The organism is Lysinibacillus sp. NPDC096418, from assembly GCF_044762775.1.
GTDB lineage: Bacteria > Bacillota > Bacilli > Bacillales_A > Planococcaceae > Lysinibacillus.
This window is the reverse complement of record NZ_JBIWEY010000033.1, coordinates 1-53737: the sequence shown is the minus strand read 5'-3', so window position 1 is coordinate 53737 and position 53737 is coordinate 1. Positions and strand designations below refer to the sequence as shown.

56 protein-coding genes and 3 tRNA genes are annotated in these 53737 nt (G+C 38.1%); 52 read left to right on the top strand and 7 right to left on the bottom strand.

All coding sequences use genetic code 11. The features are described from left to right. Window positions 1–726: 726 nt before the first annotated feature. The 10 genes from ACIQZG_RS19625 to rsmI all read left to right on the top strand — a co-directional run bounded on the left by ACIQZG_RS19625 (window position 727) and on the right by rsmI (window position 8120). Window positions 727–2151 carry an aminotransferase class I/II-fold pyridoxal phosphate-dependent enzyme gene (locus tag ACIQZG_RS19625; protein ID WP_402757157.1) on the top strand — a complete coding sequence of 475 codons (1425 nt, stop codon included), beginning with the start codon at window positions 727–729 and terminating at the stop codon, window positions 2149–2151. Window positions 2152–2168: 17 nt separating this feature from the next. Beyond that, window positions 2169–2798 (top strand): dTMP kinase, encoded by a 630-nt coding sequence (gene tmk, locus ACIQZG_RS19620; protein ID WP_402757156.1) that lies wholly within the window; start codon window positions 2169–2171, stop codon window positions 2796–2798. A gap of 141 nt (window positions 2799–2939) precedes the next feature. Beyond that, window positions 2940–3269, top strand: a complete 330-nt coding sequence (locus ACIQZG_RS19615; RefSeq protein ID WP_402757155.1) for a cyclic-di-AMP receptor — start codon at window positions 2940–2942, stop codon at window positions 3267–3269. A gap of 188 nt (window positions 3270–3457) precedes the next feature. Then, window positions 3458–3898, top strand: a complete 441-nt coding sequence (locus ACIQZG_RS19610) for a YaaR family protein (protein WP_402757154.1) — start codon at window positions 3458–3460, stop codon at window positions 3896–3898. 87 nt (window positions 3899–3985) lie between these two features. Then, window positions 3986–4990: a DNA polymerase III subunit delta' gene (holB, locus tag ACIQZG_RS19605; RefSeq protein ID WP_402757153.1), complete on the top strand. Its 1005-nt coding sequence runs from the start codon at window positions 3986–3988 to the stop codon at window positions 4988–4990. Then, on the top strand, window positions 4983–5798 hold the full coding sequence (locus tag ACIQZG_RS19600) for a PSP1 domain-containing protein (protein ID WP_402757152.1): 816 nt from the start codon (window positions 4983–4985) through the stop codon (window positions 5796–5798). Before holB ends, ACIQZG_RS19600 begins: the two co-directional genes overlap by 8 nt. A gap of 27 nt (window positions 5799–5825) precedes the next feature. Then, window positions 5826–6182, top strand: a complete 357-nt coding sequence (gene yabA / locus ACIQZG_RS19595) for a DNA replication initiation control protein YabA (protein ID WP_402757151.1) — start codon at window positions 5826–5828, stop codon at window positions 6180–6182. A gap of 69 nt (window positions 6183–6251) precedes the next feature. Further along, window positions 6252–7001, top strand: a complete 750-nt coding sequence (locus ACIQZG_RS19590; RefSeq protein ID WP_402757150.1) for a tRNA1(Val) (adenine(37)-N6)-methyltransferase — start codon at window positions 6252–6254, stop codon at window positions 6999–7001. Beyond that, the gene (locus ACIQZG_RS19585; RefSeq protein ID WP_402757149.1) at window positions 6985–7248 is read left to right on the top strand and encodes a GIY-YIG nuclease family protein; all 264 of its coding nucleotides are present in this window, start codon (window positions 6985–6987) and stop codon (window positions 7246–7248) included. Before ACIQZG_RS19590 ends, ACIQZG_RS19585 begins: the two co-directional genes overlap by 17 nt. Next, window positions 7245–8120: a 16S rRNA (cytidine(1402)-2'-O)-methyltransferase gene (gene rsmI / locus ACIQZG_RS19580; RefSeq protein WP_402757148.1), complete on the top strand. Its 876-nt coding sequence runs from the start codon at window positions 7245–7247 to the stop codon at window positions 8118–8120. Before ACIQZG_RS19585 ends, rsmI begins: the two co-directional genes overlap by 4 nt. 295 nt (window positions 8121–8415) lie before the next feature. On the opposite strand, the gene ACIQZG_RS19575 is transcribed toward rsmI, so the two are convergent. After that, a complete protein-coding gene (locus ACIQZG_RS19575) occupies window positions 8416–8694 on the bottom strand; it encodes a transition state genes transcriptional regulator AbrB (RefSeq protein ID WP_402757147.1) in 279 nt (92 codons plus the stop codon). A 340-nt stretch (window positions 8695–9034) separates the two neighbouring features. Here ACIQZG_RS19575 and metG point away from each other — a divergent pair, with 340 nt between their 5' ends. The 24 genes from metG to ACIQZG_RS19455 all read left to right on the top strand — a co-directional run bounded on the left by metG (window position 9035) and on the right by ACIQZG_RS19455 (window position 32031). Beyond that, window positions 9035–11011 (top strand): methionine--tRNA ligase, encoded by a 1977-nt coding sequence (metG, locus tag ACIQZG_RS19570; RefSeq protein WP_402757146.1) that lies wholly within the window; start codon window positions 9035–9037, stop codon window positions 11009–11011. Window positions 11012–11264: 253 nt separating this feature from the next. Continuing rightward, window positions 11265–12035 (top strand): TatD family hydrolase, encoded by a 771-nt coding sequence (locus ACIQZG_RS19565; protein ID WP_402757145.1) that lies wholly within the window; start codon window positions 11265–11267, stop codon window positions 12033–12035. A gap of 134 nt (window positions 12036–12169) precedes the next feature. Then, entirely contained in the window at window positions 12170–13378 is a 1209-nt protein-coding gene (locus tag ACIQZG_RS19560; protein WP_402757144.1) for a resuscitation-promoting factor, read from the top strand. A gap of 189 nt (window positions 13379–13567) precedes the next feature. Then, window positions 13568–14134, top strand: coding sequence for a ribonuclease M5 (gene rnmV / locus ACIQZG_RS19555; RefSeq protein WP_402757143.1), 567 nt, complete (start codon window positions 13568–13570; stop codon window positions 14132–14134). Further along, the gene (rsmA, locus tag ACIQZG_RS19550) at window positions 14127–15008 is read left to right on the top strand and encodes a 16S rRNA (adenine(1518)-N(6)/adenine(1519)-N(6))-dimethyltransferase RsmA (RefSeq protein ID WP_402757142.1); all 882 of its coding nucleotides are present in this window, start codon (window positions 14127–14129) and stop codon (window positions 15006–15008) included. The genes rnmV and rsmA overlap by 8 nt, the downstream gene beginning before the upstream one ends. Window positions 15009–15165: 157 nt before the next feature. After that, window positions 15166–15426 carry a biofilm formation stimulator Veg gene (gene veg, locus ACIQZG_RS19545; RefSeq protein ID WP_402757141.1) on the top strand — a complete coding sequence of 87 codons (261 nt, stop codon included), beginning with the start codon at window positions 15166–15168 and terminating at the stop codon, window positions 15424–15426. A gap of 114 nt (window positions 15427–15540) precedes the next feature. Further along, window positions 15541–15726, top strand: a complete 186-nt coding sequence (locus tag ACIQZG_RS19540; RefSeq protein WP_402757140.1) for a small, acid-soluble spore protein, alpha/beta type — start codon at window positions 15541–15543, stop codon at window positions 15724–15726. A 199-nt stretch (window positions 15727–15925) separates the two neighbouring features. Then, window positions 15926–16792 (top strand): 4-(cytidine 5'-diphospho)-2-C-methyl-D-erythritol kinase, encoded by an 867-nt coding sequence (ispE, locus tag ACIQZG_RS19535; protein ID WP_402757139.1) that lies wholly within the window; start codon window positions 15926–15928, stop codon window positions 16790–16792. Between the two features lie 56 nt (window positions 16793–16848). Next, window positions 16849–17676 (top strand): pur operon repressor, encoded by an 828-nt coding sequence (gene purR / locus ACIQZG_RS19530; RefSeq protein ID WP_402757138.1) that lies wholly within the window; start codon window positions 16849–16851, stop codon window positions 17674–17676. 3 nt (window positions 17677–17679) lie between these two features. After that, a complete protein-coding gene (locus ACIQZG_RS19525; RefSeq protein WP_402757137.1) occupies window positions 17680–18054 on the top strand; it encodes a RidA family protein in 375 nt (124 codons plus the stop codon). Between the two features lie 238 nt (window positions 18055–18292). Beyond that, on the top strand, window positions 18293–18586 hold the full coding sequence (gene spoVG / locus ACIQZG_RS19520; RefSeq protein ID WP_402757136.1) for a septation regulator SpoVG: 294 nt from the start codon (window positions 18293–18295) through the stop codon (window positions 18584–18586). A 265-nt stretch (window positions 18587–18851) separates the two neighbouring features. Beyond that, a complete protein-coding gene (gene glmU, locus ACIQZG_RS19515; protein ID WP_402757135.1) occupies window positions 18852–20222 on the top strand; it encodes a bifunctional UDP-N-acetylglucosamine diphosphorylase/glucosamine-1-phosphate N-acetyltransferase GlmU in 1371 nt (456 codons plus the stop codon). Window positions 20223–20246: 24 nt separating this feature from the next. Beyond that, window positions 20247–21206, top strand: a complete 960-nt coding sequence (locus ACIQZG_RS19510) for a ribose-phosphate diphosphokinase (protein ID WP_402757134.1) — start codon at window positions 20247–20249, stop codon at window positions 21204–21206. A gap of 188 nt (window positions 21207–21394) precedes the next feature. Next, window positions 21395–21958 carry an aminoacyl-tRNA hydrolase gene (pth, locus tag ACIQZG_RS19505; protein WP_402757133.1) on the top strand — a complete coding sequence of 188 codons (564 nt, stop codon included), beginning with the start codon at window positions 21395–21397 and terminating at the stop codon, window positions 21956–21958. A gap of 60 nt (window positions 21959–22018) precedes the next feature. Next, window positions 22019–22246: an anti-sigma-F factor Fin gene (locus tag ACIQZG_RS19500; protein WP_402757159.1), complete on the top strand. Its 228-nt coding sequence runs from the start codon at window positions 22019–22021 to the stop codon at window positions 22244–22246. 150 nt (window positions 22247–22396) lie between these two features. After that, window positions 22397–25906, top strand: coding sequence for a transcription-repair coupling factor (gene mfd / locus ACIQZG_RS19495; protein WP_402757132.1), 3510 nt, complete (start codon window positions 22397–22399; stop codon window positions 25904–25906). A gap of 188 nt (window positions 25907–26094) precedes the next feature. Further along, entirely contained in the window at window positions 26095–26628 is a 534-nt protein-coding gene (spoVT, locus tag ACIQZG_RS19490; protein ID WP_402757131.1) for a stage V sporulation protein T, read from the top strand. A gap of 144 nt (window positions 26629–26772) precedes the next feature. Then, window positions 26773–28392, top strand: a complete 1620-nt coding sequence (locus ACIQZG_RS19485; RefSeq protein WP_402757130.1) for a putative polysaccharide biosynthesis protein — start codon at window positions 26773–26775, stop codon at window positions 28390–28392. A 9-nt stretch (window positions 28393–28401) separates the two neighbouring features. After that, the gene (gene yabN, locus ACIQZG_RS19480) at window positions 28402–29862 is read left to right on the top strand and encodes a bifunctional methyltransferase/pyrophosphohydrolase YabN (protein WP_402757129.1); all 1461 of its coding nucleotides are present in this window, start codon (window positions 28402–28404) and stop codon (window positions 29860–29862) included. A gap of 4 nt (window positions 29863–29866) precedes the next feature. Further along, complete coding sequence (locus ACIQZG_RS19475; RefSeq protein WP_402757128.1) at window positions 29867–30157, top strand: RNA-binding S4 domain-containing protein; 291 nt, start codon at window positions 29867–29869, stop codon at window positions 30155–30157. Between the two features lie 102 nt (window positions 30158–30259). Next, complete coding sequence (gene yabP / locus ACIQZG_RS19470; protein ID WP_402757127.1) at window positions 30260–30559, top strand: sporulation protein YabP; 300 nt, start codon at window positions 30260–30262, stop codon at window positions 30557–30559. After that, window positions 30556–31047: a spore cortex biosynthesis protein YabQ gene (yabQ, locus tag ACIQZG_RS19465; RefSeq protein ID WP_402757126.1), complete on the top strand. Its 492-nt coding sequence runs from the start codon at window positions 30556–30558 to the stop codon at window positions 31045–31047. The genes yabP and yabQ overlap by 4 nt, the downstream gene beginning before the upstream one ends. 16 nt (window positions 31048–31063) lie before the next feature. Then, on the top strand, window positions 31064–31468 hold the full coding sequence (locus ACIQZG_RS19460) for an FtsB family cell division protein (protein WP_402757125.1): 405 nt from the start codon (window positions 31064–31066) through the stop codon (window positions 31466–31468). A gap of 134 nt (window positions 31469–31602) precedes the next feature. Then, window positions 31603–32031, top strand: coding sequence for a S1 domain-containing RNA-binding protein (locus ACIQZG_RS19455; RefSeq protein WP_402757124.1), 429 nt, complete (start codon window positions 31603–31605; stop codon window positions 32029–32031). A gap of 93 nt (window positions 32032–32124) precedes the next feature. On the opposite strand, the gene ACIQZG_RS19450 is transcribed toward ACIQZG_RS19455, so the two are convergent. The 6 genes from ACIQZG_RS19450 to ACIQZG_RS19425 all read right to left on the bottom strand — a co-directional run bounded on the left by ACIQZG_RS19450 (window position 32125) and on the right by ACIQZG_RS19425 (window position 33631). Continuing rightward, complete coding sequence (locus ACIQZG_RS19450; RefSeq protein WP_402757123.1) at window positions 32125–32331, bottom strand: hypothetical protein; 207 nt, start codon at window positions 32329–32331, stop codon at window positions 32125–32127. A gap of 268 nt (window positions 32332–32599) precedes the next feature. Then, on the bottom strand, window positions 32600–32722 hold the full coding sequence (locus ACIQZG_RS19445; RefSeq protein WP_402757122.1) for a hypothetical protein: 123 nt from the start codon (window positions 32720–32722) through the stop codon (window positions 32600–32602). A 267-nt stretch (window positions 32723–32989) separates the two neighbouring features. After that, entirely contained in the window at window positions 32990–33289 is a 300-nt protein-coding gene (locus tag ACIQZG_RS19440; RefSeq protein WP_402757121.1) for a hypothetical protein, read from the bottom strand. A 100-nt stretch (window positions 33290–33389) separates the two neighbouring features. Then, a tRNA-Glu gene (locus tag ACIQZG_RS19435) sits at window positions 33390–33461 on the bottom strand. A gap of 7 nt (window positions 33462–33468) precedes the next feature. Further along, window positions 33469–33545 (bottom strand) — tRNA-Met (locus ACIQZG_RS19430). 11 nt (window positions 33546–33556) lie between these two features. Next, window positions 33557–33631: transfer RNA gene (locus ACIQZG_RS19425), tRNA-Gly, on the bottom strand. Between the two features lie 249 nt (window positions 33632–33880). Here ACIQZG_RS19425 and ACIQZG_RS19420 point away from each other — a divergent pair. The 18 genes from ACIQZG_RS19420 to lysS all read left to right on the top strand — a co-directional run bounded on the left by ACIQZG_RS19420 (window position 33881) and on the right by lysS (window position 52910). Further along, window positions 33881–36274, top strand: coding sequence for a SpoIIE family protein phosphatase (locus ACIQZG_RS19420; protein ID WP_402757120.1), 2394 nt, complete (start codon window positions 33881–33883; stop codon window positions 36272–36274). Window positions 36275–36310: 36 nt separating this feature from the next. After that, complete coding sequence (gene tilS, locus ACIQZG_RS19415) at window positions 36311–37717, top strand: tRNA lysidine(34) synthetase TilS (RefSeq protein ID WP_402757119.1); 1407 nt, start codon at window positions 36311–36313, stop codon at window positions 37715–37717. Between the two features lie 70 nt (window positions 37718–37787). After that, the gene (gene hpt, locus ACIQZG_RS19410) at window positions 37788–38330 is read left to right on the top strand and encodes a hypoxanthine phosphoribosyltransferase (RefSeq protein ID WP_402757118.1); all 543 of its coding nucleotides are present in this window, start codon (window positions 37788–37790) and stop codon (window positions 38328–38330) included. Between the two features lie 134 nt (window positions 38331–38464). Further along, window positions 38465–40501, top strand: a complete 2037-nt coding sequence (gene ftsH / locus ACIQZG_RS19405) for an ATP-dependent zinc metalloprotease FtsH (RefSeq protein ID WP_402757117.1) — start codon at window positions 38465–38467, stop codon at window positions 40499–40501. 124 nt (window positions 40502–40625) lie between these two features. Then, on the top strand, window positions 40626–41459 hold the full coding sequence (locus ACIQZG_RS19400; RefSeq protein ID WP_402757116.1) for an aldo/keto reductase: 834 nt from the start codon (window positions 40626–40628) through the stop codon (window positions 41457–41459). Window positions 41460–41580: 121 nt separating this feature from the next. After that, a complete protein-coding gene (locus tag ACIQZG_RS19395) occupies window positions 41581–42345 on the top strand; it encodes a type III pantothenate kinase (protein WP_402757115.1) in 765 nt (254 codons plus the stop codon). A gap of 21 nt (window positions 42346–42366) precedes the next feature. After that, complete coding sequence (hslO, locus tag ACIQZG_RS19390) at window positions 42367–43248, top strand: Hsp33 family molecular chaperone HslO (RefSeq protein WP_402757114.1); 882 nt, start codon at window positions 42367–42369, stop codon at window positions 43246–43248. Continuing rightward, entirely contained in the window at window positions 43232–44194 is a 963-nt protein-coding gene (locus ACIQZG_RS19385; RefSeq protein WP_402757113.1) for a peptidyl-prolyl cis-trans isomerase, read from the top strand. The genes hslO and ACIQZG_RS19385 overlap by 17 nt, the downstream gene beginning before the upstream one ends. A 181-nt stretch (window positions 44195–44375) precedes the next feature. Further along, window positions 44376–45305 (top strand): cysteine synthase A, encoded by a 930-nt coding sequence (gene cysK / locus ACIQZG_RS19380; RefSeq protein ID WP_402757112.1) that lies wholly within the window; start codon window positions 44376–44378, stop codon window positions 45303–45305. Between the two features lie 161 nt (window positions 45306–45466). Then, on the top strand, window positions 45467–46846 hold the full coding sequence (locus ACIQZG_RS19375; RefSeq protein ID WP_402757158.1) for an anthranilate synthase component I family protein: 1380 nt from the start codon (window positions 45467–45469) through the stop codon (window positions 46844–46846). After that, window positions 46843–47424, top strand: a complete 582-nt coding sequence (pabA, locus tag ACIQZG_RS19370; RefSeq protein ID WP_402757111.1) for an aminodeoxychorismate/anthranilate synthase component II — start codon at window positions 46843–46845, stop codon at window positions 47422–47424. The genes ACIQZG_RS19375 and pabA overlap by 4 nt, the downstream gene beginning before the upstream one ends. Next, window positions 47425–48261: an aminodeoxychorismate lyase gene (pabC, locus tag ACIQZG_RS19365; RefSeq protein WP_402757110.1), complete on the top strand. Its 837-nt coding sequence runs from the start codon at window positions 47425–47427 to the stop codon at window positions 48259–48261. It begins immediately after the preceding gene. Window positions 48262–48278: 17 nt separating this feature from the next. Next, window positions 48279–49133, top strand: a complete 855-nt coding sequence (gene folP, locus ACIQZG_RS19360; protein ID WP_402757109.1) for a dihydropteroate synthase — start codon at window positions 48279–48281, stop codon at window positions 49131–49133. Further along, window positions 49133–49498 carry a dihydroneopterin aldolase gene (gene folB / locus ACIQZG_RS19355; protein ID WP_402757108.1) on the top strand — a complete coding sequence of 122 codons (366 nt, stop codon included), beginning with the start codon at window positions 49133–49135 and terminating at the stop codon, window positions 49496–49498. The genes folP and folB overlap by 1 nt, the downstream gene beginning before the upstream one ends. Next, window positions 49498–50022: a 2-amino-4-hydroxy-6-hydroxymethyldihydropteridine diphosphokinase gene (gene folK / locus ACIQZG_RS19350; protein ID WP_402757107.1), complete on the top strand. Its 525-nt coding sequence runs from the start codon at window positions 49498–49500 to the stop codon at window positions 50020–50022. The genes folB and folK overlap by 1 nt, the downstream gene beginning before the upstream one ends. Beyond that, a complete protein-coding gene (locus ACIQZG_RS19345; protein WP_402757106.1) occupies window positions 49974–50216 on the top strand; it encodes a helix-turn-helix domain-containing protein in 243 nt (80 codons plus the stop codon). The genes folK and ACIQZG_RS19345 overlap by 49 nt, the downstream gene beginning before the upstream one ends. Then, window positions 50200–51231, top strand: coding sequence for a tRNA dihydrouridine synthase DusB (gene dusB, locus ACIQZG_RS19340; protein ID WP_402757105.1), 1032 nt, complete (start codon window positions 50200–50202; stop codon window positions 51229–51231). Before ACIQZG_RS19345 ends, dusB begins: the two co-directional genes overlap by 17 nt. Window positions 51232–51407: 176 nt before the next feature. Further along, window positions 51408–52910: a lysine--tRNA ligase gene (gene lysS, locus ACIQZG_RS19335; RefSeq protein WP_402757104.1), complete on the top strand. Its 1503-nt coding sequence runs from the start codon at window positions 51408–51410 to the stop codon at window positions 52908–52910. The last annotated feature ends 827 nt before the right edge of the window (window positions 52911–53737 follow it).

The following is a 53737-nucleotide window of genomic DNA, read 5'->3' as shown; positions in this document are numbered from 1 at the left end:
CTCTTTAGCGCCGATGGTAGTTGGGGGCTTCCCCCTGTGAGAGTAGGACGTCGCTAGGCACATGAGACAGTCAACTATATGTTGGCTGTTTTTTTGTTGAAAATTAATAGAGTTACATGTCCTAATAATAATTTAGGTATTTGGATAATGTTGAGTATTGTAAAATCGATGAAAATAATTGAACCTTAGTTATTCCGTTATACGTAGAGTTTTTTTAGGACGAGTCTTGGAGAAATGGCTGGACCTTCGAACAAGCAAAGATTAGGTGGCATGAATCATTGTCTGGATGCTTAGATTGTTGGTATCATGGTAGGGAATAAAGAAACATCGAGTAATAGACAACAATATCTCATAGGGAACTATCTATAATCCTAAAACACAAAAGTAATTGACTAGAGACGCAGTCATTAACATTGTTAGAGTGCTTTTACATAATACAGCTTGTCTCACTTCTCTATAGTTACGCAAAGAGTGGCGTTAGTAGAATCGTTTTATAGGAAAAATGCTTTTCATTTAGACTGCGAACATAGATGTATAATAAAAGAACTTTGTTAAAGCAATTATACTATTTTAAAGTTCCTAAATAGTTTTAGTTGGAGGATTTGATAAGTAGCCTTTGTGCTAATTCAATACTGTGAACGCTATCCTATTTTGTAGGATAGCTTTTTTATCTTATGATAATCCCGTATAATTAAATGAGAAACTAACGGAAATGGGTGTCTTATTTTGCAAAAAAGGAAGCCGATAGTGGAAGGATTAGAGCGTTTTCGACAACAACAAAATATATCTTTTCATGTACCAGGTCATAAACATGGGGAGTTGTCACAGCTACCACAAGCTTTTAAAGATGTGATGCGTTATGATGTAACGGAACTGTCCGGACTAGATGATTTGCACCATCCAGAGGAAATGATTCTAGAAGCAGAAAATTTACTTGCGGACACATACGGGGCAATGAGAAGTTTCTTTTTAGTAAATGGCTCAACTGTTGGCAATTTAGCGATGATTTATGCAACTTGTAAAAAAGGCGATACGATTATCGTACAGCGTAATGCCCATAAGTCAATTTTCCATGCTATCGAACTTGTGGGGGCAAAACCGGTATATGTATCACCGATGTGGGATAAACGAACATTAACGGCTACCTATATAGCATATGAGTATCTAAAAGAAGCAATCAATCAATACCCAGAAGCAAAAGCGGTTGTATTAACGTATCCGACCTATTACGGTATGGGATCTAAAGATATGCGGAAGCAAATTACTTATTGCCATGAAAAAAATATTCCCGTTCTAGTGGATGAAGCACACGGTGCACATTTTAGTGCTTGTTCATTATTCCAGCCTTCTGCACTGACATTCGGGGCTGATGTTGTTGTACAATCTGCGCACAAAACATTACCTGCAATGACTATGTCATCTTTTATGCACGTAAATTCAGAAATAGTAGACGTGGATAAAGTAAATCATTATTTACGTATGTTACAGTCAAGTAGTCCATCATATGTATTACTAGCATCTTTAGATGATGCCCGTTACTATGTACAGACATATATGGAGAGTGACGGAGCATATATAATAGAGAAAAAGAAACAGTGGGTAGAAGCATTACGTGCGATTGGTTCACTTGAAGTAATAGAAGTGGATGATCCATTAAAAATACTACTACGCGTTAATGGTTATAGTGGTTTTCAATTACAAGAAGTACTAGAGTCACAAAATGTATACGCAGAACTTGCTGATGCACATCAAGTATTGCTTGTATTACCACTTTTAAAGCAAGGTCATACGTATCCATTTGCAGATATTAGAGTACGTATTAAGGATGCTGTGACGGCCTTGTTGAGTACAGAAAAAAGTAATTCACTGACTGCTACGCAATCTACGTATACCTTTACGGCAATTACTAAGCCGAGGCTTACTTGTGAGGAAATTGAGGGCAAAGATAAAGAATGGTTACCATATATGCGTGCAATGGGGCGTATTGCAGCAAGTATGATAATCCCATATCCACCAGGGATTCCGTTACTTGTACCAGGTGAAAAAATTACAGTAGCCAAGCTAAGTCAATTAGAGGAACTACTGGCAACCGGTGCATCATTTCAGGGAAACCATCGCTTAGAAGAAAAATTGATCCAGGTCATTAAATAGTTGGAGGCAGTCATAGCATGAAACGTAATTTATTTATAACATTTGAAGGTCCAGAAGGGGCAGGTAAGACAACAGTCATTCAAAAAATTGTTGAACGAATAGAGGAAAAAAATATAGAAGTACTTCCAACAAGAGAGCCTGGGGGAATAGAAATTGCTGAAAAAATTCGCGCAGTCATATTAAATCCAGAACATACAGCGATGGATGAACGTACAGAGGCTTTATTATATGCAGCGGCTCGGAGTCAGCATTATTTTGAAAAGGTGCGCCCAGCATTAGACGCTGGAAAGTTAGTCATTTGTGATCGCTTTATCGACTCATCTCTTGCTTATCAAGGATTTGCACGTGGTATAGGGGTCGATGAGGTACTGGCAATTAATGAATTTGCTATTGGAAAGAAGTTACCTGATGTAACAATTTTATTTGATTTGTCGCCTGAGGTTGGTTTAGCACGAATTCATGCCCATGGTGGTCGAGAAATAAATCGTTTAGATGTCGAGAGTTTAGCGTTTCACGAAAAAGTGCGTGAAGGGTATATGCTGCTTGTTGAACGTTATCCGGAACGCATAAAAGTTGTGAATGCAGATCAAGATGTTGAGCAAGTGGTTGAAGATGTATGGTCTATACTTCTTGACGTAATGCAGTAAAAGTATGAAGTTGTCTAGCATATTGTGATATAATGGTAACACCTAATTCAAAATTATTTAGTGGATAGCTAAATAATTTTGAAGCTCCGACGAATATCATAGTTTTTTTAGGTATGAATTTGAATAAAGGGGTGAGTGCGTATGAAGTTAGTAGTAGCTGTAGTGCAAGATCAAGATAGCAGCCGTTTATCGAACGCTTTAACAAAAAATGAGTTTCGCGCAACAAAATTAGCGAGTACTGGTGGTTTTTTACGCTCAGGTAACACAACGTTTCTTATTGGAACAGAGGACTCCCTCATACCCAAGGTTTTAGATATTATCCGTGATAACTGTCGAGCGCGTGAACAAATGGTTGCACCAGTTTCACCTTTAGGAGGAAATGCGGATTCCTATATCCCATATCCGATTGAAGTAGAAGTAGGCGGTGCTACAGTATTTGTTTTACCAATTGAACAATTTCATCATTTTTAATATGATTTACTAAGAGTCTTCCATTATCTATTTGTGATGAGTTGGAGACGTTTATTATACGCTTATAGCGAGGTGCAAATGCTGGCTGTGAATGTTATAGTCTTGATATGACATTTTTATACTAACGGCATTAGCAACAGGTACAATTACGCCTCTGCGTAATTGATAAAAGTGGAGGCGAAGACAACTTGAAAATCAATCAAGATATCCGTGTCGGATTAAATGCAAACCGCAAAGAGCCACTACAAACTAATAATCAAAATAACCGATTCGGTGATATGGTAGTGAAACAAGGATCGAAAATGCAAACCGAGCAACTTACAAGACTGCTAGGCGATATTTCTTCGGCAGGCGATCGTGTTGCAAGATCCCGTAATCTAAGAGAGCTAGCAAGGTTTAAGATGCTAGTAAAAAGATTCTTACAAGAAACGATCGAACATGGGATGGAACTAAAGCAGTCTCATACATGGAACCGTTTTGGCGAGGGACGACGTTTGAAAATTATTGAAACTATTGATGAGCGTCTTGTAGAATTGGCACAAGATATTTTAAATGAAGAGAAAGAAGCAATAGATCTTCTCGATAAGATTGGTGAAATTAAAGGTTTATTAATTAATTTATATATGTAAAACCCGTGTCTTGTTCACTTGTAGGCGCGGGCTTTTTTCAAACAGGAAGGAAATTAAGGGGAAGCCCTTACTCAAAGGTGATTCAGTATGGCCAGGAATGTTGAAGAGTTACTCACATTACAACCAGTCGTAATGAAGCAACTTCAAACAATTTTAAATAAAAATAGATTAGCGCACGCATATATCTTTGATGGAGAAAAGGGTACTGGAAAAGTGGATATTATGCAGTATTTTGTAAAATTAATGCTGTGTGAACAACCTGAACAGAATGTTCCATGTGAAACATGTCGAAATTGCAGACGTGTTGATTCGGGGAATCATCCTAATATTCATCAAATCTATCCAGATGGTCAATTTATTAAGATTGACCAAATACGTGAGCTAGTAACCGAGATGAAGATGATGGGGATTGAGGAAGGGCGTAAAATTTACGTACTTCATCATGCAGATCGTCTAAATATAGCTTCTGCGAATATGTTACTGAAGTTTTTGGAAGAGCCAGACGGGGATGTAATGGCTATTCTTTTAACTGAGCAAATGCAGTCGATGTTACCAACAATCCGCTCACGCTGTCAACATATTAAGTTTCAAAAAATACCACATTCGATTTTGTTGAAGCAACTACAAGAAAACAATGTTTCTTATTCAATGGCTTCAACAGTGAGCATGCTGACGAATGAACTCGAAACAGCTGTTTTTCTAGCGAATGATGAGCAGTTTGCACAGGCCCGAAAAACAGTGTTAAAATTAGTGGAGGCAATCCGTAAAAATGTACACGAAGCAATGCTTGTCGTACATGAAGAATGGTTGCCGCAGTTTAAAGAAAAAGGCGAGATGGAGCAAGCATTGGATTTACTGCTATTTGCGTATCGTGATATAGTGGCAATAAAGGCTAATCCCGAAGCAGCTTGTACTTACCCAGACATGTTACAAACATTTAAAGAAGCTGCATTACATTCGACTTACGAACGCCTATCTAGTCAAATGCAAGCAATACTACAGGCACGCGTGTCTTTGCAGCGTAACATGAACAGGACGTTAATGATGGAGCAGCTAATGCTAAATCTGCAGGAGGGATATACATTTGTATAATGTAGTGGGGGTCCGCTTTAAAAAGGCGGGTAAAATATATTATTTTGATCCAGCAACATTTCTACTAGAAGACAATCAGTATGTCATTGTAGAAACGGCTCGCGGAGTGGAATACGGTAAAGTTGTTGTCCCTCAAAAAGTAGTAGGGGAAAATGATGTTGTATTGCCATTAAAGCAAGTGTTGCGACCAGCGGATGAACGTGACCGCATACAGGTAGAAGAAAATGCAGCAGAATCAAAGCGTGCATTTGACTTAGCTAGTACCAAAATCATCGAGCATAAGTTAGAGATGAAGCTCGTTGATGTTGAATATACATTTGATCGTAATAAAATCATATTTTATTTTACAGCAGAAGGTCGTGTAGATTTCCGTGATCTCGTAAAAGATCTAGCCTCTGTTTTTCGTACACGTATTGAGCTCCGCCAAATTGGTGTACGCGACGAGGCAAAGCTGTTAGGTGGTATTGGTCCATGTGGCCGGATGCTTTGCTGTTCAACATTTTTAGGCGATTTTGAACCAGTATCTATTAAAATGGCGAAGGATCAAAATTTGTCGTTAAATCCTTCGAAAATTTCAGGACTTTGTGGTCGTTTAATGTGCTGCTTGAAGTACGAAAATGATGAGTATGAAGAAGCGAAAGAGGGTATGCCGGATATTGGTGAAATTACAATGACACCGGATGGACGAGGCAAGGTAGTCGCTTTAAATGTATTAGAACGACTCATTCAAGTATATTTACAAGAGCAAGAACGCACTGTTGAATATACATTAGAGGAACTATTAGCGGGCGAAAAAAATCTTATATAAGATAGAGAATTTAACGAGGTGGCTTGGGTGAAGGACCGTAATTTCTTAGATACTGTTATAGGGTTCGAACAACAGCTCGAATCAATGCAGGAGCAGTTTGGTGCATTGAAACAATTTGTTGCACTGATGATGGAAGAACATAAGGCACTTGAAACAGAAAATCATCACCTTCGTACACGACTAGAAGAATTACTTTCTAAGGAGAACGCTACACAAACAGCGGATGAAAAGAAAGAGAATCCAATAGACATAGGTGAGGGTTACGATAACTTAGCGCGTCTTTACCAAGAAGGGTTCCATGTCTGTCATGTACATTTTGGAAGCTCACGTAAAGGTGAAGATTGTCTATTTTGTCTATCGTTTTTAAATAAACAAAATGTGTAATAGAAGACTGATTCCCACTCTCTTTTGTGGTTGTCAGTCTTTTGTTTTGTATGTGTAGGAGGAAAGAATATGAAAGATTGGTTGAAGGATGATGAGAGGCTGGATTATTTATTAGCAGAAGACTTACGAATTATTCAAAGTCCTTCTGTGTTTTCATTTTCACTGGACGCGGTATTGTTATCGAAATTTGTCAGTGTACCGCATCATAAAGGAAATATTGTAGACTTATGCTCAGGAAACGGGGTTATTCCACTTTTTTTAAGTGCTCGTACAAAAGGAAACATTACGGGAGTAGAGTTACAGCCCCGTCTTTTTGATATGGCAGAGCGCAGTATTCGCTATAATAAGCTAGATGAGCAAATCTGTATGGTGCTTGGAGATGTTAAGGAAATCCCAGCGCAATTAGGCATTGAAAAATATGATGTAGTAACATGTAATCCGCCATACTTTTTAGCGCATGAAGCGAGTGATAAAAATTTAAGTGAACACTATGCAATTGCGCGTCATGAATTGCATTTAACTTTAGAAGAAGCGGTGCAATCTGCTAGTAAGTTGTTAAAGCAGGGTGGCAAGGCAGCATTTGTGCATCGCCCGGGGCGCCTTTTAGATATTGTTACTGCAATGCGTGCAAATCGTTTAGAACCAAAACGGTTGCAATTCATTTACCCGAAAGAAGGGAAAGAAGCAAACACATTATTAATAGAAGGAATTAAAGACGGCAAACCAGATTTGAAAATTTTACCACCTCTTTTTGTGTATGATGAAAAAAATGAGTATACGCCGCAAGTGAGAGAATTACTTTATGGAAAAGAACAGTAATCATTTTTTCTATGTGTTGGAATGTGCTGATCAATCGTATTATGCAGGCTATACTAATGATCTAGACAAGCGCGTAGCGACACATAATGCAGGTAAGGGCGCAAAATATACACGAGCAAGAGTTCCAGTAAAATGTATTTACGTAGAAACATTTGAGACAAAACAAGAGGCAATGCGTGCAGAGTATGCCTTTAAACAATTAAACCGAGTACAAAAAACGAAATATATGGGGAGAGATCAGTCGTGAAATCACAAAAAAGTACGATGCACGAACATGGAGGCTGTTTATATTTAGTAGCAACGCCTATTGGTAACTTAGAAGATATGAGTGTGCGTGCACTTCGTCTTTTAAAAGAAGCAGATGTTATTGCAGCAGAAGATACACGTAATACAAGAAAGCTTTGTAATTATTTTGAAATCGATACCCCATTAGTGAGCTATCATGAGCATAATATAGAATTTGGCGGTGAAAAAATTCTTGGTTATTTACGTGAGGGGAAGGTTGTTGCACTAGTAAGTGATGCAGGATTACCGTGTATATCAGATCCTGGTGCAGATATTGTCGTAAAAGCAATTGAAGAAGGTTTTGCTGTTGTACCTGTTCCTGGTCCGAATGCAGCCATTTCAGCGTTGATAGCTTCTGGTTTAACACCACAGCCATTTTTCTTTCATGGCTTTTTATCGCGCAATAAAAAAGAACGTCGTCAGCAATTAGAGTTATTAAAAAAACGACAAGAAACAATTTTATTTTATGAGGCGCCACATCGATTAAAAGAGGCATTAAAGGATATGGAACTGGTATTAGGCAATCGTCGTATCGTCTTGGCGAGGGAGCTTACAAAGAAATTTGAGGAATTTATTCGTGGGACGATTTCAGAAGCGATTGAATGGTCGCAAACAGAAGAAATCCGTGGAGAGTTCTGTATTGTGCTTGAAGGTAACTTAGATGTAGTTGAGGAAGATGCTGAAGAAACATACTGGGCAACAATGTCTGTAGTCGAGCATGTTGATTATATTATTGCAAATCAAGCTATTACTTCTAAAGAAGCTATAAAAGAAGTAGCAAAATTACGTCAAGTAGCAAAGCGTGATATTTACAACGAATATCATAGTGAATAAGAAGCGTTTAGTGTAATTCTTCTACCAAATCATATTTCCATTATACAAAAATCACCCAATCTAAAAGAGAGGGTGATTTTTTTGTAGTAAAAGGCAAAATATTGTAATTTTTGAATTGATTATAATTGTAAAAAAGAGTAATCTTAAATATGTGTTGTCTGACATGGACACTATTTGGGTGTCTTCCATTTGAATACCTTTTATGCTAAGTATAATATCTGTTTTAAAAGGGTAATTTAGGATAATACGAAAAAAACACCTGAAATCGCTGTTCTTGATTCAGGTGTAAAAAAGATTATTTTTTTAAGTTCGTTTGGATTTCATTCATTAACATTTCTGCGCCTTCTGGACTTAAAATTAATTTTCCTCCAACAAGACGGAAGTTATCATCTGAAACTTCTCCAGTTACTGCACATGTCATATTAGGCATATATTTTTTTAAGATGATTTTATCGTCATCCACATAGATTTCTAGAGCGTCTTTTTCAGCTATGCCTAGCGTGCGGCGAAGTTCGATTGGAATTACTACACGACCTAATTCATCGACTTTACGAACGATACCTGTTGATTTCATGACATAGTTCCTCCTAAATAGTTATATTAATAATTCGTCAAATTTCGACATAATTTCTTTGTCTGATAGTTATCATACCAAGTAATGCCATATACGTCAATTAATTAGTACTTAAAAAAATACAAATTAGATAGACTTTTTTGAGAAGAATGCAGTTTTTTGCCTATTTTTATAAGGTTTTTACTATAAAAAAATATTTATGGTTCGTAAGATGTGTATAAAAGTTATTAAATGGATTATTTATTATTCGACAATTTTCGCATTTGAGAAACTTTCATTGAAACGAATTTCGTACTTCGATAGAATAGATACTATATTGTGAAACGATGGAGGCAGTACTGTGAGCGAACAAAACAAAACATTCTATATAACAACCCCGATTTACTACCCGAGTGGAAAATTTCATATTGGTACAGCATATACGACTGTAGCTTCTGATACGATGGCGCGTTACAAGCGTTTACGTGGCTACGATGTACGCTTTTTAACTGGTATGGATGAACACGGTCAAAAAATCCAAGAGAAAGCAGCAGAATCTGGCAAACATCCACAAGAGTATGTGAATGAGATTGCAGATGCTGCAAAGAAACTATGGGCACTAATGGATATCTCATATGATGATTTTATCCAAACAACAGAAGAGCGTCATAAAGTAACTGTAGAAAAGATTTTCCAAAAGTTTTTGGATAACGGTGATATTTACAAAGGTGAGTATGAAGGTTGGTACTGTACACCCTGTGAGTCATTCTTTACTGAAACACAGTTAGAAGATGGAAACTGTCCAGATTGTAATCGTCCAGTGCATAAAGTAAAAGAAGAGTCGTACTTCTTTAATATGAAGAAATACGCTGATCGCTTACTAGCTTATTATGAAGAGAACCTAGAATTCATCGAACCAGAATCTCGTAAAAATGAAATGATTAACAACTTCATCAAACCAGGACTTGAAGACTTATCTGTTTCACGTACCTCATTTGATTGGGGCATTAGAGTACCTGGGGATGCAAAACACGTTATTTATGTATGGGTAGATGCATTAACAAACTATATTACATCTTTAGGTTATCTATCTGACGATGAGACATTATTCAACAAATATTGGCCTGCAGATGTACAAGTTGTAGGGAAAGACATAGTTCGCTTCCATACAATTTACTGGCCGATTTTCTTAATGGCACTTGATTTACCGTTGCCGAAAAAAATCTTTGCACACGGCTTTATAATGATGAAAGACGGTAAAATGTCTAAATCTAAAGGCAATGTGGTCTACCCTGAAATGTTAATCGAGCGTTACGGCTTAGATGCTACACGATATTTCTTATTACGTGAACTGCCATTTGGCTCAGACGGCGTATTTTCTCCAGAGTCATTTGTAGAGCGTACAAACTTCGATTTAGCAAATGATTTAGGGAACTTACTTAACCGTTCAATTTCTATGATTAATAAGTATTTTGATGGTATTATTCCTGCAGAAAATCTTCAAATGACAGAATTCGATGCAGCTTTAAAAGAGCAGGCAGAATCTGTGCGTATTAAATATGAAGAAAGTATGGAAAAAATGCAATTTAGCGTCGTATTATCAGAGCTATGGACATTAGTTTCACGTACGAATAAATACATTGACGAAACACAACCATGGGTATTGGCGAAAGATGAAGCTGACAAACCAAAATTAGCATCTGTTATGCGAAATTTGGCAGAAAGTTTACATCAGATTGCAGTTATGTTACAACCATTTATGACAGTAACTCCCAAGAGAATTATTGAGCAATTAGGGTTAGATGAGAGATTTTTAGTATGGGACACAATTGAAACATTCGGAAATACTATTCCAGTAAATACGAAAGTGGTAGAAAAAGGAACGCCTATTTTCCCTCGCTTAGATAATGAAATTGAAATTTCTTATATTCGAGATGAAATGCGTGGTTCAGTAAAAACTGCTCAAGAAGAAGAAGTAAAAAGTGAGCAGGTGACTGCTGAAATTCCAAATACACCAGAAATTTCAATTGATGATTTTATGAAAGTAGACTTACGTGTTGCAACAGTTATAGCATGTGAGCAAATGCCGAAAGCAGATAAATTATTAAAGTTGCAAGTGGACCTTGGATATGAACAGCGCCAAGTAGTTTCAGGTATTGCGAAATTTTATTCAGCTGAGGAATTAGTAGGCCAAAAAGTTATCGTTGTGGCAAATTTAAAACCAGTCAAACTTCGTGGTGAGCTATCACAAGGAATGATTTTAGCTGGTGAAAAAGATGGTATTTTAAAATTAGCATCTGTTGATCAACAACTTCAAAACGGCGCAAAAGTTAAGTAATAAAAATTAAGAGAAGCCTGTTGAACATTAAAAGTTCAGCAGGCTTTTCAAATCTTCTTGATAAATGATCATTAATTATTTCAATATAATTATTAAAGATATTTTTCAAGATATTTATAGGTATATTGTACCTATAAATACTATTTTTACTGAGCGTATCCTCACAGTTAAAAAATCTTTGTAATGTAAATGTAACATTTACGAAAAATATGTAATAATAATTTCTAATACAATCGATGATAGGGGAATGACTATGTTTATTGATACACACGTACACTTAAATGCAGACCAGTATGAAGAAGATTTACAAGAGGTAATTGATAGTGCGCTAAAAGCAAAAGTAGAAACAATGGTAGTTGTAGGGTTTGACCGTAAAACAATTGTGAGAACAATGGAGTTAATCGAGAAGTATGACTTTATTTATGGTGTTATCGGCTGGCATCCGGTAGATGCAATTGATTGTACAGAAGAAGATTTGAAGTGGATAGAGGATTTAACAGCACATCCGAAAATAGTTGGAATTGGTGAAACTGGTTTGGATTATTATTGGGACAAGTCGCCAAAAGAGGTGCAGCAAGAGCTATTCCGCAAACAAATTCATCTGGCACAGAAAGTGAACTTGCCAATTATTATTCACAATCGAGATGCAACTGGAGATGTCGTCCAAATTTTACGTGAGGAAAATGCGGCATCAGTAGGTGGTGTGATGCACTGCTATAGCGGAAGTGTCGAGACAGCACGTGAATGCATTGAGATGAATTTCATGATTAGTTTAGGTGGACCTGTGACATTTAAAAATGCACGTATGCCAAAAGAAGTTGCAACAGAGATTCCCCTAGAGTACCTGATGATAGAAACAGATGCCCCGTATCTAGCGCCACATCCACATCGTGGAAAGCGTAATGAACCGGCATTAGTGCCTTTGGTGGCAGAAGAAATTGCACGTCTAAAAGAGCTTCCAATCGAGGAAGTTGCACTCGCAACTACAACCAATGCAAAAAATTTTTTTGGGATTGACGCTTAGCTAGTTAAGACGCCTCCAATACTGGGTTTAGGCGACTTTAAAAAAGTGCTGTCAATTTTCCAGAGAAGACATTCCGGTTGACAGTGCCAAAACTAGTCCGTATAATCCAACCTTGTATTAAGGAGGCGTTTTTCATGTCAAATCATTCCATGAAAAATCTGTTCTTAGGATCATTGAGGCGTAAGCAAACAGTGATAAGAATTATTTCACTTGTCCTGTTTGTTTCAGTAATTTCATTCGTTCTTTTTGAAGGAACTAAAAAGACCGTCACGTTTGAAGCGAACGGTGAAGAAAAAGAAGTAGCAACACATGCAAAAACTGTAGAAGAATTCTTGCAGAATCATAATATAGACGTAGCAGAGCATGACGCATTATCACCCTCACTGAGTACCAAAATTGCTGATGGAATAGCAATTACATGGGAACAGGCAAAAGAAATAACCATTTCAGTTGACGGAAATCAGTCAAAGGTATGGACAACTGAAAGTCTAGTGAAGAACATTTTGAAGGAAGCCAATATTGAAGTGTCGGAGCACGATGAAGTAGCACAAGGCTTAGATGCAAAAGTAGGCGCGGATAACAAAATCGATATTCAAAAAGCGTTTCAGGTAACGCTTGTCGATGGTAAAGAAAAAAGACAAGTTTGGTCCACTTCGACTACGGTCGCTAACTTTTTAAAACAACAGGGAATTCAATTAGATGAATTGGATCGTGTCGAAAATAACCTGGAGGATGTTATCACTCCAGAGAGTAAAATCGCAGTCGTTCGCGTAGAAAAGGTTATCGATGTAGTGGAAGACTCTTTAGATTTCGCAATAGAAAAGAAAAAAGATTCTTCATTGCCAAAAGGGAAAGAAAAAGTTATAACACGAGGCGGGAAAGGTTCTGTTTCTCGAACATATGAGATTGTAAAAGAAAATGGCGAAATTGTAGCGAAAAATCTACAAGCTGAAAAAGTAATTAAGGAGCCTACAAAGCAAGTTGTTGCAGTGGGTACAAAAGCGGTAGTTGCAAGTGCACCAACTGTATCGCGTGGTTCAGAACCAGCTAGTGGTAAGGAGTTTTATGTAACAGCCACAGCTTACACACCCTATTGTAATGGTTGTTCAGGGACTTCAGCTACGGGCATAAACCTACGCGCAAATTCAGGGCTAAAAGTTATTGCGGTAGACCCATCTGTTATTAAGCTGGGTTCAAAAGTCTGGGTTGAAGGTTATGGCACAGCCATTGCTGGAGATACTGGCGGCGCGATAAAAGGTAATAAAATTGACATACTTGTACAATCAGATGCCCAGGCACGTAATTGGGGGCGTAAAAAAGTACGCATTAAAGTATTAAATTAAAAAAATTGTAAAATAAAAACATTTATTCGAAGTGTGACTAAACAATTCATTGCTTTCCCGTATTGACTGGCGGGAAAGCTTTTTCTGTTAAGTTACCTAAATTAAAATACAAGCTGTTTAGTATTTCTGTACAATCCTAAAAGGCAGTTGTAAAATGGTCAGAAGATAGTAAAGAAAAGAGGAGCCTCTTTGCAGATAAAAGAAATTATTGTTGTTGAAGGTAAAGATGATACAACAGCTATTAAAAGGGCTGTTCATGCAGATACAATTGAAACAAATGGTTCTGCGATTTCTGAAGAAACTTTGCGTCGTATACAGCATGCGCATGATAAAAGAGGCGTTATTGTTTTTACGGATCCTGATTATCCAGGTCGTCGGATACGTGCGATTATCGAACAACGGGTTCAAGGTATAAAGCATGCATTTTTACCGAAAGCCAAAACGATTGCCAAAAACGGCAAAGGTCTAGGGATAGAGCACGCGGCTGATGAAGATATTCGTGAAGCGCTCCGCCAAGTCTATACGCCTAATGAAGCTAAGCCAATTGTAGATGACATTACATTAGAAGATTTAATGACAGCTCGTTTAATCGGTCATCCTCAATCAAAAGCACGCCGGGATCAGCTGGGCGAGATATTAAATATTGGTGCTACAAACGGCAAGCAGCTTCATAAAAGATTGAAAATGTTTCAAATAACAGAACAGCAATTTGGCGAGGCTGTTGCTTTGTTAGATCAGGAGGAAGAGAATGTATAAAGATATTGCAACACCTATTCGTACACAGGAAATTCTAAAGAAATATGGCTTTTCGTTTAAAAAGAGCTTAGGGCAAAACTTTTTAATCGATCCAAATATTTTGCGTAATATTGTGAGTCATGCGCATTTAACAGAAAATAGCGGGGCAATTGAAGTTGGTCCGGGGATTGGCGCGTTAACAGAGCATTTAGCACGTAACGCAAAAAAAGTTGTATCATTTGAGATCGATCAACGTTTATTACCGGTGTTAGAGGATACACTAAGCCCCTATGATAATGTAAAAGTTGTACATTCAGATATTTTAAAAGCGGATGTGGAGAAGGTAATACAAGAAGAAATGCCGGGGATCGAAGATATTATGGTGGTGGCAAATCTTCCGTATTACGTAACGACACCGATTTTAATGAAATTATTAAACGACCGACTTCCGATTCGTGGGTTTGTAGTAATGATGCAAAAAGAAGTAGCAGATCGGATTACTGCAAAACCAGGGACGAAGGAATACGGCTCATTATCGATTGCCATTCAATATTATGTAAAGGCTGATATAGCAATGGTTGTACCAAAAACAGTCTTTATGCCACAACCAAATGTAGATTCTGCAGTTATTCGTCTTATTAAGCATGACGAACCACCAGTAAAGGTTATTGATGAAGATTTCCTATTTGTCGTGACACGGGCTTCGTTTGTACAACGCCGTAAAACTATTTTAAATAATTTACAAGCTGGTTTACCAAACGGCAAGGCAAATAAAGATAAAATTTTAGAAGCACTAGCTATGGCTAATATTGAACCGACACGCCGAGGAGAAACGCTTTCGATTCAAGAATTTGGAAAATTGGCAGATTCATTATACCCGACATTCTCAAAGTAAAACATTTTTTCAACAATTACGAGACTATAAAAAAAAATATATATTTTTTTAGGTAAATTGAGTTGACAATATTTATTGTTGGCTGATAAAATATTATATTTTGTTGACATTTTTGGGCGTATCGTTTATACTGTTTTATAGTGAGGTGTAAGCGAAAATGCCAAAAACGTTAGCGGACATTAAAAAGTCTTTGGATTGTCATTTGGGCAAACGTTTGCAGTTAAAAGCAAACGGTGGTCGCAAGAAAACGGTTGAGTGTGCAGGGACATTGCGCGAAACATATCGTGCAATATTCGTTGTAGAACTTGATCAGGAAGATGATACGTGCAAGCGGGTATCATATAGCTACACAGATATTTTAACTGAAGCAGTAGAGATTACTTTTTTAGATGAAGCGCAAGCTGCTGTCGCAAAATAGTTGCTAGTACTTATTTTTATATGTTGCAACACTCGTGTATGGGAAAAAATACATGAGTGTTTTTTAATTTTGCCGCACATACTAATTTTGTCGGTTGTTAAAGGAGGAGTTTACATGGCTAAAAAAAGTATCATGTCACCTCGTTTAAAAGAAGAGATTGCAAAAGAGCTTGGATTTTATGATGTTGTGGAAAAAGAGGGCTGGGGCGGCATTAAAGCCAGGGACGCTGGCAATATGGTGAAGCGTGCCATAGAAATGGCTGAGCAAGCAAATGGTGAATTTGCAAAGCGTAATGAGTAGTCCACTCATTTTTTGATAAAGAAGGCTTTTAACTTTTAGTGTACACAACAAACAACTGACATTGAAAAGGGCCGTCTTACTGAAAAAGGTAAACGGTTCTTTTTTTCGGTCGTAGCTTTATCATTATGGTAAAATAAATTGAATGATGATGCGCAAAATGTACGGCTGTTTATGCGTGTAGGTAAAAGGAGGAAGTAAGATGCTTTATGTAAAGGCGCCTGCAAAAATTAATTTAACTTTAGATGTACTCTATAAAAGACCAGATAATTATCATGAAGTAGAAATGGTAATGACGACTGTTGATTTGGCTGATCGAATTGGGTTGGAGCCGAGGAATGATGGTGACATTAAAATTATCTCAGCGGATCGATTTGTGCCAAATGATCATCGTAACTTTGCGTATCAGGCAGCGCGTCTTATAAAAGATACATATGGCATTGAGCAAGGTGTATCCATCTTAATTGAAAAATCAATCCCGATTGCAGCGGGTCTTGCTGGTGGGAGTAGTGATGCAGCTGCTACCTTAAAGGGTTTGAATGAACTTTGGAATTTAAATTTATCAATTGATAAATTAGCAGAGCTTGGATCCAAAATTGGTTCAGATGTTTCGTTTTGCGTTTATGGTGGCACAGCACTGGCAACCGGTCGCGGCGAAAAAATTCAAGAGTTGCCTGCTCCACCAAATTGCTGGGTCGTTTTAGCTAAGCCAAAAATTGGCGTTTCGACAGCTGAAGTATATGGAGGATTAAAGGTGGAAGGCCTTCAACATCCAGATACGAAACAAATGATTCGTGCAATTGAAACAGAGGACTATGAGCTATTATGTGCTTCATTAGGAAATGTTTTGGAAACTGTAACATTTGATTTGCATCCAGAGGTCGTAATGTTGAAAGAACAAATGAAACGCTTTGGTGCAGATGCAACATTAATGAGCGGAAGCGGTCCAACGGTCTTTGGCCTTGTGGATAGCGAAGCACGAGTGAGCCGAATTTATAATGGTTTGCGAGGCTTTTGTGAAGAAGTATATGCTGTGCGTATTTTAGGCGAACGGAATACGCTTGCTTAAAGACGCACAATTGTGTTAATTTTACCTATAAATATTCGTGTTTAGGAGAGGGTCGCATGAAATGGAAACGTAGTGAACGACTAGTGGATATGACGTATTATTTACTAGAACATCCACATCAGCTGATCCCGCTAACTTATTTTTCAGAACTATATCAATCAGCAAAGTCTTCTATTAGTGAAGATTTAACGATTGTAAAAGAAACATTCGAAGAAAAAGGAATCGGGTTATTGATGACAGTGCCGGGCGCTGCTGGAGGAGTAAAATATATTCCTAAAATGTCCGAACATGAAGTTCGGTTAGTCATTCAAGATTTAAAAGCAGAGCTAGGGCATTCAGATCGACTATTACCTGGTGGCTATTTATTTATGACAGATTTACTAGGCAATCCAGATTTAATCAATCGTGTAGGGAAAGTATTTGCTTCTGCATTTGCTGGACAACAAATTGATGTCATTATGACGGTAGCTACAAAGGGTATTTCAATTGCACATGCAATTGCGAGACATTTGAACGTACCTGTTGTCGTTGTGCGTAGAGATAGCAAAGTAACAGAAGGATCTACAGTTAGCATTAATTATGTATCTGGTTCTTCACGAAGAATTCAGACAATGGTATTATCAAAAAGAAGTATGAAAAGTGGACAACGTGTGTTAATCACTGATGACTTTATGAAAGTCGGCGGTACGATGAACGGCATGAAAAATCTATTAGAAGAATTCGATTGTGAGCTTGCAGGTATTGCAGTACTTGTGGAAGCGGAACATGCAGATGAAACTTTGGTAGATGATTATTATTCACTTATAAAGCTTCAAGAGGTCAATGAAAAAGACCGTACAATTGCATTAAGCGAGGGTAATTATTTTTCAAAAAGGGAGAAATGACAAATGAATGTAGTAGCTACGACGAATGCACCAGCAGCAATCGGTCCGTATTCACAAGGTATAATTGTGAATGGTATGTTTTATAGTTCAGGTCAAATTCCACTAACGGCAACGGGCGAATTAGTAGAAGGCGATATCGTCGCACAAACTCACCAAGTATTTACTAACTTAAAGGCAGTGTTAGAAGCCGCTGGATCATCATTAGATAATGTTGTGAAAACAACGGTATTTATGAAAGATATGAATGACTTTGTTGCAATGAATGAAGTATATGCAGGTCATTTTGGCGAACATAAACCTGCTCGATCAGCAGTAGAAGTAGCACGTCTACCAAAAGATGTGAAAGTTGAAATTGAAGTGCTAGCAGTTGTGAAATAGTAAAGGCAAAGACTACTAAAAGAGTTAATACTCATTTAGTAGTCTTTTTTATGCTAAAAAGGAAAAATGACATACAATTGTCAAATTTTACGTATAATAGAGAAAATAATCTATCGATTCCAAAAAAGGAGTATTCAAATTTTTTAGAAAATTTGATAGACTATAAAAAAGTAAATATTCGGTAATCATAGAATATTATATTTTCACTAAGGCATCTAAGATGAGAGGTGGTGAGAAAATGGAAGTTACTGATGTAAGATTACGTCGTGTACAAACAGATGGTCGCATGCGTGCGATTGCTTCCATTACACTCGACAATGAGTTTGTTGTACATGATATACGTGTAATTGATGGAAACACAGGACTGTTTGTAGCAATGCCAAGCAAACGTACTCCTGATGGGGAATTTAGAGATATTGCACATCCAATCAATTCAACTACACGTAATAAAATCCAGGAGATTATTTTAACAGCTTATCATAATTCGCAAGAAGATGATGAAGTAATGGAACTGGAAGAAGTAGTTGTGTAGGTTAGTTAATGGATATTAGTATCCATTAACTGTTTCGATGGTAGTCTGAAAAATGTTAAAAAATAAGAACTCTTCAATAAACTGTAGAGTTCTTTTTATTGTGTGAAAAAATTGATAAAGAGAAAATTTGCGCATAAATAATAAGTTTCAAGCATGAAGCCTATTAATAGGGATTTCTTTGTTTTGTCAAGTCTGAATACCTTGAAAATAGATGAATTTTGCTATATAGTCAAAATAGAAAATGAGCGTATTGGAGGACTTACTGATGAGCAACATTTTTGCTGTCATTTTGGCTGCAGGTCAAGGTACACGTATGAAGTCCAAATTATATAAAGTGCTACATCCAGTATGTGGGAAACCAATGGTGCAACATGTTGTTGACCACATTCAATCTTTAGATGTAAATCGCATCGTAACAGTTGTTGGACATGGTGCAGAAAAAGTACAAGATCAGCTTGGCGATAAGAGTGAATACGTTTTGCAAGCTGAACAGTTAGGAACAGCGCACGCTGTTCAACAGGCAGAAGCCATTTTAGGAAATGAGGATGGTACAACATTAGTTGTATGTGGAGATACTCCTTTAATTCGCCCTGAAACTATGCAAGCTTTATTTGAGCATCATCAAGCAAAAAATGCTAAAGCCACTATCTTAACAGCAGTTGCAGAAAACCCAACTGGATATGGTCGCATTTTACGTGGAGAAAATGGTCAAGTTGAACAGATTGTTGAGCAAAAAGATGCAACAGCAGAACAACAATTAGTAACAGAGATTAATACAGGCACATATTGCTTCGATAACAAAGTGTTATTTGAAACTTTAAAACTTGTGAAAAATGACAATGCCCAAGGTGAATATTACTTACCAGATGTCATTGAACTTCTTCAAAAACAAGCTGAAATTGTTGAAGCCTATGTAACGGAAGATTTTGAGGAGACACTGGGCGTAAATGATCGTTTTGCTTTATCACAGGCAGAAGCATTAATGCGTGCGCGTATTAATGAAAGACATATGCGAAATGGCGTCACAATTATTAACCCTGAGGCAACATATATTAGTGCAGAGGCAGTAATCGGTTCTGATACTGTCATCCAACCAGGTTCAATGATTGAAGGTAATACAGTTATTGGTGAAGATTGCTTAATCGGACCTAATACTCAAATTATAGATAGCCGCATTGGTAATGGTACAACTATCCATTCATCAGTAGTGCGTGAGAGCGCAATCGCAGATGATACTGCAATAGGTCCATTTGCTAATATTCGTCCACTTTCCAACATTGGAAGTCATGTGAAAATTGGTAATTTCGTAGAAGTGAAGAAAAGTAATTTAGGTGACGACACAAAAGTATCGCATTTAAGTTATATTGGTGATGCTGAGGTAGGAAACAACGTCAATATTGGTTGTGGTTCGATCACTGTCAACTACGATGGTAAAAACAAATTCCAAACAATTATTGAAGACGATGTTTTTGTAGGATGTAACACCAACTTAGTAGCACCAGTGAAAGTTGGTAAGGGTTCTTTTGTTGCAGCAGGATCTACAATCACAAAAGAAGTTCCAGAAGATGCACTGGCAATTGCACGTGCAAGACAAGAAAATAAGCCGAATTATGTAAGTAAATTAAATTTAAAATAATTATCAACTAAACAGGAGGCCATCATGCCGTATCAATATGCTAACTCACAATTAAAAATATTTTCACTTAACTCTAATAACCCACTTGCCCAAGAAATTGCGCAAGAAATGGGTGTTGAATTAGGTAAATCTTCTGTTAAACACTTCAGCGATGGAGAAGTTCAAATTAGCATTGAAGAAAGTATTCGTGGTTGTGATGTGTTTATCGTGCAGTCTACTTCTGCACCTGTAAACGAACATTTAATGGAGCTTTTAATTATGGTAGATGCAGTGAAACGCGCATCTGCTCGTACAGTTAACGTTGTAATGCCTTATTACGGTTATGCTCGTCAAGATCGTAAAGCAAAAGCTCGTGAGCCAATTACAGCTAAATTAGTAGCAAACTTACTTGAAACTGCTGGTGCAACTCGTGTTATCGTCTTAGACCTACACGCACCACAAATCCAAGGTTTCTTCGATATTTTAATCGATCACTTAATGGCAGTACCTTTACTTTCAGAATACTTCCAATCAAAAAATATCCCGGCAGAAGATATTGTAGTAGTATCTCCTGATCACGGTGGTGTAACACGTGCTCGTAAAATGGCTGAACGCTTAAAAGCACCAATTGCAATTATTGATAAGCGACGTCCAAAACCAAACGTTGCAGAAGTGATGAACATTGTTGGTAATGTTGACGGCAAAGTGGCAATCTTAATTGATGATATTATCGATACTGCTGGTACAATTACAATTGGCGCTGATGCTCTACGTGCTGCTGGTGCAAAAGAAGTTTATGCTTGCTGTTCTCACCCAGTATTATCAGGCCCTGCAATTGAGCGTATTAATAACTCAGCAATTAAAGAATTAGTTGTAACAAATACAATTCAACTTTCAGAAGATAAAAAGTCTCCAAAAATTATTGAGCTTTCAGTAGCAAAATTAATGGCTGATGCTATCTCTCGTGTATACGAAAACAAATCTGTAAGTACTCTATTTGATTGATAAATTAAGAAAAGGCGAGCTCACTATATCGTGAGTTCGTTTTTTTTTATTTGTAAATATAAAGAAGAGGAATAACAGTTAAGAGGCAAGCTTGGAATAACTTTTATTGATGTATTCAAGCACGACATGTATTTCTTTCTTGTGCATATGGTAAAATAACTACTATTAGGTTAAAAAGCGAGGTACTTATGAAAATTATAGTTGGTCTAGGGAATCCAGGGAAACCTTATGAAAATACACGTCATAATATAGGCTTTGATGTAATCGATGCTTTGGCAAAGAAGTGGGACGCGCCATTAACAAATTCAAAATTTAATGGTATTTACGCAACTGTACATCGTCCAGAAGGTAAGGTTCTACTTGTTAAACCTTTAACATATATGAATTTATCGGGAGAATGTATTGGCCCGTTAATGGATTATTTTGATATTGATGTGGAAGATTTAATCGTTATTTATGATGATTTAGATTTAGAAACTGGAAAATTGCGCTTGCGCCAAAAAGGCAGTGCGGGTGGACATAATGGTATTAAGTCCTTAATCCATCATTTAGGTACACAAGAATTTAATCGTATTCGTGTTGGCGTAAATCGACCACCTGCAGGCATGAAAGTAGCGGATTATGTACTTTCTAAATTTACAAAAGAGGACGAAGGAGTTATTAGCGATGCCATTGAAAAGAGCGTTAATGCAGTAGAAACATCGTTGTCAACACCGTTTTTAGAAGTAATGAATCAGTTTAATGGTGCATAATTCTTCAAGTGAATGTCTATACTTTAAGTAGTGAGTTGCTTAAGGGAGGATGATTTGGAGATGTCAGTTCGCTATCGATGTCGTCATTGTGAAGTAGAAATTGGGACGCTACCATTTGATGCAGATGATACAATTCGAAAGTTGCATATTTTCGAATTGGGTGAGGCAGATGATTATATTGAAAAAGATCGGCACGGCCACACGACAGTACATTGCATTTGTGAGCAGTGCGAAGATTCGCTAAAACAATATCCAGATTATCATGCATTAAATAAATGGCTACAGTAATAGAGAAAGATGCTTTGGCGCAATATATGTGCGTCCAAAGCTTTTTCCGTTTCAAAAATTGAAAAATTAAACTAGCATTATTGTTATAGACTTATAAGTATTATGATTTTAAATAAAAAGATTTTTGTGTTTTGAAAGGGGCGTTTGACTGTGGGAGTTATACGACAACTAGTGTCGCAGGACAAACATATTACATCGTTTTTGCAAGAGGTTCAGAGCGAGCAGACAGCGTCGCAGCTTATAACGGGATTAACAGGAAGCGCACGCCCAGTTTTGGTGGATGCGTTATTTGATTTTGTAAAAAAACCAGTTTATATTGTGTCACCGAATTTATTGCAAGCGCAAAAAATGGTGGAAGAACTTGCCGGCTTAGTAGGTGAAGAGAGTGTACATTACTATCCAGCAGATGAATTTATTGCAGCAGACTTATCTGTAGCGTCACCAGAGCTTCGTGCGGAGCGTATTGCTACACTCGATAGTTTAGCAAGAGGTGAGAGAGGAATTTATGTTATTCCAGTTGCCGGATTACGTAAAATGATGCCTCCAAAAGAACAGTGGACGCAATATTTTCTACAAACAGCAGTGGGTGAGGATATTGAGGTCGAAAAGTGGTTAGAAACATTAGTCGCTATGGGATATGTGCGAAACTCTATGGTGACTTCACCTGGTGAATTTGCACTTCGCGGGGGTATTTTAGATATTTATCCTCCGTATATAGAGGTACCTATACGTTTAGAGTTATTTGATACAGAAGTGGATTCAATACGAACGTTTTCCGCGGACGACCAACGCTCAATTGATAAATTACAAACAGTGCGTATTTTACCAGCTTCAGAAGTGATTTTAACGAAAGAAGAGAGAGTTGCATTAGCTAGCCGACTAGAAGCGGCTTTAGCGGAGAGCTTGAAAAAAGTTAAAAAGCAGGAGACCAAGGAACTCCTTTATCAAAATATTCAGTACGATATTGATATGCTGCAGCAAGGTAATGTACCTGATTATGTAAATAAATACGGATCACTTTTATATGAAAAGACGGCGTATTTAGGTGACTATTTTGCAAAGGACGGGCTGGTTTTATTTGATGAGCTTGGACGTATACAAGAAATTATGGATGCGTGGGAACGTGAGGAAGAAGAGTGGTTTTTATCGCTTATTGAAGAGGGGAAAATTGTACATGATGTGAAGCCAGCATTCTCTTTAAAGGAAATTTTGGCGATGATTTCACAGCAGAAACTATTTTTCTCACTATTTTCTCGTACATTCTCAGGTATATCATTTAAAAAAGTGACGAATTTCTCGTATAAGCCGATGCAACAATTTCATGGACAAATGGCACTATTACAAGGTGAAATAGAACGTTGGCAAATGGGAAAATTCACAGTTCTTATTGTTGTAAGGGACAAAGAACGTATAACACGTGTGCAACAAATGCTTGAAGAATATGATATACACGCAACGATTGGCGAGCCGATAGAGTCAGGTATATATATTGTGGAGGGCACTATTTCAAGTGGCTTTGAGCTACCGTTACAACGTATGGCTGTCGTTACAGAAGATGAGTTATTTAAACAACAGGCGAAGAAGAAAGCACGTCCTCAAAAGATGACGAACGCTGAGCGCATTAAAAGTTATACAGAGATTAAACCGGGCGATTATGTTGTCCATGTGCATCATGGTATCGGGAAATACATTGGTGTAGAAACATTAGAAGTGAATGGTACACATAAGGATTACTTGCATATACGTTACCGTACAGATGATAAATTGTATGTCCCAGTCGAACAAATCGATTTAATACAAAAATATGTAGCGTCTGAAGACCGTGAGCCTAAATTGCATAAGCTTGGTGGTGCTGAGTGGAAAAAGGCCAAGGCAAAAGTTTCATCAGCAGTTCAAGATATTGCGGATGATCTTATTAAACTTTATGCAAAACGTGAGGCAGAGGTAGGACATGCTTTTGCTCCGGATAATGACGATCAACGCGCGTTTGAGGCTTCTTTCTCATATGAGGAGACAGAAGATCAATTACGCTCTATTGTTGAGGTCAAACGAGATATGGAAAGAGAACGCCCGATGGATCGTCTTGTATGTGGTGATGTCGGATACGGTAAAACAGAAGTAGCAATTCGCGCAGCGTTTAAAGCAATTCAAGATGGGAAGCAAGTGGCATTTCTTGTACCGACAACGATTTTAGCCCAGCAACATTATGAAACAATTCGTGAGCGTTTCCAAGATTTTGCGATTAATGTAGGAGTGTTATCACGTTTCCGCACAAAAAAAGAACAAACGGCTACATTAAAAGGTTTAAAAGAAGGACAAATTGATATTGTAATTGGAACACATCGTATTTTATCAAAGGATTTAATTTTCCAAGATCTTGGGTTACTAATTGTCGATGAGGAGCAACGCTTTGGTGTTTCACATAAAGAGAAGATTAAACAGTTGAAAACCAATGTTGACGTGTTGACGCTTACAGCAACACCTATTCCAAGGACACTTCATATGTCTATGGTTGGTGTACGCGACTTATCAGTTATTGAAACGCCACCAGCAAACCGTTTCCCTGTTCAGACCTATGTCATGGAGCATAGCGGTGCATTAGTGCGAGAAGCTATTGAACGTGAGATGGCACGTGGCGGACAAGTGTTTTACTTATACAACCGTGTGGAAGATATGGCGCGTAAAGTAGATGAAATACAAATGCTAGTACCCGAAGCGCGCATCGGACATGCACACGGGAAAATGACTGAGTCAGAATTAGAATCAGTGATTTTAGCCTTTTTAGAGGGAGATTATGATGTACTTGTTACAACGACAATAATTGAAACTGGTGTTGACATACCAAATGTAAATACGCTGATTGTGCATGATGCTGATCGAATGGGACTGGCGCAACTCTACCAATTACGAGGTCGAGTAGGACGTTCAAATCGTGTTGCGTATGCGTATTTTATGTACCAGCGTGATAAAGTTTTAACAGATGTAGCTGAACAGCGCTTACAGGCGATTAAAGAATTTACAGAGCTTGGTTCGGGTTTTAAAATTGCCATGCGCGACTTATCGATTCGTGGTGCAGGGAATTTACTTGGTGCACAACAACATGGATTTATTGATTCTGTAGGGTTCGATTTGTATTCGCAAATGCTTGAAGAAGCGATTACGGAGCGTCAAACAGGTGTGAAAAAAGAAGATAAGCCAGACATTGAAATTGTACTTAATATTGATGCGTACATTCCAGATGCGTATATTCCAGATGGCTATCAAAAAATTCAAATGTACAAGCGCATAAAAGCGATGGACAGAGTAGAAGATTACGGTGAAATTATAGAGGAATTACAGGATCGTTTTGGTGATTTACCAATTGAAACGGAGCGTTTACTTCGTATTGCCCGTATGAAAGTTTGGGGCTTAGAAATGGGTGTACTATCGATAAAAGAAAAACAAAAAGTTATTACGATTATATTGTCAGAAGAAGGTACATCAAAAGTCGATGGCAGTAAAATTGTGACAGAGACGATGAAGTTTGAAAGGGCTGTCGGCTTTGGTATGGATGGTATGCAGTTAATGTTAACAATTGATGATAGAAAATGTAGTAAATACCAATCTTTTGATATTCTAGAAGAAATAATGAGAAAAATCGCTCATTCCAAAAAAAAATAATGATAAAAGGCTGATTTTATTGACATACTAATAAAGTCAGCCTTATTGTATGTAATGAGACAAATTATTATGGAAAAAAAATAATGGATTCAAATCCTTTTTGTTCATTTTCTGCATAGATTGTCTTAAGAAAAACCATACTATAGTGAAAGAAAAAATTTTGATGAATACGAAAGCGAGGCAGTTACATGAAAGCAACAGGAATTGTTCGTCGTATAGATGATCTAGGACGTGTAGTTATTCCGAAAGAAATCCGCAGGACGCTGCGCATCCGAGAAGGTGATCCGTTAGAAATTTATACGGCTCGCGAAGGAGAAATCATTCTAAAAAAATATTCACCGATTAACGATTTAGGTGAATTTGCAAAAGAATATGTTGAAACACTTTATGAGACACTAGGAACGCCAGCAATCATTACAGACCGTGATGAAGTTATTGCTATATCTGGGATTGGCAAAAAAGAATATATTGGACGTCGCATAACATCTTTCGCAGAAGGATTTATGGAAGAGCGTGCTACAACGATTGAAAAAATGGAAACGACAATTGAAATCGTACCTGGACAATACGAGCAAGTAAAATCTTATTGTGCAACGCCTATTATTGCGAATGGCGATCCGATTGGTTCTATTATTGTACTTTCAAAAGTACATTTTGTTGGCGAAGTAGAAGTAAAAGTAGTTGAAACAGCTGCTAATTTCTTATCAAAACAAATGGAATAATGAAATTAATTTAAAGTTATTGGATGACCACATAGGCCGTACAATAACTTTTTTCTTTATACATAAAAGGAGTACAACGAGCGCTTCAAGCTTTTAAGGTATGCTATACTATTGGCATTGTAAATGAAGGAAAGAGGACGATTTATGTCTGAACGTTTTGACATGAAAAGCTATATGAAAGGTGCTGCACTTTTAACAATCGCAGCATTAATTGTAAAAGTATTAAGTGCAATCTATCGTGTACCTTTTCAAAACTTAGTCGGAGATGAAGGCTTTTATATTTACCAGCAAGTGTATCCTTTTATAGCAATTTTTGTTGTGTGGACATCGAGTGGCTTTGCAGTAGCCATTTCCAAGATGCTTGCAGATAATGATTTATTGAAGGATCAAGAGTATCGTAAACAGAGAAGAAGTAGCATTTTACGGATAGTTTTTCGCTACTTAACAGTATTATCGCTTATATTTTTTGCTGTATTATTTGGCGGAGCCGGAATACTTTCACAAATGATGGGAGATGCAGGGCTTGCACCACTTTTACGTACAGGTGCGTTTATCGTACTTGTCATGCCGGCATTAGCAGTTTTAAAAGGTGGATTTCAATCACGTGGCATAATGGAGCCAGTTGCATATGCACAAGTAGTGGAGCAAACAGTGAGAGTATGTGTTATTTTAGCAGGGACATTTCTCATTATGACAACAACAAAGTCATTATATGGTGCTGGCAGAATGGCTATTGCGGGAACGGTTATTGGCGAAATTATGGGCTTCTTGCTACTCGCGTATTTGTATAAGAAACGCTTTGGTGGATTTACAGCTAAGCAGAAAGAGCAACTTCCTAGTTTGCCAATTTTAAAAGAAGTCACGCTGCTCAGTTTAAGTGTGAGTATGAGTAGTTTACTATTACTTGGTTATCAATTGGTGGATTCTTTTACTGTGTATTCGTTGCTAGTTGAAAGCGGTATAAGTGAGACATTGGCAAAGGAAACTAAGGGAGTTTACGATCGTGGACAGCCGTTAGTGCAATTAGGAATTGTGATTGCCTCGTCATTATCATTGGCTATCGTGCCTCTTGTTGCACATATGTCAAAGAAAAGTGCAGGCCGTAATGCGACTCCATTTATTCAACTAACGTACCGAACATCGATATTATTTGGTTGGGCAGCATCACTTGGTTTAGTGCTTGTGATGCCCTATGTGAATGCTATGCTATTTAAAACGGACATGCTATCGGAAGTACTTATGCTATATGTTTTGCAAATTGTACCATTGTCGATTATTTTGACATTTACAGCTATTTTGCAAGGGTACGGAAAATTAAAAAAACCAGCATTGTTCTTATTTATAGGTTTTCTCGTAAAGATAATATTGAATGTTATTACGATAGGCCCATTAGGGGTATTGGGGGCAGCAATTGCCAATAATATTGGTTTATTGATGACCGCAATAGCGCTTGTTTATTATTTGAAAAAAATTACGGACATTCAGCTGGCTCCTGCTAGTTTTTATAAAAAAGTGGGAATTGCGTCTCTTAGTATGGCAGTGGTTGTCATCGGCTGGCTACAAATTGTACCTGTTCTATTGAGTGGATTCGTATCGGAGCGTATGGTGGCTGTTGTCGCAGGTCTAAGTGCTGTTAGTATCGGAGCCGTTGTAATGATTACAGTTATCGCAAAACTACGAGTACTTGCAGAAAAGGAGTGGTATTTATTGCCGCTTGGTCGTCGGGTTGCAGTCTACCAATTATGGTTAAATCGAAAGAAGTAGGTGGAAATAGTGAATACATTAACAATAATAGGCCTTGGTGCTGGTGATTTTGACCAGTTACAAATGGGCGTTTATAAAAAATTGAAAGCCGCAAAAAAATTATATGTTCGTACTGTGGATCATCCAGTACTAGAAGAACTAGCAGCTGAGGGCTTACAGTTTGAAAGTTTTGACGCAGTTTATGAAAAGCATGGCACATTCCAACCTGTCTATGAGGAAATTTCGGACTTACTTATTGAAGCAACTGCTGTAGGTGATGTAATGTACGCTGTTCCGGGACATCCTTTAGTAGCAGAGCAAACGGTGCAATTACTTATTGCTGCTGCAGAAGCAGGAAAGGTAAACTTAGTTATTGAAGGTGGACAAAGCTTCCTAGACCCAATTTTCGGAGCATTAAAAATAGACCCAATTGAAGGTTTCCAATTACTTGATGGTACGAGCTTTAATATGCATGATATTAATATGCGCCAACACATTTTAATTGCACAAGTATACGATACATTCAGCGCCTCAGAAGTAAAACTTACGTTAATGGAAAAATACGATGATGAATATCCGGTAACAGTTGTAACAGCAGCGGGCTCATCACAAGAAAAATTAATTACTGTACCTCTTTATGAGTTGGATCAAAGTGTGGAAGTGGATAATTTAACGACAATTTATGTGCCACCAGTGAAGTCACAGGAAGGGGCGCTACGCGATTGGGCAACATTCCGCCAAATTATTGCGACATTACGCGGTCCAAATGGCTGTCCGTGGGATCAAAAGCAAACACATGATTCCCTAAAAAAATATTTACTAGAGGAAGCACATGAATATTTAGCTGCTGTTGATGCAGAAGATGATTTTGCAATGATTGAAGAACTTGGTGATGTCTTATTACAAGTATTCTTAAACGCGCAAATTGGTGAGGATCTAGGCTACTTCACGTTAGAGGATGTCCTTGCGTCAATTAGTGAAAAAATGATTCGTCGTCATCCACATGTATTTAGCGATGTGTCAGTAGAAGATGCAGATGACGTTGTTGCAAACTGGGAAGTGATTAAAGCAGAGGAAAAGGGAACGAGTGACAAGCCTTTGCTAGAAGAAGAATATAGAGCATCTTCTTCTTTACAAACTGCTTATAATTATCAAAAGCGCGCTGCCAAAGTAGGGTTTGATTGGCCAGATGTTGCAGGTGCATGGGACAAATTTGCCGAAGAATGGCAGGAATTCCGTGATGAGGTGACGACAGGTTCAGCAGATGCTCGTTTAGATGAATTTGGAGATGTCCTTTTCACACTTGTCAATTTAGCTCGCTTCTACAAGCTATCACCGGAAGAGGCAATGTTGCACGCTAACGAAAAGTTCGCACGACGTTTTGGCTATATAGAAGAAAAAGTGAAAGAGAGTGGTAAACCGTTTTCGGCATACACACTAGAACAATTAGATGCTTTTTGGGATGAAGCAAAACGATTAGAGAGGGAGTAAGAATATGCGATTAGATAAATATTTAAAAGTTTCTCGATTGATTAAACGCCGTACACTGGCGAAGGAAGTTGCTGATCAAGGCCGTATTACAATCAATGAAAAGGTCGCAAAAGCTAGCAGTGCCGTAAAGGTAGGAGACGAGCTTGCGATTCGTTTTGGACAAAAGGTTGTTACAGCACGTGTAGAAGAGTTACGTGACACGGTGAAAAAAGAAGATGCTGCAAAGATGTTTACGATTTTAAAAGAAGAGCGACTTGAAAAAATCGAACCAGAGTTTATTGACGATGAAGATTAGATTTCTTCCACGTAAAAGTATGGCAACTTTAAAAAGTTGTCATGCTTTTTAGGTTGTCCGCATAAAGTGAACAGAAGATAGGACGACTAAAGGAGGAAAAAAATGACGCTACATCAAGAAAGTAATCGTTACACAATTCCATCTGGAGAACATATTCTGACGATTCGCAATCGCAAAAGAATGGACATGACTTCTGTAAAATCGATTGAACGTTTTGATCAGGAAGAGTTTTTTATTAAGACGTCCCAAGGGCATTTGTTAATTCGTGGAGAGTCACTGCATATCGTTCATCTAGATGTGGACAAGGGTTTATTAACACTCGAAGGAACCGTAAAAACCTTGCAATACGATGAAGAGGAAAGTGGCTTCTCGAAAGGTTTCCTTCATAAATTGTTTGGATGATTGTCAGCGAGCAATTTTTTCAGCTCCTGGTCATGGTTACGAGCGGTATTGCAGTTGGATTTATTATTGATAGTGTAAGATTAGTTATATTTTCTACACCAAAACGATCACGCCTCCGAAAGTGGATGATGTTTGTCGAGTTACTAACATGGATTGCACTTGGAGGTATGACGTATTATTTATTATTTTGGTTAAAGGATGGTGCATGGCGGGCGTATGACCCGCTAGCACAAATATTAGGGATATTTTTATATCAAATATTTTTTCAACGAATTTTACGTTTCATTGCACGAATTTTGGTGAATATAACAGTGAGGCCTGTCTGGTTTATCATCCGATTAATAATCGCCATCATTCGACGTATTCTGCAATTTATTCTCTATATAGTAGGTATTATTGTAAGGCCTTTTGTCAAAATTTATTCGTATTTGGTGTACACTTTTTCGAAAAAAATGAGAAAATTAAAGTATAATAAAAGACAAGAATAATTTCGGAGGTGCGGGCATGACGAAACGTCATTCATCAAAAGATGACCGGCAAAACTACACGAAACTTGATAATGACTATGTCCGTAACGCTGATAAAGCCACGAACTTTAAAGTACAATCACGGAAACGTAAAATGCGCCGTATTGTCTTTTTTGCGGTCATACCAGTCATAATTATTGGTTTTCTTTTAAATGTGCTTGCTCATCAAAATGAAACATTAGCAGCAAAAGAGAAAAAGAAGGTAGAAGTTGAACAGCAATTGGCGAAATTGAAAGAGGAACAAGAATTGTTAAATCTGGAAATTACACAATTAGAAGATGACGAATACATCGCAAAGATTTTACGCAAAGAATATTTCTTATCAGAAGAAGGAGAAATCATTTTCGCATTACCAAAAAAAGAAGATAAAAAAGACGACTGAGAAGCTATGTATTGTTGACACTCTTTTTTTGTTATATATAATGAAGAGAGAAACCTATTGTAACAAACAGTTTCATCAAATTGATTACATGGCCTAGAAAGGTCGCTTAATTTTTAAGGAGGAGCATTTTTTTTATGTCAATTGAAGTAGGCAGCAAGGTACAAGGTAAAGTAACAGGAATCACAAATTTTGGAGCGTTCGTAGAACTTCCAGATGGAAAAACAGGATTGGTGCACATTAGTGAAGTTGCTGACAATTATGTAAAAGACATTAACGAACATCTAAAAGTTGGAGATGTAGTAGAAGTAAAAGTGATGAATGTTGAAGCGGACGGAAAGATTGGTCTTTCAATCCGTAAAGCAAAACCTCAAGCTGAGAGACCAGAGCGTCCTCAACGACCACGCCGTGACAATCGCTCAAATGATCGTAATGAACGCCATCAACCTAAAGAAAACTTTGAGCAAAAAATGGCACGTTTCTTAAAAGATAGCGATGAACGCCTTACAACGCTAAAACGAGCTACAGAATCAAAACGCGGTGGCCGTGGAGCTAGAAGAGGGTAATTTGCTGACTGTTTTAATCGTAGAAAAAGTGTATTAAATAGAGTAAGGGATTAGATTTTGGTCACTACAAAATCTAATCCCTTTTTGTCTAACCTACAATGTTGAGGTAGGTCTTTTTTTCTTTTTTTGAATTGTTTCTGATGCCTGCTCGGTAGTTGCCATTGGCATTTTGTCAGATGGATTTGCTATCATTTTAACAAGTAGAAAAACACCGTATACGCTGATAACAAGACCTGCAAGAAGTAATAATATCTGTAGGGGTAATGGCATTTTGATGAGTATAGATACAAGAATAAACATGGACCCACCCCCGCAGATAAAAGCGGCTTTTGATAATTGACCCAAAGTGAAGGTACCTCCTATAAAAAAACAAATATCTAATTTAAGTATGCCACAATCTCCATTGGCAAATATACTAAAAGTACCCGCGAATATGTACAAATTAAAAGATAAACGGAATTTTGGTACTATGAAACTTATTGGTTTATTTATTGATAGGCCATGCGATGTTAATTTGGAAAAAGAAAAGCCTGTAATCCTTTTAGAAAGGATGCAGGCTTTTCATAAATTATTTTGTATAAGATAGTACTGCATTTTTCTTAAAACGTTTTAATGCTTGTGTTGCTTCACCTTTATTTGTGTATTCGAAAATACGAACGTCCTTTTGTTCAAATACTGTAATAACCCACATTGTAAAATCTCCCATCATTTTTTGATTTCTGTAATATAACAACCACGGTGAATGTGATGCTTGTGTCAAACTGTTTTATAACAACTTCTTACTTGATACTCATTCTACGCCAATTTTTAAAAAAGAAAAGTATAATGTGAGATACTTCACAAACTGTTCAAATTTCAAACGCTTTCATTGAACAAATTGTGAAAATACGTAATTTTTAGTTATGTTAATGTGGGGAATTAGCTTTTACTGTATGAAGAAAGACTGAAAAGGCTAAGTTCAAAATAGATTAAAACTCGTTATTGTTAACTCTGTTAAAAAACACTTTATTCTGTCTTGTTCTTTTTTAGACAATGCCTCGTACTCAAGTCTTTGTTGTTCGGAAAGTTCCTCGAGCTCCTCATAACTGACCGCTCTCGCTAAGACAGATCCGCTAATTTCAGCGGCCAATTGGTGTGCAGCGACAATACTTGTAAAAGCAAAGGCTTGCTCTTCGTCATTAGTAAATATAGGAATATCTATTTTCTTTTGATAAAAGCAATCTTCTACTTGCACCACATAATATTTAATCGAATCCATTATTCATCTCCTTAATTTATGATTTTTATTAATATGTGAAACTTTGTTAGGCATAGGAAAAGGCGTCTCAGAAATATCTCTGAGACGCCTTTTTACAAGATGACCCCTACGGGATTCGAACCCGTGTTACCGCCGTGAAAGGGCGGTGTCTTAACCGCTTGACCAAGGGGCCAAATATATGGTGGCGGCCGAGGGGATCGAACCCCCGACCTTACGGGTATGAACCGTACGCTCTAGCCAGCTGAGCTAGGCCGCCGTGAAAAGATATGGAGCGGAAGACGAGGTTCGAACTCGCGACCCCCACCTTGGCAAGGTGGTGTTCTACCACTGAACTACTTCCGCACGTATTTTAAACAACAAAATAAATAATACAAGCGATTAAAACAAGTGTCAAGGGTATAAATGATAAAAATCAATTAAAAATGATAAATAAACATTGTGTAAGTGAGGTTTTGTAGTAGTTAATGCAAATAATCGTATTTATGTATACGTATTCGTCGAAATATTTATATTTTTTTCCGCCATCGTCAGACAACCTTTCCATGAATACTTTTTTATAATTACAAAAAAGTGGGGAAAGGGGTTAATGTAATGACAAACGTTGAATGGTATGGAACAACGGATGCAGCAGACCAAAAATTTGAAGCAAAAAAGATGCAATTTTTGATGAGTATTCTCTTTTTTGTAACAGCTTTTTTTTTAGCACAATCTGTTGTATTTGAAGCCGCAGTACCTTTTTCAGTACCTTTTTGGGCAATCGTTCGGAAAAAGTATCGGAAATACACAACGGCCGTATTTGTTGGAAGTATGATAGGCTGTTTTTTCTTAGGTTTTGGACAAGTTGTTATTTTAGCACTTCAAATTTTATTGTATGAGTGCTTTGTACGTTTTCGTTATTGGCATATGCCCCAAAGTGTTGCAGTTTTTTCAGCTGTTCTTTTAGTACAAATCGCATGGCAAGGAGTTGCCTATCAAGGGTTGCCACCAGCTCTTGTACAATTTTATATTGGCTGTGAGGCTGCATTAGCGTTGATCATGACATTGTTTATGCAAGTATTGTTCGTCAAGACGCATGAATGGTTTACTGATCATTGGACGTATGAAAGAATTGGCTCTGGTCTTGTGATTTTTGCGGCGATGCTAACCGGTATGAATGCTGTTGTTATTGGATATTTTTCACTCCCTCTTTTTTTACTACAGCTTATTATTTGTTTTGCTGCTTTTGTTGGTAGTGTTCCGTTAGCCACGGTGGTTGGGGCAGTTCTCGGTACATTGATAGGTGTTGCAAAATTATCATTTACAGGTATGCTATCAGTTGCAACTTTAACGGGATTATTCGCTGGGATGGGGGCACGTGGGGGGAGATTTAGTGTAGCGATTTGTAGTATAGCGCCAAGTGTGTTTTTCTTATTTTACGATGAGACATTACCGTTAGATAGTGTATATTTCACATCAATTGTATTTGGTAGTATTATGTTTTTATTTATACCAAAAAGTCTTTCAAATGCAGTTCAAGAAAAGTTATTTCCGCAAAAAGAGGAGATTTTATTGGCGCGTCAGCACTGGCTAACAGAGCATGTCGCCATGAAGTTAGAACACTTCCAGCATTTTGTGCAATTTATGAAAGAACTTGTATTTGAACGCTTTATGACGACCCCTGTGGCGACGAAAGAAGACGTGGCACCGATGAATACTTGCCTAAGTTGTTTTCGTTATGATAGGTGCTGGGGTGCCCAAAATAATGGCATGGATAAGCTCATGACTGAGTGGTTCCATATAAAAGGGGTGGGTAAAGAATCAGCAATTCATCGGGTAGAGGAACAAATTCGTACAAAATGTGTAAAGTCCGCGAAGGTTTTTGAAGAACTGGATGCTGAATTATATAGAGAGCGCATTAATGGGCAATATTTTCATGGTAAAAAAATGATTGCGCTACAACTAAGAGATATGAGTAATCATTTAAATCAACTTATTGCAGAGATGAAGGAGGAGACCATTTCTTTTGTTAGTGTGGAGAAGGAAATTATTCAACGTTTGAAAGCGGCAAATATTGATTGTTTTCAGTTAGATGTATTGAATAATAAGCCGGGGGCACGTAAGATTGTTTGCGCGATGGCGCCAGCACGTGTGGACTGGGAACATGATACGACATTAGCAGAGCGGCTTATACTACCGATTTTATATGAAATTTTTGATGAGCCGTTTGAAATTGAAAAAGTAGTACCGTGTGATGTACCATTCAGTCACATTCAAATAAGCTTTAGTTCTGCTATTAGCTTTGAAGTAGAGTATGATATATACAGTATGTCAAAGGATGATACGTTATACTCTGGTGATTCTCACGAGTTATTCCAGTTACATCCGGGGTTGTTCGCGATTTTACTGTCAGACGGAATGGGGCAATCGAAAGAAGCACAACATGAGAGTAGAAAGCTCATTCATTTAATGCGAGAATGTCTGAATTATAATATGAATCCTGAAACAGCTATGCATACGCTACATTATGTCATGTCATTAAAACAACAAGATGATATGTATGCGACACTCGATTTTGCTTTAGTCGATTTACAGCACGGTGATTTATGGTCGTGGAAAGCTGGCGGTATGTCTACGTATATTTTACGTGGCAAAGAAGTCATTAAAGTTGAAAGTAAAGCGGCACCAGTGGGGTTTTTATCGATTTCTGCTGTAGAGGCAGAGAAAAGAAAGCTCAAGGCTGGAGATGTCATTATGATGCATTCTGATGGCCTGTTTTCAAACTCAGCAAATTGGGATGAGCAGGAAGAAGCATTTTTGAGTTATACAAAGCAAGTTGCAGGTACAAACATTTCGATACAGGAGAAATTAACAACAATAATGCAGTCTTTCCAAGAGTATTATGAGGTAGAAGATGACTGTACTGTTTTAATGTTAGAGATTACGCATGTCATTCCAACGTGGGCTGTTTTTAGACCAATGGAATATTCGATGAGTAAAACGTCATAAGTCGTAATATAATAACGAAAAGGGGAGGAGAAGCGTTTGTCATTTGAATTAAAGGTCAAACAATTTATTGAAAAAGAACAGTTACTACAGCAAGACGATCATCTTCTCATCGCCGTTTCGGGTGGCGTAGATTCAATGGCACTTTTACATTATTTTGTGAAGACAAAAATACAATGGAATATTGAAGTAGAGGCTGTGCATGTAGATCATATGTTAAGAGGAGAGGCATCTGCACAGGATCGAGCGTTTGTCCAACAGTATTGCGATGCTCAAGGCATTACTTTACACGCAACAGCTATTCCTATTCCTGAGATTATTGCTGCGGAAAATGGTAACTCGCAGCTTATTTGTCGTAGAGAGCGTTATCGTTATTTTGAAGAAATCTTACAAAAAACGAGTGCTACAAAACTTGTAACTGCACATCATGCGGATGACCAACTGGAATCAGTATTAATGGCTTTAACGAAAAATGCCACAGTGAATGGTATGCAAGGTATTCGACCACAGCGCATTTTTAATAAAAAATCATTAATTCGTCCGTTTTTAACGGTTACAAAATCTGAAATAAGGGAATATTTACAGAAGCAAGGTCAAAATTTCCGAGAAGATGCGAGTAATAGTAAGGATGCTTATTTGCGCAATCGTTTTAGACATCATGTCGTGCCAGTGCTTGAAGCTGAAAATCCACGCGTAGCTGAACAAGTAAGTCATTTTACGAAGCACTTACAAGAAGATGATGCACTCCTAATGGCACTTGCCCAAGAAGCATTTTCGAAGATAGTAAGGAAAAATAACGGAAATATGTATACTTTGGAAATTAAGGAGATACAATTGATACCACTTGCTTTACAAAGAAGGCTGGTTTTAATACTATTAAACTATCTTTACAAAGATTCTGATACGATACAAAGTTATGCATTATTAACTTCACTATTAAAGCTATGTGATACGACATCTGGTAATGCTGAAGTTCATTTACCAGAAGGATTTATAGCAGTTCGCGGCTATGGTAAATTGACGATTCAGAAGAAAGAAGTAAGGCAATTAGATACTTTTACTTACAAGGAAATAATTCCACGTGCGAATGAATGGACAACACTAGACAATGGTGTGCGTTTATACATAGCAAAATTGCCGGAAATGGCTCCTGAATTGTTCGCGGGTACTGCACCACTTTATTATTTTGACGCTAGCAAACTTACACTTCCACTCTTTGTTAGGACACGTAAGGAAGGAGACCGAATACTGTTAAAAGGAATGGATCAGCCAAAACGCTTATCTCGCCTTTTTATAGATGAAAAGATTCCTTTAAATGAGCGAAATAGCTGGCCGTTACTCGTTTCTCAAACTGATGATGTAGTAGCGGTAATTGGTGTGCGTATGGGTGTTCATTTTTCAATAACTGCGCGGCCAAACGATGATACAGTGCTCATCGTAGACTAATGGTCTTTGTAAAATGTTTAACCTTTCAAGGCGGTTGGAAATTTTTGATACAACATGAGGAGGAATCGATATGATACAAAATGACATCGAGAAAATTATTATTACAGAAGAACAATTACAAGAAAGAATCGCAGAACTAGGTGCACAATTATCAGAGGAATATCAAGATTCATTCCCATTAGCAGTAGGTGTACTTAAAGGTGCAATCCCGTTCATGGCAGACTTAATGAAGCGCTTCGATTCTTTCATCGAGTTAGACTTTATGGATGTTTCAAGTTATGGTAATGCAACAGTTTCATCTGGCGAAGTGAAAATTTTAAAAGATTTAAATACAAGTGTTGAGGGACGTGATGTATTAATTATCGAGGATATTATCGATAGCGGATTAACATTAAGTTACCTAGTAGACTTATTTAAATATCGTAAAGCAAAATCAATTAAAATTGTGACACTTCTAGACAAGCCATCAGGTCGTAAAGTAAATTTATCGGCTGATTATGTTGGTTTCAAAGTACCAGATGGTTTTGTAGTTGGTTATGGTTTAGACTACGCGGAAAAATACCGCAACTTACCATATATCGGCATTTTAAAACCAAAAGTCTATTCTTTTTAAATGAGTAAATTTGTTTGAATTCCGACAAAATTTCGACAAAACTTATTTTACTTAGGGCTTTTCGTTGTATGATGAAATCGTGATATGTTAAGATTTTACTTATAATTTTTCTGTATGTAATGAGGAGGCTGGAGATGAATCGAATATTTCGATATACCATATTTTATTTACTGATTTTCCTTGTGATTATCGGTATTTTTGGTACTTTCAACAATGGGAAATCACCAACGAAAGAATTAACTTATCATGAGTTCGTGACTGCTCTCGATAAGAATAAAATAACAAGTGCAACCATTCAACCGGATAAATCAGTGTATATCGTTGAGGGTACGATGGAAGGTTATGAAAAGGGGCAAACCTTTACAGTAAATATTCCACGCGATAACCAATCGTTAATGGACCGTATCGATAAAGCTGCCGATGAAAATAGCGATATTAAGTATTTAACGGCGCCAGAAACAAGTGGATGGATTCAATTCTTCACAGGAATCATTCCGTTTATCATTATCATCTTCTTATTCTTCTTCCTAATGAGCCAATCTCAGGGCGGTGGTAATAAGGTAATGAGTTTTGGTAAAAGTAAAGCAAAACTATATGATGATCAAAAGAAAAAAGTAAGATTTACAGATGTAGCGGGTGCAGATGAAGAAAAAGCTGAACTTGTAGAAGTGGTTGATTTCTTAAAAGACCACCGAAAGTTCACTGAAATTGGTGCGCGTATTCCAAAAGGTATTCTACTAGTAGGTCCTCCAGGTACAGGTAAAACATTACTTGCTCGTGCAGTCGCTGGTGAAGCTGGTGTGCCGTTCTTCTCAATTTCAGGTTCCGACTTCGTAGAAATGTTCGTTGGTGTCGGTGCATCTCGTGTACGTGACCTTTTCGAAAATGCGAAGAAAAATGCTCCATGTATCATTTTCATCGATGAAATTGATGCTGTAGGTCGTCAACGTGGCGCAGGTCTTGGTGGTGGTCATGATGAGCGTGAACAAACACTGAACCAATTATTAGTTGAAATGGATGGATTCGGTGCTAACGAAGGTATTATTATCATCGCGGCAACAAACCGTCCAGACATTCTAGATCCAGCATTACTTCGTCCAGGTCGATTTGACCGTCAAATTACAGTTGGACGTCCAGATGTAAAAGGTCGTGAACAAGTGCTTAAAGTGCATGCTCGCAATAAACCTTTATCAGATCAAGTGGATTTAAAAGCTATTGCACAACGTACACCAGGTTTCTCAGGTGCAGATTTAGAAAACTTACTTAACGAAGCGGCTCTTGTAGCAGCGCGTCGGGGTAAAAAGAAAATTGACATGTTCGATATTGACGAAGCAACAGACCGCGTTATTGCAGGTCCTGCAAAATCAAGTCGTGTTATTTCTAAAAAAGAGCGGAATATTGTGGCATTCCACGAAGCGGGTCACGTTGTTGTCGGTCTGACACTTGACCAAGCTGAAAAAGTACACAAAGTAACAATTGTCCCTCGTGGTCAAGCAGGTGGTTATGCAGTGATGCTTCCAAAAGAAGATCGTTACTTCATGACTAAACCAGAATTACTTGATAAAATTGCCGGTTTACTTGGTGGTCGTGTAGCGGAAGATATCGTCTTTGGTGAAGTATCAACAGGTGCACATAATGACTTCCAACGTGCAACGAGCATAGCGCGCTCAATGGTAACTGAATATGGTATGAGTGATAAACTTGGGCCAATGCAATTTGGTTCAAGCCAGGGTGGTAACGTTTTCTTAGGACGTGACATTAACTCAGACAAAAACTATTCAGAATCAATTGCGTTTGAGATTGATAAAGAAATGCAGTCTATGATTGTTGAGCAATATGAGCGTACAAAACAAATTCTTACTGAAAAACGAGAGCTTTTAGATTTAATTGCGACAACTTTACTTGAAGTTGAAACATTAGATGCACAGCAAATTGAGCATTTACGCGATCATGGTACATTACCAGAGCGTGTAGCTGAACCAACTGTTATTGAAGAAAACAAAACAATTGGTTTAGAAAAAGATGCTGATACAGTCGTGGAAACAGCTGGTACTACTTCGCTTGATAAAGAGGTAGTGGGTAAAAAAGCAGATCCAACAACTGCAGATTTAACAAAAGAAGGTAGCGTACAACAGGACGCACCGCAAGGCATTAAAGAAAAACGTGATTAATTATGTAAAAGGCTGTTTACCATTTTTGTAAACAGCCTTTTCTTTTGCCTTTATTTGATTGAAAGAAGTAGGATATAGGTGGTGACTTGTGCATCTACATAATGAACCGATAGGAGTGTTGAAAATGGAAAATGTAACATTGAATAATGGTCTTAAAATGCCTCTAGTGGGCTACGGAGTATTTCGTGTGCCAGACGGAGAAGATTTAGCGGAGGCTGTGAAAATCGCCATTACGACAGGTTATCGTAGTATTGATACAGCACAAATATACGGCAATGAAGAAAGTGTAGGACGCGGAATTCGTGCTGCTATTGCCGAAGGTTTAGTAACACGTGAAGAACTATTCGTAACATCTAAGGTTTGGAATGATGGTCTTTCTTATGAAGAGACATTAGCTGCTTGTGATAGTAGTTTAGAGAAATTAGGGTTAGATTATTTGGATTTATATTTAATTCATTGGCCTGGCATAGATACGAATCATGTAGAAGCTTATAAAGCGCTTGAAAAAATTTATCAAGATGGGCGTGTGCGCTCAATCGGTGTAAGTAATTTCCACGTACATCATTTAGAAAATTTACTGGCACAAACGACTGTTGTACCAGTCATTAACCAAATTGAGTTTCATCCGCATTTAACTCAAACTGAAGTACGTGCGTATTGTCATGAGCATGGAATTCAAGTAGAGGCTTGGTCACCACTTATGAATGGCGCATTACTTGAAGAAGAGCTAATCCAACAGCTTGCTGCTAAATACGATAAAACACCAGCACAAATTGTGCTACGTTATGACGTGCAGCATAATGTCGTAACGATACCTAAAACGATGACACCTACGCGTATGAAAGAAAATTTAAGTGTTTTTGATTTTGCTTTAACGAATGAGGAAATGGCGCAACTTGATGCAATGAACGACGGTTTACGTTGTGGTCCAGACCCAGAAAAATTCAATTTTAAATAATATGCAAAGAGCTACCTAAATAACTTTTAGGTTAGCTCTTTTTTGTAAGTATGAAAGTTATTTTTCGCATTAAAACTGTGGTATGATTTTCTAAAGTGTCGTTATAATAGAGGTGTTATTCGTGATTTTGGTGTTAGATGCAGGTAATTCAAATATTGTTTTAGGTGTGTATGAAGAAGATAAACTTGTTTTTCATTGGCGTATGGTAACGGATCTTCATAAAACAGAAGATGAATATGCGATGCAAGTGCAGGCCTTTTTCAATCATGCAGGCATTTCATTTGAACATATTAAGGGCATTATTATATCCTCTGTTGTACCACCAATTATGTTTTCGCTTGAGGCGATGTGCCAAAAGTATTTTCATAAAAAGCCACTTGTTGTTGGGCCGGGTGTGAAAACCGGGCTAAATATTAAGTACGAAAATCCCCGTGAAGTCGGTGCTGATCGTATTGTTAATGCTATAGCAGCGTTAGATACCTATAAAACTCCATTGATTATTGTGGATTTTGGGACGGCGACGACATACTGTTACTTGAACGAGAAGGGTGACTATATGGGTGGTGCAATTGCGCCGGGTATTACGATTTCAACCGAAGCACTCTATACGCAGGCAGCAAGATTACCACGTATTGAAATAATGCGTCCGACTAATGTCGTTGGCAAAACAACAGTTTCTGCCATGCAGGCTGGTATTTTTTATGGTTTTGTCGGCCAAGTAGAGGGAATAGTCAACCGTATGAAGGCGCAAAGTAAGGAAGAACCACTTGTAATTGCAACAGGTGGATTAGCGAATTTAATTGCAGGAGAGACACAAGCAATCGATGTTGTTGATCCGTTTTTAACACTAATAGGTTTATATAAGCTATATAAACGCAATCAATAAGGAATGAGGGATTTCTTGAATATGAAAGATTATTTAGTTAGAGGTTTAGGATTTAATGGACAAGTACGTGTATTTGCTGCTTGTACAACTGCAACGGTTGGAGAGGCACAACAGCGACACAATACGTGGCCAGTCGTATCGGCAGCATTAGGCCGTTCAATGACTGCAGGTGTTATGATGGGTGCAATGCTTAAAGGTGAAGAAAAAATTACGATCAAAATTGAAGGTAACGGTCCAATTGGTCCTATGGTTATTGATAGTAACGCAAAAGGTGAAGTACGCGGCTTTGTAACAAACCCACATGTTCATTTTGATTTAAACGAACAAGGCAAGCTAGATGTACGCGCGGGCGTAGGTACAGAAGGTGCATTAACAGTTGTCAAAGATCTAGGTTTACGTGATATGTTCTCAGGACAAACACCAATCGTTTCAGGTGAAATTGCAGAGGATTTCACATATTACTTTGCTACATCTGAACAAGTACCTTCATCAGTAGGATTAGGTGTGTTAGTCAACCCAGACAATACGATATTAGCGGCAGGGGGCTTTATTCTTCAATTAATGCCTGGCTGTGAAGAGGAAACTATTGATGCAATTGAGCAACATTTAGCCAATTTAGAACCAGTATCAAAAATGATTGAAAAAGGATATACGCCAGAACAAATTTTAGAGGCCGTATTAGGTGAAGGAAATGTCCAAATTTTAGATTCAATGCCGGTTGAATTTAAATGTCAATGTTCAAAAGAGCGATTTGGTGCAGCAATCTTAGGCTTAGGTGAACAAGAAATTCGAGAAATGATTGAGGAAGACGGAAAAGCGGAAGCGCAATGTCACTTCTGTTTAGAAGCGTATCAATTCTCTAAGGAAGAATTAGAAGGTTTCATCGATGAGCTCAACGCGTAATCCAAGACGCAAGACAACAACACCAAATCAAACGCCCTTATCGCAACGCCGTTTAAAGACAAAACCGGTATTAGCATTACTTGCTATTTTGTTATTAGGAAATGTTTTATGGTTTATTTCTTGGTTAATCCCAGACAAAGGGAAAGAGACTGGCAGCGACGAGCAAGTCGCTGTCATCGATGGTGATGTCATTACACGCCAGGACTGGATGATCGCAATGGAAGAGCGTTACGGAAAAGAAACACTACAAAATTTAGTGAATGAGTCTGTAATGGAAAAGGCTGCAGAAAAATTTAAGATTAAAGTATCTGATAAAGAAATTGATCTTGAACTTGCTTTAATGCGTTCGGCTCAAGATAAATTTGATACAGCAACTCAAAATCTTTCAGATGCACAACTACGACAAAAAATTCGTTCACAACTTATTTTAGATAAAGTGCTTACAAAAGATATTGGCATTGAAGAATCTAGTATCAAAAAGTATTACGAAGAAAATAAAGCATTATACAATATTGAAACTAGCTATCGCACAAGTATCATAGCGGTAGACTCGAAAAAAGCGGCAGATGAGGCGTTAAGTGAATTGAAAGATGGCTCTGAGTTTTCCGTGTTAGCCCGTGAGATTTCTATAGATAGTGCATCTGCTAGCCTTGGTGGGGATATTGGTTTTATTACAGAAAAGCAAGAAAATGTAGATGCAGCGATTAAAAAAGCTGTTAAAGGGCTGTCTGCTAATAAGGAAAGTAAGGTTATAAAGTTAGATAATGGACATTATGCAATCGTTCAAGTTCAAGAAGTGGCAAAAGGTCAATCGTTTACATATGAAGATGTGAAAGAACATATTGAACGTGAACTTGCATTAGAGCAAATACAACAATCAATAACACCAGAAGCGTTTTGGTCAGAATTTAAAGCAACTTGGTATTATAGTGAAGAGAAAAAATAATGTGAAGCTAGAAGGTACTGTACTTTCTAGCTTTTTTACTTTAACTATTCATAATCATAAACTGCACAATAAATATTCTGAAAATATCGGTTTTATTTATTGACAACAGCTTGGAAAACTTGATAAAATACAAATTAAGTAAAACCTATAAAAATAGTAGGGATTGGGAGTGTGATTATTTATGAGTAAATTAGCAAACTCGGTGGCAGAATTAGTTGGTAAAACACCAATCGTAAAATTAAACAACGCAACAGGTGAAAATGAAGGCACAGTTTATGTGAAATTAGAATACTTTAACCCAGGCAGTTCAGTAAAAGACCGTTTAGCTTTAGCAATGATCGAAGCAGCTGAAAAAGATGGCACATTGAAACCAGGTGGTACAATTATTGAACCAACTTCAGGTAACACAGGTATCGGTCTAGCAATGATTGCTGCGGCAAAAGGCTATAATGCTATTTTAGTAATGCCAGAAACAATGAGCTTAGAGCGCCGTAATTTATTACGTGCGTATGGTGCAGAAATTGTATTAACCCCTGGACCGGGTGGAATGAAGGCTGCTATTGCAAAAGCAGAAGAATTATCTGCAGAGCATGGCTACTTCTTACCACAACAATTCACAAATGCTGCAAATGCAGAAGTGCACCGTTTAACGACAGGTCCTGAAATTGTGGAAGCATTCGAAGGATTAAAGTTAGATGCATTCGTAGCAGGTGTTGGTACAGGTGGTACAATCACAGGTGCTGGAAGCGTTCTAAAAGCTGCGTTCCCTGGCATTGAAATTATTGCTGTTGAGCCAAAAGACTCTCCAGTACTTTCAGGTGGTAACCCAGGACCGCATAAAATTCAAGGTATTGGTGCTGGTTTTGTACCAGAAGTGTTAGATACAGAAGTTTATGGCTCGATTTTCCCAGTAGAAAACGAAACTGCTTTTGAAGTGGCTCGTAAAGTAGCGCGTCAAGAAGGTATTTTATGCGGTATATCTTCAGGTGCAGCGATTCATGCGGCAATTGAAACGGCTAAACGTTTAGGTAAAGGATCTAATGTTCTAGCAGTAGTTCCTTCAAACGGCGAACGCTATTTATCTACACCGTTATATCAATTCGAAGACTAATTTCTCCTTTTATACGGCGAGTCTCTCATAATCTGAGGGCCTCGCTTTTTATTTTGTATAAAAGATTAGCATCTCTGCATCGTTCACGTTAAGATGGAATCAAATAACATGATTTAAAGGAGATTTTACGTGTGAATACATTATCTACGACGACATTTACAATGAATGCCGACGCATTTTTTTATAGTTATAAGAGACAAACAGAGGACGAAAAGGCCCATGTATTTTTAGAAAGCGGACGTGGTGGGCACTTTACGATTGCAGCATGGCAACCATTAGCAACAGCTCGTTCAGTTGAAGGTGGCCTGCAGGTTACATGGCGTGACGGAAAAAGCGATTTTTTTTACGGCGAGCCTCTCGCTTTGCTCGAGGACTTATTAAAAAAATATGAAGTTCCTTACAACACTGCTTTACCTGCTTTTCAGGGCGGGGCGGTCGGCTTCGTGTCGTATGATTATGCGCGGAAAATTGAAGAACTACCTAGCCTTGCGATGGATGATTTAGCAGTACCGGATACTTACTTTTACTTATGTGATTACTGGGCGGTACATGATGTACATACGAATACCGTGACACTCATGAAGCTTCCGAGCTGTGATATAGATTTAACAGAGCTTTCTAACACTTGGCAAATAGCTGCAAAAGAAGGATTAGCAGTGCGTAAGTTTGAAAAATCGGGCGCAGTTGAAGTGCTAAATGATGAAAACGAACTTCATGTATCATTTGCAGGTACTGACTTTGAAACTGCTGTAAGTAAAATCCAAACATATATTGCCCAAGGCGATGTATTTCAAGTGAATTTGTCAGTGCGTCAATCAAAGAATTTAAATGCAACTGCGATGGATGTTTATGAGGCATTGAGAGCGTTTAATCCATCACCGTATATGGCTTATATTGAGGCGCCTGATTTTGCAGTGGTATCCGGTTCACCAGAACTTTTAGTGAAACGCCATGGGGATGAGTTATCGACAAGACCAATTGCAGGTACACGACCGCGTGGTAAATCAGAAGAGGAAGATCTGGCTCTGGCACAAGAGTTAATCGATAACGAGAAAGAACGTGCTGAGCATGTGATGCTAGTAGACTTAGAGCGTAATGATTTAGGACGAGTTTCAGCTTATGGAACAGTTGAAGTGGATGAATTTATGGTCATTGAACGTTATTCACATGTGATGCATATTGTTTCAAACGTGCGTGGGAAAATTGCTGAAGGTAAAACAAATGCAGATGTCGTTCGTGCGATGTTCCCTGGAGGTACAATTACAGGTGCACCGAAAATTCGCACGATGGAAATTATTGAGGAACTAGAACCAGTTCGTAGAGGCTTATATACAGGCTCGATTGGCTGGCTGGGTTATACCGGCGATATGGAGTTTAATATTGTGATTCGCACAGCATTTGTTAAAGACGGCGTAGCGCATATTCAAGCTGGAGCTGGTATAGTTATTGATTCGATTCCCGAGAAGGAATATCAGGAGTCTCTTAATAAGGCAAAAGCAATGTGGCAAGCGAAAGCAATGGCGGAGGAGCGTTCAAAATGATTTTAATGATTGATAACTATGATTCTTTTACGTATAACCTTGTTCAGTATTTTGGTGAATTTGGCCATGAATTAATTGTGAAGCGAAACGATGCGTTAACAGTTGAGGAGATTGAGCAACTTGCGCCGGATATGATCGTGATTTCACCAGGACCGTGTAGCCCAAATGAAGCAGGTGAAAGTTTAAATATTATTAAATATTTCGCAGGAAATATTCCGATTTTAGGTGTATGTCTCGGGCATCAGGCAATTGCGCAAGTATTCGGTGGTAATGTAATTCGCGCAGAGCGTCTAATGCACGGTAAAACTTCGCCTGTTATACATGCTGAGATTGGCCTTCATGCAAAAATGCCAAATCCGTTTCAAGCAACGCGCTACCATTCGCTTATTGTCGAGAAGGAGTCGTTACCGGAATGTTTCGATGTGACAGCGTGGACGGCAGAGGGTGAGATTATGGGGATTCGTCATAAAGAATACGCAGTCGAGGGTGTTCAGTATCATCCTGAATCGATTATGACTGAGGAAGGTAAAAAGTTATTACGCCACTTTATCGAGTTGTACGTGGAGGGAGCTAAGTAAATGCAGTGCTGGATGAATGGGGAATATGTGGCGGCATCAGATTTACGTATCTCGCCTTTTGACCACGGTTTTTTATACGGTCTTGGATTTTTTGAAACGTTTCGAACGTATGAGGGGAAGATTCTGTTTTTTGAAGCGCACATGGAAAGGCTTCAAGCTGCGCTCACGCAGTTCCGCATTCATATGCCTTATACGGCGGATGAGCTAATAGCAGTTGTTAAACAACTAAATGAACAGGCAGATGGACAGGACGGTTATTTTCGTATAAATGTATCGGCTGGCGAGCACGGCATTGGATTGCAGCCAACGGAATATACGAAGCCGAACGTTATAGTATTTCGCAAAGAGCTACATGCGGCACCAAGTGGGCAAGAAAAAAGAGCGCAGTGGCTAGAAACGCCGAGGAATTCACCGGAGTATGGCGTCCGTGTAAAATCGCATCATTATGGAAATAACGTGCTTGGTCGTTTTGAAATGCCATCTTTAGCGACGCAGGAAGGTTTCTTTTTAACGGAAGAGGGCTATGTGGCAGAAGGTGTGACCTCAAATATTTTTTGGGTGAAAAATGATATACTGTATACGCCTTCTTTGGAAACGGGGATTTTACCTGGTATTACTAGAGAATGGGTTATACAAGAGGCTAAGCAATTGGGTATTCAAGTTGAAGTAGGTTTATTTACGAAAAGTGACTTAGAGCAGGCATCGGAATGTTTTATTACAAACTCAGTACAAGAGCTTGTGCCGATTAATCTGCTTGAGGATACACAGTTATTAGGAAACAAAGGTCCTGTCTACACACGTTTACACGAAGCGTATGTTGAGGAAATAAAGCAGTGATATAAGGAGCATTACTAATGTTAGAAAAATATACAGCACCGTTAACGCTAAACGGTATACCTTTGGACTACACAAAGGAAACTTTTATTATGGGTATTTTAAACGTCACACCGGATTCGTTTTCAGACGGCGGTAAATATTACAACGTAGAAGCGGCTGTCGCACAAGCGAAGAAAATGGTCGAGGACGGCGCAAAAATTATTGATGTTGGTGGCGAATCTACACGTCCAGGCTATGAGCGTATTTCCGATGAAGAAGAAATTGCGCGCATAGTGCCTGTAATTAAAGCGTTATTGGCGGAAGTACCAGCGATTATTTCGGTGGATACGTATAAAGCAAGTGTCGCACGAGCAGCTGTTGAAGCGGGTGCACATATTATAAATGATATTTGGGGCGCAAAAAGTGAACCTGAAATTGCCCAAGTGGCAGCGGAATTAAATGTACCCATTATTTTAATGCATAACCGAGTAAACAAAGATTACGGCAATGATTTTTGGGCTACAGCAAAGGCTGATTTAGAAGAGAGTATTTTAATTGCTCATAAGGCGGGTGTGCCAGACGCGCATATTATTTTAGATCCAGGGATTGGTTTTGCAAAAACAACGGCGCAAAACATTACTATGATGCAACATTTAGATGAGTTAGTGGCGATGGGCTATCCTGTTCTTCTAGCAACTTCGCGTAAATCGATGATTGGCAATGTCTTAAAGCTACCTGTAGAAGAGCGTGTTGAAGGTACGGCTGCGACTGTCGTTTATGGCATTGAAAAAGGTTGTCATATAATTCGTGTACATGATGTAAAGGAAATGGCACGTGCAACTTATATGACGGACGTATTAGTTGATAAACGTATGTATGAGGAGGAAGCCTAATGGATTATATTCATTTAAAAGATATGCAGTTTTATGGTTATCACGGTGTATTAGCCGCTGAAACGACGCTTGGTCAACGTTTCCGCGCTAATGTTTCACTTGCTGTTGATATGCAAGAGGCTGGCGAAACAGATGATTTAACCTACACAGTGAACTATGCAGAGGTGTATGCGTTGTGTCGTGACATCGTAGAAGGTGAGCCATTTAAACTTATTGAAGCACTTGTATCAAAAATAGCCAATAGTATTCTAACTACTTATCCAGATAAAGTGAAAGGTGTCCGTGTGGAACTCATTAAGCCAGATCCACCGATTCACGGTTATTATAAAGAAGTATCAGTTGAAGTAACGCGAGGCGATTTTTAATGAATGATGTGTATTTATCTATCGGGACCAATATTGGCGAGCGCTATGAAAATTTACAATATGCCATTAGGCTATTGAAGGATACTGAAGGTGTAGAGGTGGAACGCATTTCTTCTGTCTATGAAACAGCAGCTGTTGGCTTTACTGATCAAGCTGATTTTTTAAATATTGCTGTTCACGTGAAAACGATACATTCCTCTAGCGAGATGCTGAAGATTTGCCAATCCATCGAAAATGCATTGGGACGAGTGCGTGAATTCCGGTGGGGTCCTCGGATCATTGACCTTGACATTTTGCTCTACAATCACGAAAATATTGAAACTGAAAGCCTAATTGTTCCGCATCCAAGGATGTATGAACGAGCTTTCGTGCTAGTGCCACTGATTGACATTACGCCGACACCAGAGAATAACCAATTACAGCTTGTACACCTAACAATGGAACAGCTGAATCGCGAGAAAGAAGGCGTAAGTTTATGGAAAACGGTCGATACGGTAGAAGAATTCGTGCGTTCCGAAAACTAAAACGCATGCAACAAATTGAATTTGCCAAAAAGATAAGTATTTCAACGACTATCCTAGGTAAAATCGAGCGAGGGGAAAAAATGCCATCAGTGGAATTATTAACGATGATTGCACAAGCATTAGAGATAGATATACAGGAATTAAGGGGCAAGGACCCACGAGGAGGAGGAAACAACGTTGAATCATTCAGCTGAAAAGCCGTTTCAAATTGGCGATATTGTGATGGACAACCGTGTTGTTTTAGCGCCAATGGCTGGTATTTGTAACTCTGCTTTCCGTCTTACAGTAAAAGAGTTCGGGGCAGGGCTTGTTTATGCCGAGATGATTAGTGATAAAGGAATTGTCCAAAAAAACGAAAAGACATTAGGTATGTTATATATCGATGAACGTGAGAATCCACTTTCATTACAAATCTTCGGTGGCGATAAAGAAACGCTAGTGGAAGCGGCTAAATATGTAGATCAAAACACTACTGCAGACATTATTGATATTAATATGGGATGCCCGGTTAATAAAATTATTAAATGTGAAGCAGGCGCACGTTTACTGCTTGATCCCAATAAACTATACGAAATGGTAGCGGCAGTAGTTGATGCAGTAAAAAAACCGGTCAGTGTAAAAATGCGTATTGGTTGGGATGACGAACACATATTTGCAGTGGAAAACGCACAAGCAGCAGAACGCGCTGGTGCATCGGCTGTAGCTGTTCACGGCCGTACACGTGTACAAATGTATGAAGGTAAGGCTAATTGGGATTATATTCGCCAAGTAAAAGAGAATGTCAACATTCCTGTACTAGGTAACGGCGATGTCGAAACACCACAAGATGCAAAACGTATGCTGGATACTACAGGTGTAGATGCTGTGATGATTGGTCGCGCAGCGCTAGGCAACCCATGGATGATATATCGTACTGTGCAATATTTAGAAACGGGCGAATTAAAAGAAGAACCAGGTGTACGTGAAAAAATAGATGTATGCTTACTTCACTTTGAACGTCTAATGCAATTAAAAGGTGAAGCTGTAGCAGTTCGTGAAATGCGTAAACATGCTTCTTGGTATTTAAAAGGTATTCGTGGCAACGGTAAAGCGCGTAATGCTATTAACCAAACGGAGACGGCGGTAGAGCTTCGTGCATTATTAAATGCATTGGTGGATGAATACGAAGCAGCATACCTTCCGACAACTCCAAAAGAAATTATTATATAAGCAACAAAGTCCCTTTTTAGTGCAATACTATTTAGGGATTTTTTCTGACTTTGATATTGTTTGAATTATTAATTATCTTCAAGCGTACTGAAATTAAACCGAAACAGATGAATACAGGTTTGAAATTGTGTACAATAGAAATATTATGGACGTAAACGCGGACAATTTAATAAGGAGTGAAACAAGTGTCAAATATTGAAGAATTAAATGATCAGCTTTTGGTGAGACGCCAAAAAATGACGACTATTCGTGAAAACGGTCAAGATCCATTCGGTAGCCGTTTCGAACGCACGCATTTATCTACAGAAGTACTAGAACAATTTAGTGATCAATCTAAAGAACAATTAGAAGAAAATCTACAAGAAGTTATAATTGCAGGTCGAATTATGACGAAACGCGGAAAAGGTAAAGCTGGTTTTGCGCATATTCAAGATTTAGGTGGTCAAATTCAAATCTACGTACGTCAAGATCATATTGGCGAAGAAGCTTATGAATTATTCAAGCAAGCTGACCTAGGTGATATTGTAGGTGTTCGTGGTAATGTATTCCGTACACAAGTAGGGGAGCTTTCAGTAAAAGCTGAAGAGTTTACATTCTTAACAAAGTCACTACGTCCGATGCCGGAGAAATTCCATGGCCTACAAGATGTAGAGCAACGCTACCGTCAGCGTTATTTAGACTTAATGACGAATGAAGATAGTAAAGCGACTTTCATTACACGTTCTAAAATCATTCGTGCGATTCGTAACTACCTTGATAACATTGGTTACTTAGAAGTAGAAACACCGATGCTTCATACAATTGCGGGTGGTGCAGCGGCTCGTCCGTTTATTACTCACCATAATGCACTTGATATGGAACTATATATGCGTATTGCTATTGAGCTTCACTTAAAACGTTTAATCGTCGGTGGACTTGAAAAAGTATACGAAATTGGTCGTGTATTCCGTAACGAAGGCATCTCAACACGCCATAATCCAGAATTTACAATGATCGAGCTGTATGAAGCGTATGCTGATTACAAAGATATCATGTCTTTAACAGAAAACTTAATCGCACATGTTGCACAAGAAGTACTAGGTACAACGACGGTTCAATACGGTGAAGACGAAATCAACCTAGCAGTAGGTTGGAAACGTGTCCATATGGTAGATATCGTTAAAGAAGCAACTGGTGTTGACTTCTGGCAACCAATGACGAAAGAACAAGCACAAGCGTTAGCGAAAGAGCATGGCGTAGAAGTAAAACCAACGCATGAAGTAGGTCACGTTATCAATGAATTCTTTGAGCAAAAAGTTGAAGAAACATTAGTTCAACCTACTTTCGTTTATGGACATCCTGTGGAAATTTCTCCACTTGCCAAGAAAAACCCTGAGGACGAGCGCTTCACAGATCGTTTTGAGTTATTTATTGTACGTCGTGAGCACGCAAATGCTTTCACGGAGTTAAATGATCCAATCGACCAACGTGAACGTTTCGTTGCACAGTTAGCCGAAAAAGAAGCGGGTAACGACGAAGCACACGAAATGGATAATGATTTCGTAGAAGCATTAGAGTACGGTATGCCTCCAACAGGTGGTCTAGGTATTGGGATCGACCGTTTAATCATGCTCCTTACAAATTCGCCATCAATCCGAGATGTGCTATTATTCCCGACGATGCGTCATATTACGAAATAGTTATAATAGAAGGAGACCTCCTGTAACGAGGTCTCCTTTCAGACTGTAGACAAAGTCGATTTTTTCGACTTTGTCTACTATTTTTGATTTGAATCAAATATCCAGCAATTAAACTGTAATTTTAAAAATCCTTTAATATCAGTGTTTCTTGAGGTGTTCTAGATTAAGAAATTCTTTTAAGAATATAAAAGAGCGTCAGACCTTACTAATTTTCTGCTCGAAAACTAGTTTGTCGACAATCTGGAAGGAGACCTCCTGTAACGAGGTCTCCTTTTCTTTTTAGTTAAGATTTTAATAAACTGGATTTATAGTAGAAAAAATCGAATTATTAAGAAGTAATGATTTATAGTAACAGGATTATTCGCTCGAAAAGACATCAATCTTCTTGTTGTTTCGATACTCGAAAAAAACACGATATTTTTTTAAAAAAGTACTTGCGCAAATTATGAGAACGTGATAAATTATTACTTGTCCTTAACAAGACGCAGAAAAACAAAACAATTTCAAATCAAATTATAATTTCGGTTGTTGACAACAATGATCGAAAATGATAAGATTTAAAAGTTGCTCGCGGTAAGCGAGAGAAAACATTTTAAAAAAGTGTTGACAACGAAATTGAGATATGCTAAGATATAAAAGTCGCTGAAACAAGGCGACAACAAAATGAACCTTGAAAACTGAACAAGCAAAACGTAATCAATAACGTTTTAAGTAACTAACAACTAAGTTAGCGAACGAAACATAAGTAATAAATAGATATCAACTTTTAGTTGATACGCTAGCAAAGCTAATGAGCTTTCAAACTACTTTTATGGAGAGTTTGATCC

Coding starts and splice junctions, on each gene's coding strand:
- tmk (WP_402757156.1), top strand. CDS start 2,169: ATGAAACGTAATTTATTTATAACATTTGAAGGTCCAGAAGGGGCAGGT.
- ACIQZG_RS19615 (WP_402757155.1), top strand. CDS start 2,940: ATGAAGTTAGTAGTAGCTGTAGTGCAAGATCAAGATAGCAGCCGTTTA.
- holB (WP_402757153.1), top strand. CDS start 3,986: ATGGCCAGGAATGTTGAAGAGTTACTCACATTACAACCAGTCGTAATG.
- ACIQZG_RS19590 (WP_402757150.1), top strand. CDS start 6,252: ATGAAAGATTGGTTGAAGGATGATGAGAGGCTGGATTATTTATTAGCA.
- ACIQZG_RS19585 (WP_402757149.1), top strand. CDS start 6,985: ATGGAAAAGAACAGTAATCATTTTTTCTATGTGTTGGAATGTGCTGAT.
- ACIQZG_RS19575 (WP_402757147.1), bottom strand. CDS start 8,694: ATGAAATCAACAGGTATCGTTCGTAAAGTCGATGAATTAGGTCGTGTA.
- ACIQZG_RS19565 (WP_402757145.1), top strand. CDS start 11,265: ATGTTTATTGATACACACGTACACTTAAATGCAGACCAGTATGAAGAA.
- ACIQZG_RS19560 (WP_402757144.1), top strand. CDS start 12,170: ATGTCAAATCATTCCATGAAAAATCTGTTCTTAGGATCATTGAGGCGT.
- rsmA (WP_402757142.1), top strand. CDS start 14,127: ATGTATAAAGATATTGCAACACCTATTCGTACACAGGAAATTCTAAAG.
- veg (WP_402757141.1), top strand. CDS start 15,166: ATGCCAAAAACGTTAGCGGACATTAAAAAGTCTTTGGATTGTCATTTG.
- ACIQZG_RS19540 (WP_402757140.1), top strand. CDS start 15,541: ATGGCTAAAAAAAGTATCATGTCACCTCGTTTAAAAGAAGAGATTGCA.
- ispE (WP_402757139.1), top strand. CDS start 15,926: ATGCTTTATGTAAAGGCGCCTGCAAAAATTAATTTAACTTTAGATGTA.
- purR (WP_402757138.1), top strand. CDS start 16,849: ATGAAATGGAAACGTAGTGAACGACTAGTGGATATGACGTATTATTTA.
- ACIQZG_RS19525 (WP_402757137.1), top strand. CDS start 17,680: ATGAATGTAGTAGCTACGACGAATGCACCAGCAGCAATCGGTCCGTAT.
- spoVG (WP_402757136.1), top strand. CDS start 18,293: ATGGAAGTTACTGATGTAAGATTACGTCGTGTACAAACAGATGGTCGC.
- glmU (WP_402757135.1), top strand. CDS start 18,852: ATGAGCAACATTTTTGCTGTCATTTTGGCTGCAGGTCAAGGTACACGT.
- ACIQZG_RS19510 (WP_402757134.1), top strand. CDS start 20,247: ATGCCGTATCAATATGCTAACTCACAATTAAAAATATTTTCACTTAAC.
- pth (WP_402757133.1), top strand. CDS start 21,395: ATGAAAATTATAGTTGGTCTAGGGAATCCAGGGAAACCTTATGAAAAT.
- ACIQZG_RS19500 (WP_402757159.1), top strand. CDS start 22,019: ATGTCAGTTCGCTATCGATGTCGTCATTGTGAAGTAGAAATTGGGACG.
- spoVT (WP_402757131.1), top strand. CDS start 26,095: ATGAAAGCAACAGGAATTGTTCGTCGTATAGATGATCTAGGACGTGTA.
- ACIQZG_RS19485 (WP_402757130.1), top strand. CDS start 26,773: ATGTCTGAACGTTTTGACATGAAAAGCTATATGAAAGGTGCTGCACTT.
- ACIQZG_RS19475 (WP_402757128.1), top strand. CDS start 29,867: ATGCGATTAGATAAATATTTAAAAGTTTCTCGATTGATTAAACGCCGT.
- yabP (WP_402757127.1), top strand. CDS start 30,260: ATGACGCTACATCAAGAAAGTAATCGTTACACAATTCCATCTGGAGAA.
- yabQ (WP_402757126.1), top strand. CDS start 30,556: ATGATTGTCAGCGAGCAATTTTTTCAGCTCCTGGTCATGGTTACGAGC.
- ACIQZG_RS19460 (WP_402757125.1), top strand. CDS start 31,064: ATGACGAAACGTCATTCATCAAAAGATGACCGGCAAAACTACACGAAA.
- ACIQZG_RS19455 (WP_402757124.1), top strand. CDS start 31,603: ATGTCAATTGAAGTAGGCAGCAAGGTACAAGGTAAAGTAACAGGAATC.
- ACIQZG_RS19450 (WP_402757123.1), bottom strand. CDS start 32,331: ATGTTTATTCTTGTATCTATACTCATCAAAATGCCATTACCCCTACAG.
- ACIQZG_RS19445 (WP_402757122.1), bottom strand. CDS start 32,722: ATGTGGGTTATTACAGTATTTGAACAAAAGGACGTTCGTATTTTCGAA.
- ACIQZG_RS19440 (WP_402757121.1), bottom strand. CDS start 33,289: ATGGATTCGATTAAATATTATGTGGTGCAAGTAGAAGATTGCTTTTAT.
- ACIQZG_RS19420 (WP_402757120.1), top strand. CDS start 33,881: ATGACAAACGTTGAATGGTATGGAACAACGGATGCAGCAGACCAAAAA.
- hpt (WP_402757118.1), top strand. CDS start 37,788: ATGATACAAAATGACATCGAGAAAATTATTATTACAGAAGAACAATTA.
- ftsH (WP_402757117.1), top strand. CDS start 38,465: ATGAATCGAATATTTCGATATACCATATTTTATTTACTGATTTTCCTT.
- ACIQZG_RS19400 (WP_402757116.1), top strand. CDS start 40,626: ATGGAAAATGTAACATTGAATAATGGTCTTAAAATGCCTCTAGTGGGC.
- hslO (WP_402757114.1), top strand. CDS start 42,367: ATGAAAGATTATTTAGTTAGAGGTTTAGGATTTAATGGACAAGTACGT.
- ACIQZG_RS19385 (WP_402757113.1), top strand. CDS start 43,232: ATGAGCTCAACGCGTAATCCAAGACGCAAGACAACAACACCAAATCAA.
- cysK (WP_402757112.1), top strand. CDS start 44,376: ATGAGTAAATTAGCAAACTCGGTGGCAGAATTAGTTGGTAAAACACCA.
- ACIQZG_RS19375 (WP_402757158.1), top strand. CDS start 45,467: ATGAATGCCGACGCATTTTTTTATAGTTATAAGAGACAAACAGAGGAC.
- pabA (WP_402757111.1), top strand. CDS start 46,843: ATGATTTTAATGATTGATAACTATGATTCTTTTACGTATAACCTTGTT.
- pabC (WP_402757110.1), top strand. CDS start 47,425: ATGCAGTGCTGGATGAATGGGGAATATGTGGCGGCATCAGATTTACGT.
- folP (WP_402757109.1), top strand. CDS start 48,279: ATGTTAGAAAAATATACAGCACCGTTAACGCTAAACGGTATACCTTTG.
- folB (WP_402757108.1), top strand. CDS start 49,133: ATGGATTATATTCATTTAAAAGATATGCAGTTTTATGGTTATCACGGT.
- folK (WP_402757107.1), top strand. CDS start 49,498: ATGAATGATGTGTATTTATCTATCGGGACCAATATTGGCGAGCGCTAT.
- ACIQZG_RS19345 (WP_402757106.1), top strand. CDS start 49,974: ATGGAAAACGGTCGATACGGTAGAAGAATTCGTGCGTTCCGAAAACTA.